At 50.3% G+C, this 55,144-nt stretch carries 42 protein-coding genes; 22 read left to right on the forward strand and 20 right to left on the reverse strand.

Features of this window, described 5'->3' with window-relative positions; genetic code table 11:
• The 5 genes from PHW04_11880 to PHW04_11900 all read left to right on the forward strand — a co-directional run.
• The coding region (locus tag PHW04_11880) for a hypothetical protein (protein ID MDD2716580.1) at positions 1–2,420 on the forward strand (2,420 nt) is incomplete at its 5' end.
• Between the two features lie 137 nt (positions 2,421–2,557).
• Entirely contained in the window at positions 2,558–5,332 is a 2,775-nt protein-coding gene (locus PHW04_11885) for a pilus assembly protein TadG-related protein (GenBank protein MDD2716581.1), read from the forward strand.
• Positions 5,333–5,671: 339 nt separating this feature from the next.
• Positions 5,672–8,443, forward strand: a complete 2,772-nt coding sequence (locus tag PHW04_11890; protein MDD2716582.1) for a Tad domain-containing protein — start codon at positions 5,672–5,674, stop codon at positions 8,441–8,443.
• A gap of 314 nt (positions 8,444–8,757) precedes the next feature.
• The gene (locus PHW04_11895; GenBank protein ID MDD2716583.1) at positions 8,758–11,511 is read left to right on the forward strand and encodes a pilus assembly protein TadG-related protein; all 2,754 of its coding nucleotides are present in this window, start codon (positions 8,758–8,760) and stop codon (positions 11,509–11,511) included.
• Positions 11,512–11,829: 318 nt separating this feature from the next.
• Positions 11,830–14,604 (forward strand): pilus assembly protein TadG-related protein, encoded by a 2,775-nt coding sequence (locus tag PHW04_11900; GenBank protein ID MDD2716584.1) that lies wholly within the window; start codon positions 11,830–11,832, stop codon positions 14,602–14,604.
• 58 nt (positions 14,605–14,662) lie between these two features.
• Here the strand turns inward: PHW04_11900 and PHW04_11905 are convergent, their stop codons facing one another.
• Genes PHW04_11905 through PHW04_11915 form a run of 3 tightly spaced genes read right to left on the reverse strand, consistent with a single transcriptional unit; the run spans position 14,663 to position 18,582 of the window.
• Positions 14,663–17,008 (reverse strand): TIGR00282 family metallophosphoesterase, encoded by a 2,346-nt coding sequence (locus PHW04_11905; GenBank protein MDD2716585.1) that lies wholly within the window; start codon positions 17,006–17,008, stop codon positions 14,663–14,665.
• Entirely contained in the window at positions 17,001–17,720 is a 720-nt protein-coding gene (locus tag PHW04_11910) for a methyltransferase (protein ID MDD2716586.1), read from the reverse strand. Before PHW04_11910 ends, PHW04_11905 begins: the two co-directional genes overlap by 8 nt.
• On the reverse strand, positions 17,710–18,582 hold the full coding sequence (locus PHW04_11915; protein ID MDD2716587.1) for a DUF1385 domain-containing protein: 873 nt from the start codon (positions 18,580–18,582) through the stop codon (positions 17,710–17,712). The genes PHW04_11910 and PHW04_11915 overlap by 11 nt, the downstream gene beginning before the upstream one ends.
• A gap of 94 nt (positions 18,583–18,676) precedes the next feature.
• On the opposite strand from PHW04_11915, the gene PHW04_11920 reads away from it, so the two are divergent.
• Entirely contained in the window at positions 18,677–21,241 is a 2,565-nt protein-coding gene (locus PHW04_11920; GenBank protein MDD2716588.1) for a hypothetical protein, read from the forward strand.
• A 51-nt stretch (positions 21,242–21,292) separates the two neighbouring features.
• On the opposite strand, the gene thyX is transcribed toward PHW04_11920, so the two are convergent.
• The 6 genes from thyX to queA all read right to left on the reverse strand — a co-directional run bounded on the left by thyX (position 21,293) and on the right by queA (position 27,152).
• Entirely contained in the window at positions 21,293–21,964 is a 672-nt protein-coding gene (thyX, locus tag PHW04_11925) for an FAD-dependent thymidylate synthase (GenBank protein ID MDD2716589.1), read from the reverse strand.
• Positions 21,965–21,967: 3 nt separating this feature from the next.
• Positions 21,968–22,222, reverse strand: coding sequence for a 50S ribosomal protein L31 (gene rpmE, locus PHW04_11930; GenBank protein ID MDD2716590.1), 255 nt, complete (start codon positions 22,220–22,222; stop codon positions 21,968–21,970).
• 100 nt (positions 22,223–22,322) lie between these two features.
• Positions 22,323–22,709 (reverse strand): hypothetical protein, encoded by a 387-nt coding sequence (locus tag PHW04_11935; protein MDD2716591.1) that lies wholly within the window; start codon positions 22,707–22,709, stop codon positions 22,323–22,325.
• 1 nt (position 22,710) lies between these two features.
• Positions 22,711–25,119 carry a HEAT repeat domain-containing protein gene (locus tag PHW04_11940; GenBank protein MDD2716592.1) on the reverse strand — a complete coding sequence of 803 codons (2,409 nt, stop codon included), beginning with the start codon at positions 25,117–25,119 and terminating at the stop codon, positions 22,711–22,713.
• A 6-nt stretch (positions 25,120–25,125) separates the two neighbouring features.
• Positions 25,126–26,055 carry a sigma-70 family RNA polymerase sigma factor gene (locus PHW04_11945; GenBank protein MDD2716593.1) on the reverse strand — a complete coding sequence of 310 codons (930 nt, stop codon included), beginning with the start codon at positions 26,053–26,055 and terminating at the stop codon, positions 25,126–25,128.
• A gap of 77 nt (positions 26,056–26,132) precedes the next feature.
• Entirely contained in the window at positions 26,133–27,152 is a 1,020-nt protein-coding gene (gene queA / locus PHW04_11950) for a tRNA preQ1(34) S-adenosylmethionine ribosyltransferase-isomerase QueA (GenBank protein ID MDD2716594.1), read from the reverse strand.
• 135 nt (positions 27,153–27,287) lie between these two features.
• On the opposite strand from queA, the gene PHW04_11955 reads away from it, so the two are divergent.
• The 5 genes from PHW04_11955 (at position 27,288) to PHW04_11975 (ending at position 33,075) form a co-directional block, all read left to right on the forward strand.
• Positions 27,288–28,652, forward strand: a complete 1,365-nt coding sequence (locus PHW04_11955; GenBank protein ID MDD2716595.1) for a sigma-54 dependent transcriptional regulator — start codon at positions 27,288–27,290, stop codon at positions 28,650–28,652.
• 501 nt (positions 28,653–29,153) lie between these two features.
• Positions 29,154–30,857 carry a Na+/H+ antiporter NhaC family protein gene (locus PHW04_11960; protein MDD2716596.1) on the forward strand — a complete coding sequence of 568 codons (1,704 nt, stop codon included), beginning with the start codon at positions 29,154–29,156 and terminating at the stop codon, positions 30,855–30,857.
• Between the two features lie 6 nt (positions 30,858–30,863).
• Positions 30,864–31,310, forward strand: a complete 447-nt coding sequence (locus tag PHW04_11965) for a SoxR reducing system RseC family protein (GenBank protein ID MDD2716597.1) — start codon at positions 30,864–30,866, stop codon at positions 31,308–31,310.
• Entirely contained in the window at positions 31,291–32,007 is a 717-nt protein-coding gene (locus PHW04_11970) for a type III pantothenate kinase (GenBank protein ID MDD2716598.1), read from the forward strand. The genes PHW04_11965 and PHW04_11970 overlap by 20 nt, the downstream gene beginning before the upstream one ends.
• Positions 32,008–32,115: 108 nt before the next feature.
• Positions 32,116–33,075: a tRNA-dihydrouridine synthase gene (locus tag PHW04_11975; GenBank protein MDD2716599.1), complete on the forward strand. Its 960-nt coding sequence runs from the start codon at positions 32,116–32,118 to the stop codon at positions 33,073–33,075.
• 15 nt (positions 33,076–33,090) lie between these two features.
• Here the strand turns inward: PHW04_11975 and PHW04_11980 are convergent, their stop codons facing one another.
• Together PHW04_11980 and PHW04_11985 are read right to left on the reverse strand one after the other, a co-directional pair.
• The gene (locus tag PHW04_11980; GenBank protein ID MDD2716600.1) at positions 33,091–33,498 is read right to left on the reverse strand and encodes a hypothetical protein; all 408 of its coding nucleotides are present in this window, start codon (positions 33,496–33,498) and stop codon (positions 33,091–33,093) included.
• 119 nt (positions 33,499–33,617) lie between these two features.
• Positions 33,618–35,300, reverse strand: coding sequence for an ABC-F family ATP-binding cassette domain-containing protein (locus PHW04_11985; protein ID MDD2716601.1), 1,683 nt, complete (start codon positions 35,298–35,300; stop codon positions 33,618–33,620).
• Positions 35,301–35,415: 115 nt separating this feature from the next.
• On the opposite strand from PHW04_11985, the gene PHW04_11990 reads away from it, so the two are divergent.
• Together PHW04_11990 and PHW04_11995 are read left to right on the forward strand one after the other, a co-directional pair.
• A complete protein-coding gene (locus PHW04_11990; protein MDD2716602.1) occupies positions 35,416–35,850 on the forward strand; it encodes a chromate resistance protein in 435 nt (144 codons plus the stop codon).
• A gap of 26 nt (positions 35,851–35,876) precedes the next feature.
• On the forward strand, positions 35,877–37,067 hold the full coding sequence (locus PHW04_11995; GenBank protein ID MDD2716603.1) for an MFS transporter: 1,191 nt from the start codon (positions 35,877–35,879) through the stop codon (positions 37,065–37,067).
• Positions 37,068–37,071: 4 nt separating this feature from the next.
• Here PHW04_11995 and PHW04_12000 read toward each other — a convergent pair whose 3' ends face one another.
• Positions 37,072–39,198, reverse strand: a complete 2,127-nt coding sequence (locus tag PHW04_12000) for a DUF3160 domain-containing protein (protein MDD2716604.1) — start codon at positions 39,196–39,198, stop codon at positions 37,072–37,074.
• Between the two features lie 221 nt (positions 39,199–39,419).
• Between PHW04_12000 and PHW04_12005 the strand changes: the two genes are divergently transcribed.
• A complete protein-coding gene (locus PHW04_12005; protein MDD2716605.1) occupies positions 39,420–40,862 on the forward strand; it encodes a hypothetical protein in 1,443 nt (480 codons plus the stop codon).
• Positions 40,863–40,888: 26 nt separating this feature from the next.
• Here PHW04_12005 and PHW04_12010 read toward each other — a convergent pair whose 3' ends face one another.
• Positions 40,889–41,431, reverse strand: coding sequence for an RDD family protein (locus PHW04_12010; GenBank protein MDD2716606.1), 543 nt, complete (start codon positions 41,429–41,431; stop codon positions 40,889–40,891).
• A 135-nt stretch (positions 41,432–41,566) separates the two neighbouring features.
• Here PHW04_12010 and PHW04_12015 point away from each other — a divergent pair, with 135 nt between their 5' ends.
• Positions 41,567–42,856, forward strand: a complete 1,290-nt coding sequence (locus PHW04_12015) for a M28 family metallopeptidase (protein ID MDD2716607.1) — start codon at positions 41,567–41,569, stop codon at positions 42,854–42,856.
• 10 nt (positions 42,857–42,866) lie between these two features.
• Here PHW04_12015 and PHW04_12020 read toward each other — a convergent pair whose 3' ends face one another.
• The 6 genes from PHW04_12020 to PHW04_12045 all read right to left on the reverse strand — a co-directional run bounded on the left by PHW04_12020 (position 42,867) and on the right by PHW04_12045 (position 46,802).
• Positions 42,867–43,970: an HD-GYP domain-containing protein gene (locus PHW04_12020; GenBank protein MDD2716608.1), complete on the reverse strand. Its 1,104-nt coding sequence runs from the start codon at positions 43,968–43,970 to the stop codon at positions 42,867–42,869.
• A 1-nt stretch (position 43,971) separates the two neighbouring features.
• The gene (locus tag PHW04_12025; protein ID MDD2716609.1) at positions 43,972–44,313 is read right to left on the reverse strand and encodes an FUN14 domain-containing protein; all 342 of its coding nucleotides are present in this window, start codon (positions 44,311–44,313) and stop codon (positions 43,972–43,974) included.
• Positions 44,307–44,675 carry a prepilin-type N-terminal cleavage/methylation domain-containing protein gene (locus PHW04_12030; GenBank protein ID MDD2716610.1) on the reverse strand — a complete coding sequence of 123 codons (369 nt, stop codon included), beginning with the start codon at positions 44,673–44,675 and terminating at the stop codon, positions 44,307–44,309. Before PHW04_12030 ends, PHW04_12025 begins: the two co-directional genes overlap by 7 nt.
• Complete coding sequence (locus PHW04_12035; GenBank protein MDD2716611.1) at positions 44,665–45,078, reverse strand: prepilin-type N-terminal cleavage/methylation domain-containing protein; 414 nt, start codon at positions 45,076–45,078, stop codon at positions 44,665–44,667. The genes PHW04_12030 and PHW04_12035 overlap by 11 nt, the downstream gene beginning before the upstream one ends.
• A gap of 168 nt (positions 45,079–45,246) precedes the next feature.
• Positions 45,247–45,612: a type II secretion system protein gene (locus PHW04_12040; protein MDD2716612.1), complete on the reverse strand. Its 366-nt coding sequence runs from the start codon at positions 45,610–45,612 to the stop codon at positions 45,247–45,249.
• Positions 45,609–46,802, reverse strand: a complete 1,194-nt coding sequence (locus tag PHW04_12045) for a type II secretion system F family protein (GenBank protein ID MDD2716613.1) — start codon at positions 46,800–46,802, stop codon at positions 45,609–45,611. Before PHW04_12045 ends, PHW04_12040 begins: the two co-directional genes overlap by 4 nt.
• A 114-nt stretch (positions 46,803–46,916) precedes the next feature.
• Here PHW04_12045 and PHW04_12050 point away from each other — a divergent pair, with 114 nt between their 5' ends.
• From PHW04_12050 to PHW04_12070, 5 genes are read left to right on the forward strand one after another with little or no spacing between them, the layout of a single operon-like run.
• Complete coding sequence (locus PHW04_12050; GenBank protein MDD2716614.1) at positions 46,917–47,669, forward strand: YebC/PmpR family DNA-binding transcriptional regulator; 753 nt, start codon at positions 46,917–46,919, stop codon at positions 47,667–47,669.
• Positions 47,670–48,161 carry a crossover junction endodeoxyribonuclease RuvC gene (ruvC, locus tag PHW04_12055; protein MDD2716615.1) on the forward strand — a complete coding sequence of 164 codons (492 nt, stop codon included), beginning with the start codon at positions 47,670–47,672 and terminating at the stop codon, positions 48,159–48,161.
• Positions 48,146–48,754, forward strand: coding sequence for a Holliday junction branch migration protein RuvA (gene ruvA / locus PHW04_12060; protein ID MDD2716616.1), 609 nt, complete (start codon positions 48,146–48,148; stop codon positions 48,752–48,754). Before ruvC ends, ruvA begins: the two co-directional genes overlap by 16 nt.
• Positions 48,751–49,794, forward strand: coding sequence for a Holliday junction branch migration DNA helicase RuvB (gene ruvB / locus PHW04_12065; GenBank protein MDD2716617.1), 1,044 nt, complete (start codon positions 48,751–48,753; stop codon positions 49,792–49,794). Before ruvA ends, ruvB begins: the two co-directional genes overlap by 4 nt.
• Before the next feature lie 5 nt (positions 49,795–49,799).
• The gene (locus PHW04_12070; protein ID MDD2716618.1) at positions 49,800–50,675 is read left to right on the forward strand and encodes a DMT family transporter; all 876 of its coding nucleotides are present in this window, start codon (positions 49,800–49,802) and stop codon (positions 50,673–50,675) included.
• Between the two features lie 31 nt (positions 50,676–50,706).
• On the opposite strand, the gene PHW04_12075 is transcribed toward PHW04_12070, so the two are convergent.
• Complete coding sequence (locus PHW04_12075) at positions 50,707–51,918, reverse strand: clostripain-related cysteine peptidase (protein ID MDD2716619.1); 1,212 nt, start codon at positions 51,916–51,918, stop codon at positions 50,707–50,709.
• 176 nt (positions 51,919–52,094) lie between these two features.
• Between PHW04_12075 and PHW04_12080 the strand changes: the two genes are divergently transcribed.
• Together PHW04_12080 and PHW04_12085 are read left to right on the forward strand one after the other, a co-directional pair.
• Complete coding sequence (locus PHW04_12080; protein ID MDD2716620.1) at positions 52,095–53,441, forward strand: MATE family efflux transporter; 1,347 nt, start codon at positions 52,095–52,097, stop codon at positions 53,439–53,441.
• Positions 53,442–53,746: 305 nt separating this feature from the next.
• A partial coding sequence (locus PHW04_12085) for a hypothetical protein (GenBank protein ID MDD2716621.1) occupies positions 53,747–55,144 on the forward strand: 1,398 nt, incomplete at its 3' end.

Genomic DNA, 55,144 nt, shown 5'->3' on the forward strand with positions numbered 1-55,144 from the left:
GGTATTCAATCGATGGTATTACCTGGATTGCCACTGCCGCTGCAGCCTGGCCTGCCAGATATGGCCATTCCAGTTTGGTTTACGACAATAAAATGTGGGTGATCGGCGGTTACAGCAGCGGCTATAAAAACGATGTCTGGTATTCCACTGACGGCTCAACCTGGAACAGTGCTGCTACCAGCGCTTCCTGGTCTGCGAGATACTGCCATTCCAGCCTGGTTTATGACGATAAAATGTGGATGATCGGCGGTTACGGCAGCAGTTACTATAATGACATCTGGTATTCATCCGACGGCGTGACCTGGACTCTGGCTGCCGACAATGCGGCCTGGGCTTCAAGATACAGCCAAGTCAGCCTGGTTTATGACGATAAAATGTGGGTGATCGGCGGCTATCACGGCAGCTATTACAATGATGTCTGGTTTACAAGCACTTCTAATCCTGTCTCAACCCCTCTTTACATGACTACCAGCCCGCGGGTGTTCGAAACCCATCCCAACGGGACAGTGGAACTCAGGGATATCAGAAAAACCATCTTCTACAGCAACAATGCCACTCAGGAAGCAAACTCAGTCACTTATTCCGCCATCAGCGGCACAATCAGCGGAACAGTCTACACGGCACCTGCCGCAGCCGGAGCTGACACTCTGGAAATATCCTGCTCTGAAAACGGCAGAACTATCACTGCCCATTTAAAAATATCCATCACCTGCCCGCTCTCTCTGGCTCTCAATCCCCAGACTCTCGGGATACCCACTGGGACAACCTATGAACTTTCAAATGTCAGAAAGACTGTCACTTACAGCAGCAGCACAACTTTGGAAACCAGCGCTGTCAATTACGCCGTTTCCAGGGGATCGGTGAATGGAAGCTTATATACCTCTCCTGAATCGACTGGTACAGACACCATCGAGATCTCATACTCTGAATTCGGCATCTCAGTCAGTGCCCAATTGATCGTGACAGTCAGGGATCCCCTTTCTCTGGCTGCGAATCCGCAGACGCTCGAAATAGGCACAGACAGGACTTACGAACTCTCGGCAGTCAAAAAGACTGTTTATTTCAGCAACAGCACTACCCGGGAAGTGACAAATGTCAGCTGCAATGCTGTCAGAGGTTCCATCAGTGGAACTCTATACTCTGCCCCTGGTTCGATCGGCACTGATACCATCGAGATCTCCTACACTGAATTCGGGAAAAAAGTATCTATAGACTTGATTGTGACAAACAGCCTGGCCTGGATTCAGGCCACAGCGAATGCAGCCTGGGTCGCCAGAGATGCTCATCACAGCGTTGTCTTCAACGGCAGGATGTGGGTGATCGGAGGCTGGGATGATTATTATGCATTGAGAAATGAAGTCTGGTCTTCTGCAGACGGAATCAACTGGCAGCAGGCCACTTCAGAGGCACCCTGCATCGCAAGAGTCTTTCAGAGCAGCCTTGTCTTCAAAGACAAGCTCTGGGTAATGGGCGGCTGCAGTTACGCAAACTCCACCTATACTAATTACAATGATGTCCAGTGCTCCACAGATGGAAAGAACTGGGTTCAGGCTACTGCCAGTGCGGCCTGGAGCCCGAGACGCAGCCAGAGCTGTCTGGTTTATGACAACAGGATGTGGGTGCTCGGCGGTCTGGATAACAATTCAACTTACCAGAACGACGTCTGGTATTCAGATGACGGAATAACCTGGATTCAGGCTACTGCCAGCGCGGCCTGGAGTCCGAGAAGCCGCCAGACCATCCTGGTTTATGACAACAGGATGTGGGTAATCGGCGGATATGCCGCTGCTGCCTCTTATAACGACGCCTGGTATTCGACGGATGGAGTGACCTGGATTCAAGCTACAGCTTCAGCCCCCTGGATTGGCAGAGGTTCCCACACCAGCCTGGTTTATGACGATAAAATGTGGGTGCTCGGCGGTGATAACTCTTATAATGAAAACACAGTGGATTACGACATTAAGGAAAACGATGTCTGGTATTCCACTGACGGCGCAGCCTGGACCCAGGCCAACCTCCATGCTCCCTGGGCTGCCAGATGGTCACAGACCAGCCTGGTTTTTAATGACAAAATGTGGGTGATCGGCGGTTGGGACGGAAGTGACGATCGAGCGGATGTCTGGTCAGCGACCCTTTCCGCACCTGTCAAGACCCCGCTGTATATGACTACCAGCCAGCCGACTCTGGAAGTGCAGGCCGGCGGAAGCTATGACTGCAGCAATCTGCATAAGTGCGTTTATTATTCAGACAACAGTTCGCTCGAAGTGAGCAGTGTCAGTTACAATGCAGTGCTGGGCAGCTTCAATTCCAGCCCCAATTATACAGCACCGGCTGATTTCAGCGTAGATACGATTGAGATTATTTATACTGAAAGCAGCAGAACGATTACCACCCATGTCATGGTCTATAAAACACCTTGAGGAGACTTTTATTGCATCCCACAATCCAGACAGTGCAAAATGCAATCTGCAATCCGTAAATTCCAGTCAACTGCAGGTTTCATGGATTGGTATTACCTTTGCTGTTTAATATATAATTATCCTGTCAAGGAGGAATAATGAAAATAAAATTCTATTTACTGAACAAAAAAGGCGTTTCCATCGTGATTGTGGCCCTGTCCGTCGTTGTGCTCATGGGTATGGCGGCACTGGCGATTGACGTGGGCAATGCCTATATGCAGAAATCCACCCTGGACCAGGCAGCTCAGCTCGCAGCGCTCTCAGCAGCCCAGGCCATGAAAAACAGCAGCGACCCGGCAGTGATCCAGCAGAAAGCGCTGGACGTCTTCGCCCAGAACGGCCTGCCCACCGATCAGGCCGACATCACTGTGAATGTCACGAAAGGCACTGAAACAGCTTTCATTGACGCTCACCTGAATGTGCCGTTTTATTTTGCCAGAGTGCTCGGTTTCAACGATGTCTCGCTCAATTCGCAAGCCCTGGCTGAACTTTGCGCAGACGGCTCGGCTAAGCTGATCAAGGAAAACACTTACGATCTGGTACCCTGGGGTATCCCGCACGGCAGAACTACCTATAACGCTACAGAACAGAAGCTTTACATCGACGGCACTGTGGCAGACAACTGGACCGAAAATTCGAGTTTCCAGTTCTACCAGGGATATGAATACCTGCTCAAACTGGGCCTGGGCCAGCCTGCTGACGCCATCGGCAGAAAAATCCTGATCCCCATGGACAGCACAGGCGACTGCAATCCGGCTGACGCCAATGACCCGATCTGTCCGGAGGTCGGCAGCCACGTGCAGGCTGACTTGATCAAAGCATACGGACTTGTTTACTGGTGCCTGCAGAATAATTACGCGGTGGACTGGCTGCTGGATTACAACGGCGGCTCTTACCTGGTGGATTACAATGACGCGATCCTCTCTGCCACCAGCGCTACCAGCCCCACTGTGAACTTCTCAAGCGTCAGCAAGATCACGCTTTCCGCAGCCCAGGCAGCCACGCTTTCCAACTGGCTAGCAGCAAACAACAGCAGCGAAGGCAGACCATATCAGATCGTGCATGTCACGAATTATCCGCAGGTGGCTGTTTACACGGCCAATGTCTATTCGCCTGCAGATCTCGTGCCCTGGGGTCTGGAAGACCAGGCTGCTGCCTATCCATTCGGCTATGTGGTCGGCAATCAGTACACTCTGAAATACGGCCCTGATCAGAGCCCCGCCAATTACGGACCAGGCAATTTCGGAGCTCTCACCATGGTCGGCAACGGAGCCAATGATTACAGGAACGGCATAGCCAGCGGTGTCCCAAACCCGAACGGCGAGACCTGGTATGTAGGGAAGACGGTCTACACCAAGACAGGCAACATGGCCGGCCCCACCATCCAAGGCTTGTCGGACAGGCTGGCTGCAGGCAAAATCTACTGCAAGGTCCCTGTAGTAGACTCCATGGACATGAATGGTCATAGCTCCACCACTATCAAGGGATTCCTCAATTTCAAGATAAATTCGGTTGACTCCAACGGGAATTTCGTTTACGGCACTCTGGTGGACAAGGTCCCGACAGACCAGCTCTCTTACACAGTCAATGAAGACAGCAACACCGAAGTAGTAGCTAAAGTGCTGAAACAGGCAGGAATACCGTTTTCCTGGATCCACGACGCGGGTGTGATCGACGGCACGATCAACAATTACGACTGGCTCTACACACATCACGAGGATTTCCAGAATAACCTCGTGCCTGCCAAAATCGCCCAGTGGGTTTCTGCAGGACATTACTATTTTGACATGTGCTGGTCAACCGACCGCTTTGACAATGCTCTGGAAGACTATAATCATGACACATTCGGCACAACTACCTCACAGTATATCCCGCGCATGTTCTTCAATTCCTATTCCAGCAAGCAGTATTCGGCCTGCTACCGCTGCAGCAGCAGTTCAGGCAAAGATTGCGACGCCTGCCGCTACTCAGGCTGGGTCTGGGAATGGGTCAAACACACTGATGTCAACACTGACAACAATCCGACCTATTCTCTCAGTCCCAGGGACATCATGCAGACCCAGAATCACGTCACTACCATTCCTGCAGACGGCTCGCTCGGACGCACCAATGCTTTCAAGCTCACAAGCCTGATTTCAGCCCAGAACATCTATGCCAAGGATAATTCAGCTGCAGAGTACAAACTGGGGATCTACGAATATTTCAACTATAGCGGCACAAACTACGCCAAAGCGATGATCAGGGACTACAAGATCAATTCCACTGACCTGGGCGGAGTAGTCTGTTTCATGGGTGGGCATGATCCCTCCAACACTCCGGCTTATCGCCTGATTCTGAATAATGTGATGGCCAGCTCCATTGCGCCGGCAGTCGCGAGGACCAGCCGCACCAATTACGGAGCTCTGGACATGGACAGTTCAGACGACGGCCTTACTGCTGACTCAGGCGAATATCTGGCTAACATCGAATACGGTTACAAGTATTTTCTCGCACCAGGCGCGATCCTGGAAACCCTGCCCTACAACCTGCCTGAACAGACCAACACAGGGGTAGCCTTCAATGTAGGATCAGACGCCAGCACCTGGAACAGCCATGCCACAGACAGCCAGAGAATAGTTTTGGTACCGATCGTGAGCATCAGGAACTCAGACAATTCCCTGACCTGCATCTCTCCTGACAACACTTCTCAAGCTCCCAAGAGCGTCTACGGCATTTATCAGAGAGATAAGGTCAGATTAAAGGGAATCGCCAAGTTCTGGCTGCTGGACGTGACCAAACCCGGCAGTTACGATTCCACACTGGGCCCGATCGAAAACGGTCAGGTGCGGGGAATTTTCCTAGGATATTACATCACGCCTGCGGATGCAAAGTAGGCGATTGTAAACATCAAATAATCAAAAAGGAGCGGCCGCAGGTGCCGCTCTTTTTTGATTCGCCTGGATCATCGAGTGAGGTTTATAGGTTCATATGTTGGTATGTGAGTATGTTTAGAAAGTTTTTCCAAAACCTGCCAACATACTAACTTACTAACTTACCAACTTCTTACAGCGTATTCGCGATTGTTGAATAATTATTCTAATCCCTCTTTGCATCCCACAATCTATGCAATGCAAAATGCAATCTGAAGCTCATGAATCCGTGTCAACAGTCAGTTTCAGGGATTGGCATTCCTTTTGCTTTTCATTATATAATTGACATTTCAAGGAGGAGTGATGAAAATAAAACCCGGCTCGCTGAACAAAAAAGGCGTTTCCATTGTGATCGTAGCCCTGTCCTCAGTTGTGATCATGGGCATGGCTGCCCTGGCAGTCGACGTAGGCAATGCTTATATGCAGAAATCCACCCTGGACCAGGCTGCGCAGCTCGCAGCCCTCTCTGCAGCCCAGGCCATGAAAAACAGCAATGACCAGGCAGTGATCCAGCAGAAAGCGCTGGATGTTTTTGCCCAGAACGGTTTACCCGTTGATCAAGCCCATATGACGGTGAATGTTACGAAAGGCACTGAAACAGCCTTCATCGATGCTCATCTGACTGTACCGTTTTATTTTGCCAGAGTGCTCGGATTCAGCGATGTCACGCTAAATTCCCAGGCACTGGCTGAACTATGCGCAGACGGCTCGGCTAAGCTGATCAAGGAAAACACTTACGATCTGGTTCCCTGGGGAATTCCACATGGGAAGACTACTTACAATTTCAACGAACAGAAACTTTACATCGACGGCACTCTGGCCGACAACTGGTCCGAGAATTCCGGCTTTGCTTTTAATCCAGGCAGCGAATACCTGCTGAAGCTTGGTGAAGGCCCGCTGCCTGACCAGCAGGGCAGGAAATACCTGATCCCGATGGATGGCGGTGAGGATGCGAACCCCAAGGATGCAGTGGACCCGATCTGCCCGGAAGTAGGCAGCCATTCCCAGTCGCAGCTTCTCAAGGCCTATGGCCTGGTCCACTGGTGCCTGCAGCAGCATTACGCGGTAGACTGGCTGCTGGATTACAACGGCGGCTCATACCTGGTGGATTACCATTCAGGCATCGACACGGCAGTCTCAAGTAATGGAGTTTCCTTCTCTTCTGTGAACAAGATCCTGCTGACAGCAGCGCAGGCCAGACAGCTCACGGATTTCCTGGCTGCGAATCAGAACAGTGAAAACAGATCATACACTGTTGTGCACATGACCAGACCCATCAACTACGCAGTATTTACGCCATTCGAATATTCCTGCGGCGACCTGATGCCTTGGGGACTGCAGTATAAAACCAACACCTACCCGTTCGGCTATCAGTTCGGGGCACAGTACACACTTAAATATGGTTCCGGAGCAGGCGAGACAGGTTATGGTGGCGGCAACTGGGGAGCCCTGGCCATGGGAGCGAACGGTGCGAATCAGTATCGCGACAATATCGAATATGGTGTTGACGACATCCTCCATGGTGTGGAGAATCCTAACGGAACAGTCTATTATGTCGGAAGAACCATCGACACTGAGCCGGGCAACATGGTGGGTCCTACCATGCAGGGCCTGACGGATCGTATCACCCAGAACAAACTTTATGTGAAAATCCCTGTGGTCACCACTCTGGACGTGAACGGCCGCAGCGCCACCACCATCATGGGATTCCTCAATTTCAAGCTCAATTCAGTGGACTCTCAGAAAGGGTGGGTCTATGGGACGCTCGTAGATAAAATCCCGGTAGACCAGCTTACGCATACTGTGAATGAAAACGAAAACGAGGTAGTGCCGGCTAAAGTGCTCAAAATGGCCGGAATCCCATACAACTGGATCCACGACGACGGAGTGCTGAACGGGACGATCAATAATTACCAGTGGATCTCCACCAGCCACGACGATTTCTACGACGAAAATGTTGCCGAGAAGATCGCGGAATGGAACGCAGGCGGCCGCTATTTCTTCAATCTCTGCTGGTCAACCCTGAGATTCGAGAACGCGCTCTGCGTATACAACCATAGAAACTTCGGGACAGAAACTCAGAACTACATTCCTGGAGCCTTCTTCCAGACCTACAGCGAACCCCAGTATTCCCACTGCTACCGCTGCAACGCCTCAGGCGCCAACTGCGACGCCTGCCGCTATACAGGCTGGGTCATCGAATATGTCAAGCATGACGACATCAACAATGAATCAGTCGCCAATTACACGCTCTCCCCGCACGATATTTCACTCAACCAGGATCATGTGGCCACAGTCAATGCAGACCCGTCATCCGGGCGGGTTCAGGCCTTCAATGTCAACAAGCTTCTTTCAGACTGCCAGGTCTTTGCGAAGAACAATTCGGCAGCAGGCTACAACCAGGTGATTACCGCTTATTCCAGCTCCTCTGTTGCCAAGGTCGTTTCCAGGACATACAAGATCCATAACACAGATCTGGGCGGAGTGATGACATTCATGGGCGGCCATGATCCGGGCAATGATGCTGGTTACAGACTGATCCTCAACTCCTGCCTGGCCGGCACTCAGACAGCACTCCTCACCACAGTGGCCCGGACAAATTACGGCGCTCTGGACATGGATGCTGCGCTGGAAGCGGGTGATCCGGATGAATACCTTGCCAACATCAAATACGGCTATAAATATCTGCTGACTCCAGGACAGGTCGTGGACACCCTGCCTGGCAATTTCCCTGAGCAGACCAACACTGGAGTGGCTTTCAACATGGGTACAGACGCAGGCACCTGGAACAGCCATGCCACAGACAGCCAGAGAATAGTCCTGGTGCCGATCGTGAGCACGAAAAATTCCGACAATGCTCTGATCTGCACCTCTACTGACAACGTGGCACATCCCCCGGCAGGCATCTACAGCATCTATCAGAGGGACAAGGTCAGGTTGAAGGGCATCGCCAAGTTCTGGCTGCTCGATGTGACACAGCTCAATTCGTATGATGCGACCCTCGGACCCCTGGAAAATGGCCAGGTGCGCGGAATCTTCCTTGGGTATTACATTCCCCCTGCTGATGCGAAATAGACCGACAGATACCGTAGGATTAAGACTGAATTATGGGGTGCCTGCAGCGCCCCTTTTTCCTGCCTGAGATTCTTAGCTTGTTGCTGCCGTTAATTACGATTCTATGCATTCGTGGCAATCATTGCATTTAGCAATCCGAGTTTTGCAAAATGCAATTGTGCGCCTGAAAAATCCTGTCAACAACGCGATTTATGATTGGCATTCCTTTTGCTTAAATTAACAATTGAGTTTGGTAATTTTGATATAAGTATAATTTAACATAAGCCTTCTCTTTGTCCAGACTCAAATTTTGTCATGTGCTGCGGGAAGGCTTTATGAAAATTATAAAACTTTTTTTTCTATCGAATCGAAAAGGCATCTCAACAGCATTAGTGGCTATTTGCAGCCCGCTGCTCTTAGGCATGCTGGCTCTCGCCCTGGATGTAGGCAATGCCTATATGCACAAATCGGCGCTGGACCAGGCTGCGCAGCTGGCAGCCCTCTCAGCTGCCCAGACCATGAAAACCAGCATCGACCAGGAAGTGATCAGGCAGAAAGTTTATGACATCTTCGCCCAGAACGGCCTGCCTACCAATGACAACCTCACCGTCAATGTCACAGAGGGGTCGGAAACAGTTCTGGTAGAAGCACGGATGAAGGCAGGATTTTTCGCCACTCTGTTCGGATTCAGCGACATCACAATCAATTCACAGGCTCTGGCCGAACTCTGCGTTGACGGTACAGCCCGCCTGATCAAGGAAAACACATACGACTTCATGCCTTGGGGCATTCCGCATGCAAAAGCATCTTACAATGCCGAGGAAAAGAAAATGTATCTGGACGGCATACCAGCTGATTCCTGGAACGAAAACTCAGCCTTCGCATTCCAGAAAGGCAGTGAGTATCTGCTGAAACTCGGTTGGGGCCAGCCTGCGGATTCCATCGGCAGGAAAATCCTGATCCCAATGGACAGTACGAACGACTGCATTCCGACTGACGCCGATGACCCGATCTGCCCTGAAGTCGGAAGCCATGTCCAGGCAGACCTGATCAAAGCATACGGCCTTATTTACTGGTGTACGAGAAACAATATCCCGATAGACTGGATCCTGGATTACAACGGCGGTTCTTTCATGGTTGATTACAATCCGGCGATCCTTTCTGCAGTCAGTTCCACAGGCGTAAGCTTCAGCGGGGTCAGCAAGATCGTCTTAACAGGGGATCAGGCAGCTGCTCTTTCCAACTGGCTGGCTACTCACAACAACAGCGAAGGCAGAGTTTACAAGATTGTGCGTGTGAGCATGTATCCCAATATTGCTGTTTTCACAGCCAATGTTTACTCTCCGGCAGATCTGATGCCCTGGGGTGTGCAGACCAACGGCATTAATACCTATCCATTTGGCTATTCACTTGAAATGGACTTTACTCTTCCCTATGCCACCGGGGCAAGCAACTGGGGTGCCCTGGAACTGGGCGGGACAGGAGCTGACCAGTATCGCGACAACATCATGTATGGTGCAGGCAATCCGGACGGCAATAACTGGTATGTGGGAAAGTCGACGTATACCAAAACCGGAAGCATGGCAGGCCCTACCTTGCAAGCCCTGCAGTACCGCATCGACAACAATAAACTATACGTGAAACTCCCTGTGGTCAGCATCCTGGACGTCAACGGCAGAAAAAGTACCATTATCAAAGGATTCCTGAACTTCAAAATCAATGCCACAGACTCAGCCAATGGTACGATCAGCGGCAGATTCGTGGACAAAGTACCCACTGATCAGCTTTCCTACACCACCAACGAAGACATCAACAACACGATCGTGGCCAAAGTACTCATACAGGCAGGAATTCCATTTTTCTGGATCCACGATGCAGGAATACTCGACGGCGACCTCAACAACTTCGACTGGCTCTATTCCCATCACGAGGATTTTCAAAACAACAATATCCCGGCAGCTATTGCCCGCTGGGTATCGAGAGGCCACTATTTTTTCAACATGTGCTGGTCCACTGACCGCTTTGACAATGCTCTGGAAGACTATAACCATGATACCTTCGGCACCGACACATCCCAATACATTCCCCTGATGTTCTTCAAGTCCTGTTCCGCCAAGCAATACTCTGTCTGCTACCGCTGCGGCAACGGCAAAAACTGTGACGCCTGCCGTTATTCAGGCTGGGTCTGGGAGTGGGTCAAGCACGAAGATGTCAACACTGATTATAATCCGTCTTACACCATCAGCCCCAAAGACATCATGCAGACCCAGAATCACGTCTCCTCAATCCCGGCCGACGCCATGATCGGACGCACTCACGCTTTCAAGCTCGGAAGCCTGATCCCTGCCCAGAACTACTACGCTAAAAATAATTCCGCAGCAGACTACAATCGGGGTATTTACGGTTACTTTACATACAGCAGCATAAATTACGCCAAGAATATGATCCGGGATTACAAGATCAATCCCGATGATCTGGGCGGGATAGCCTGTTTCATGGGCGGACATGACCCGGCTTCTGGCAGCATAAATATTCCCGCTTACCGGATGATCCTCAATAATGTAGTCGCCAGTTCCATCTCCCCTGCAACTTTCAAGACCTCCCGCACCAATTACGGCTCATTGGACCTCGATTCAGAGGATGAAGGGCTGGACACTGACAATAATGAATACTTAGCAAGCGTCAAATACGGCTATAAGTATCTGCTCACGCCGAACACGCTGGTGCATACCCTGCCCCTTAACCTGCCGGAAGATACCAATGCCGGGGTATGCTTCAATGTCGGCAATGACGCCAACACCTGGAACAATTACCCGATTGACAGCCCTCGAGTAATCCTGGTGCCGATTGTCAGCACCAGAACAGCGGACAACATGCTTGTCACTACTTTGGACCCAGCCAATGTCGATCAACAACCCAGGAGCATCTACAGCATTTATAAGCGCGATCTGGTCAGGATCAAGGCTGTAGCCAAATTCTGGCTGCTGGACGTGACCAGACCAGGCAGTTACGATTCCACACTGGGCCCGATCGAAAACGGCCAGGTGCGCGGGGTTTTCCTCGGCTACTATATCCCGCCGGCTGACTGAAAGTAGACGATCAAGTAAAACAAGATTGAGACTGAATTACAGGGTGCTTCTTCACCCCTGTTTCCAGCCTGAAACCCTCAATTTAGCGCTATCATTAATTTCGATTCGTGGCAAACGAAGCAATTATTGCATTTCACAATCCAGACTATGCAGAATGCAATGTTGAAGGCTGAAAACTGTGTCAACCGCGGGATTCAGGGATTGGCATTCCTTTTGCTTTTAATTTAACAATTATAGTTTAGCTAATGTGCAGCCACCGCAGGGCACAGACCTTCTGACAGGCCAGACTTGTCCGTTATCATGCATAAGGAGGGGTTCATGAAAATCAAAAGTCCAGATTTTTTGTCGAACAGGAAAGGCATTTCCACGGTTGTGATTGCCCTCCTCTCCCCGTTCCTCCTGGGCATGGTAGCTTTAGCAGTAGATGTGGGCTATGCCTATATGCAGAAATCCACTCTGGACCAGGCTGCTCAACTCGCCGCTCTTTCAGCGGCACAGACCATGAAAACCAGCGATGACCCGGCAGTGATCAGACAGAAAGTGCTGGATGTCTATGCTCAAAATGGGCTGCCTGCAAGCGACAATCTTGTAATAACAGTCACTAAAGGAGCTGAGACAGTCTTCATCGACACAAATCTGAAAATGACTTACAATTTCGCCAAAGTCCTCGGTTTCAACGACGTATTGCTCAGAACCCAGTCCCTGGCGGAACTGTGCGCAGACGGCTCGGCCAGGCTGATCAAGATGAGCACATACGATCTGATGCCTTTCGGAATCCCGCACGGCAGGGCAGCCTTCAGCTGGGACGGAAACACCCTGTACATCGACGGTTCGCTTGCCGAAAGCTGGAACGAAAATTCGTCCTTCAGATTCAATGTCGGCAGCGAGTATCTCCTGAAACTCGGGGAAGGCGCATCTCCGGATCCGCTGGGCAGGAAATACCTGATTCCGATGGACGGCGGCGAAGACGTCACCCCCAAGGACGCCCAAGACCCGGTCTGCCCGGAAATCGGCAGCCACACCCAGGCGCAGCCGCTCAAAGCCTATGGCCTTGTCCACTGGTGCCTGCAGCACAGATACACAGTGGACTGGCTGCTGGACTATAACGGCGGTTCCTATCTGGTGAATTACCATCCTGATATCGATACTGCTGTTTCGACCAATGGGGTCTATTTCTCTGATGTGAGTAAGATTCTACTGACAGCGGAACAGGCTCAGCAACTGATGGACTACCTGGGAGCGAACCAGAACAGCGAAGGGAGAGCATATGGCCTGATTCATCTGACCAAGCCCATGAATTATGCGGTTTACACACCATTCATGTATTCAAACGCGGACCTGATGCCCTGGGGGCTGGTGAACAAAACTGCAGACTATCCCTTCGGTTACCAGTTCAATGTCCAATATACGCTCAAGTACGGTTTTGACGCGAACGTCTCAGGCGACACTGAAGCCAGGTGCGGAGCTCTGGTGATGGGCTCTACAGGAGCCAGCCAGTACAGGAGCAATATCGCCAATGGAGTCAGTAATTTCAAGCAGAACACCGACGGCACGACAGGCGTCCTGTATTATGTGGGAGAAGTCCTTCAGACTGAGCCGAACAACATGCTGAACCCAACCAAGCAGGGCCTGCAGGACCGCCTGGCAGCCGGCAAATTTTATCTGGAACTCCCGGTGGTTACTACTCTGGATACGAACAGCACCGTCGAAACCACGATTGTGGGATTCATCAACTTCATGCTCAGCGGAGTGGATACGGCGCACGGCTATGTGTATGGCCAGTTCGTGGATACCATTCCCAGGGACCAGCTCACCTATACCCTGAACATTGACGAAAATGACGTGATTCCTGCCAAAATGCTGAAAATGGCCGGAATCCCCTATTCCTGGATCCACGATACTGACGTGCTGAACGGCAATATCAGCAATTACCAGTGGATAGCCTGCTCACACACTGATTTCTTCAACGAGAATGTGCCTGAAAAAATCGCGGAATGGGTGGCTGGCGGCCATTACTTTTTCAATCTCTGCTGGTCCACCCTGAGATTTGACAACGCTTTAACTCAATATAACCATAATACCTATGGGAACAATTCACAGAGCTACGTCCCATCCGCCTTTTTTCAGTCCTACAGCACGATCCAGACCTCCAAATGCCCGTTCTGCAAGAATCATCCTGGTTCCTCCTGCGACGCCTGCCGCAACACAGGCTGGGTCCAGGAATACGTCAAATACACGGATGTGGACAACGACGCCCTGAGCAATTACACTCTCTCGCCGCGCGACATACCGCTCAACCAGGACCATGTTACAGTAGTCCCGGCTGACCTGACCGCAGGCAGAGTCCAGTCTTTCAAAACAAGCGGCCTCTTATCATCCTGCCAGGTTTTCGCGAGTAACAATTCACCTGCCTATCGCCAGGTGATCACAGCTTATCCGAGTTCCTCGGTAGCCAAAGTCGTCTCCAGGACTTATAAAATCCATGACTCAGATCCGGGCGGTGTGATGACGTTCATGGGAGGCCATGATCCGGGGAATGCAGCAGGCTACAGGATGATGCTCAATTCCTGCCTGGCCTGCGCAGAGTCCCCGCTCATCAGTGCTGCAATCCGTACTGATTTCGGAGCACTGGACATGGATTCAGTCCTGGAAACAAGTGACCCTGAGGAATATCTCGGCAACGTGAAATACGGCTATAAATACCTGCTGACTCCAGGACAGATCGTGGACACCCTGCCGGGCAATCAGCCTGATAAAACCAATACAGGCGTGTTTTTCAATGTCGGTTCAGATCACCATACCTGGAACAATTATCCGATCGACAGCCAGAGAGTTGTGCTGGTGCCTATTGTAAGCACGAGAACTCCAGACAGTCTGCTGACCTGCATATCTCAGCCGAATATAGACTCCCCGCCGAGAAGCATTTACAGCATCAACCAGAGAGACAAGGTCAGGATCAAGGGAATCGCCAAATTCTGGCTGCTCGATGTGAATCAGTGGAGTTATTATGATATGTACCTGGGTCCCCTGACAAACGGACAGGTGCGTGGAATCTTCCTCGGCTATTTCATTCCGCCTGTAGATGGGAAATAATTTAATGATCACCCGGTGAATTGAATGTAGGGACGCAGCATGCTGCGTCCCTACATTGTTAATAAATCTCTAATTCAAACAGCGGCGTGTTGCCCTTTTCGTCGAAGATCTTCTTGAAGGCCAACACCAGCTCAGGATCGAACTGGGCGCCGCTGCAGCGTTTCAATTCCTCGAAGGCCTTCTCGAACTGCATCCCGCGCCGGTACGATCGGTCTGAGGTCATGGCATCGAAAGCGTCAGCCACACTGATGATGCGGGCTCCGAGCGGAACATCCTTGCCCCGCAGTCCGTCAGGATAGCCCTTGCCGTCGAAGCGTTCGTGATGGTGCTTGACCATCGGGATCTTGTCGCGCAGGAATTCGACAGGAGCCAGTATCTGAGCTGAAATCACCGGGTGGTTTTTGATGATCTGATATTCCTCTTCAGTCAGCCGGCCGGGCTTGCAGAGGATGTTGTCGCGGATGCCGATCTTGCCGATGTCATGCAGCAGAGCCGCGAAGTTGATGTCTTCCACTTCATTCTTGGTCATGCCCAGTTCTTTGGCGATTTCCACGGAGTATTTGGCCACGCGTCTGGAATGGCCATGGGTGTAAGGATCCTTCGAGTCCATGGCATTGGCCAGCACCTGGATCGTGCTCTTATAGAGCCTCTGGATGCTCAGGTAGAGCTTGGCGTTGTCAATGGAGTTGACCGCCAGATTGGCGATGGCTTCCAGAAGTTCCACGTCATGTTCATTGAAAGTGGTTTCGCCTTTCTTGTTCAGGACTTCCAGCACTCCAGTGACCTGTTCTTTCATCTTGAGAGGTACTGCGATCACGGAACGGGTGACGAACTTGGTTTTGTCGTCTGCCTGTTTGAAGAAACGGTCGTCTTTGGAAGTGTCGGCGACAATGCAGGACTGCCCTGTTTCAGCGACCCAGCCCGCAATCCCCTGCCCAAATTTCAGCCTGATCTGCTTGATGGCCTCACCTTTCTCACCCTGCCCGATCTCGAAATAAAGCTCCCTGGCCTTTTCATCCACCAGGAGCACGGAGCAGGCCTCGGCGTCCATCACCTTGCTGCCCATGGCCATGATTCTGTCCAGCAGTCCGTCCTTACCGAACAATTCCAGGGTGGAACTGACCACTTTCCCGATCTCATACAGTGCTGAGCCTTCAGCCAGTTTCTGATGCAGCAGGATCAATTCCGTCAGTTGCTTGTATCTCCCTGAAAATCTTTTCATCAGCCCGTCCAGATTTTCCGGCAGAGAAAGGTCAGGGGCGATCACGAACCAGTTCGGCCCTTCACCGATCGGCAGATTCAGATAGATCCACTCGTTCTCCCGGAACTGGATGCGAGCCATTCCCCCCAGCTTCTGCATGTCCTCATGAGAGAAAAATGCTTTTACCTGCTGGAACTCGCCTTCCGAGAGATTGTATAAATATCTGACCACAAAGTCCTTCAGGAGTTTTTCCCATTCCACGATCCCTCCGCGGAATTCAGCGGAAAAGAAATTCCTGATGAACTGGAAAGTCTCCTTGGAAAGAGCTGTCAGCGACTCGCAGTTTTCCGTGAGCTGCAGGTAATTAAGCTCTTCAGCTGCAGTGATCCTTTTCGCCTCCCGCTCACAGAAAGACTTGATGGCTGCAGCATGTCCGGTTTCAGGATCGATCTCAAGATATACCCCGCAGATCGCGTTGTCTCCGGCAGCACCTGAGAATCGAACAGGCATCTGCGTAATATACTGAGAAATTACTTCCTCTTTTTTCACACCCACCACAGAATCCATCGGACCTGTCATGCCGCAGTCCGTAATATACGCTGTGCCATGTTCAAAAATCTGGGCGTCGCCGGTGAGAACATGGGTATGGGTGCCGATCACTGCCGAAACCTTGCCGTCGAGGAAAAAGCTGAAGGCCTTTTTTTCGATCCCTGATTCGGCATGAAAGTCCACGATAATGTTCTTGTAACCCTGTTCCCGCAGCTGATTCACTTTCTGTTCCACAATGGAAAAAGGGTCATCCAGCAATTCGAAGCTTTCCTTGCCGAAAATGTTGACTATTGATTCACGGCCGAGCGCGTTGATTACAGCTACTTTGTGCCCCCCGACCTCGGTCAGGAAAGCACCTTTTCCAGGCGTGCCGTCCGGATAATTGATCGGCCTGATCAGGCGGGGAGTTGCAATGATATAGTCCTTGATCTCGCGTTTCACCCAGGTGTGATTGCCCATCGTGATCACATGCACGCCTGCATTAAAGATGAATTCAGCATCTTTGGGATATAAGCCAAGACCCTTGGAAGCATTCTCGCCGTTGGCGATGATGAAGTCGGGATTATACTCCCTGCGCAACCTTGGCAGAATGGTCAAGAGTGTCGCAAGGCCGGCATCATCATCAATATCGCCTAAAAACAAAACCTTAAGCATCAGCACCTTCCGGGTAATAAGCTGCTATTTCCTCAGTATAAACGCTTTTTTCCTGGTAAACAAATAATGGTGGCCTGACCGTCAATCCAGCTCCGCCGTTTTTGATGCTCTCCATCAGCAGTCTCCCGGCCGGCAATCCGGCCCGTGGATGAATGAAACGGACCTGCTTTGGCTCCAGGGAGTGTTCGCGCAAAGTTTCCATAATCTGCGCCAGTCGTTCCGTTTTGTGGATGAACACGAATCTGCCCCGATTTTTCATCAATTTCCCGGCAGCCATGCAGAAATCTCCGAAGCTGCCAAAACGCTCCACTCTGGAGACGCGTTTATTTTCAGCTGCAGGAGCAGGGGCACCGGATTCGGCCTGGAATGGTGGATTTGCCAGCACCAGATCGAATTTCCCGTTAAATTCCGGCGGCAGCTCCCGGAAATCCATCCCTAAGATGGAAATCTCCCCCGAGAGATCGTTCAATTCAATTGTCTTCCTAAGATATTTCAAGGCAAGCTTATCCCTTTCCACTCCGGTTAATTTCAGACCTCTGCGGCGGAGGTAGACAAGGAGCAGCACTCCTCCGGTACCGGAACCGAGTTCAAGTACGGACATCCCGGGTCTCAGGGCCGGAAAATTGGCGAGCAGTACACTGTCCTCGTTCAGGCAGAAAACTTCCCTGCCCTGAACTATCCGCATGTTTCCGGCCAGTCTGTCAATTCTCACGTTCTAGCAGCCCCTTCAGGGCAATGATCGCCACTTCCATCTGCCGGTCGTCCGGCTCCCTGGTGGTCAGCCTCTGGAAAAGAGTACCCAGATTCAGGATCCAGTTGCCTGGATCGAACAGGCGGTTGAAAATCTGCAGCAATTCATAGCTTGCTGCCCCAAGTATAGGCAGGAAAAAGATCCGCATCAGGATTCTCTGCCAGATCCCTGAAGTCGGGATCAGGGAAAACACCACAGTGGTCACGACGATGAAGAAAAGGATGAAGCTCGTCCCGCAGCGGGGATGCGTGCGTTTGCAGCCCCTGACGTTTGCGAGATTCAGTTCCATTCCGGATTCATAAGCGTTGATCACCTTGTGTTCGGCTCCGTGGTAAGCGAGCAATCGTCCCACGTCGGGAATCTTTGTGATCAGGCAGAGATAGGAAACGAACATCAGAAGCCGCACAATTCCTTCGATCAGGTTGAAATAAAATGGAGAAAGGCTGAATACATATTTCTCAGCGCAGTCTGCTACTCCGAAAGGTATCAGAATGAAGATAGTCAATCCCATCACAATCGCCGCGATCAGGGAAAATCCCAATTCGGCGTTATTGACCTTCATTTCTTTGCTTCCGCTCTGAATCACTGCTGACATACCCAGTGATTTCACCCCCAGCCAGAGTGACTGACAGAGGAGATAAATTCCCCTCAAAAATGGGATGTGATCCAGTTTGTGTCTAGAAAACCAGCCCTGTTCAAACTTCTCGTAAAGAGTGAAAACTTCATTCCCCTGCTCCCGGACCGCGATCGAGTATGAGTCCCTGTCGCGGAGCATGATGCCTTCGATGACTGCCTGGCCGCCAAGCCTTCTAATCTTTTCCATTTAAGCTCCATCGATAAATTTTTTCCAGAAAAGTCATGTGCTCCTATCGGATAAATTTCCAGTTTGTGTTAAAATACAAAATTCAGGAGGTTCTATGTACCGGCATCCCCGCCTTGGTCTATCCATGCTGATCGTGATTTTAGCGATTCTGACTTTGCTCGCCCTGACAGGACTCAGCATTGACTTAGGGGATGTCTGGCTTGCCAGATCCAGATTGAACCTGGCAGCAGGAAAGGCGGCACTGGCCGCAGCAACAGTGATGGGGAAAACAGCTGAAGTGTCGGTCCCGGAAGCGGCTATGGCGGAATTCCGAAAAAACAACCTGGAGCCCGAACATGGACTTTCAGTGAGCATTTCTAAGGGCAGCGACAATGTTTTTATAAACGCGAATCTGCTCCTCCCGCATAGAATCGGCAGCCTGCTGGGCATACCCCCGCTAAACCTGTCGGCCAAGTCTCTAGCTGAGTTTACAGCTGTCGGAGAGGCGCGGCTGATCAGGGAAAATTCATACCGCCTGCTGCCCTTCGGCATCCCTAACGGACTGGTTACAGTCGGCTATGATTCTGAGGAAACGCTCTACATAGACGGAAAACCGGCCAGCAGCTGGGTTGAAGATCCTGCCTTCAGATTCAAACCCGGACATGAGTATCTGCTTAAAATTGGCGAGGGAGCTCCTGTAGAGCCGGAGGGGAGCAAGTTACTGATCCCCATGGATGGGGCTCTGGACGTTAATCCGCAGGATTTCAGCGACCCTGTCTGTCCCGAACTCGGCAGCCACATGCAGCCTGAACCTCTGCTCGCATACGGATTCGTCAGCTGGTGCCTGGAACGGGGTTATCAGGTGGAATGGCTCATCGATTACAATGGCGGCTCTTTCCTCGTGGACTATCATGCTGAAATCGCTGCCGCCATGAGCCAGACCGGAGTCAGCTATAAACAGGTAGCCAAAATTCTCCTCTCTTCCAAAGCAGATTCACAGCTGCACGAATTCCTCGCCACACACAACAACAGCGAAGGCCGTCCTTACAGCATCATAGCCCTGAAAAAAAGTCTCAAAGCCGGCATTTTCATGCACAGCCAATACAAACAGGCGGACCTGATGCCCTGGGGTGTGAAAAAGCAGGTCCCGGAATATCCCTATGGTTTCCAGATCGGTTCCAGGTATCAATTGAAATATGGAGGTGCCACCCCGGAAATCGGCTGCGGCTGCTGGTGCGGACTGTCAATTTCCGGAAGTCCCGCCGCCTGCAGGGAAAATGTACAGAACGGAAATTCCACTCTTGAAGCCACCTGCCTCGCAGGAATTACAGCCACAACGGAGCTGGAACTTCAGAGTCCGGTAATGCTCGGTCTGGAACACAGGCTCCGGAATGGCAGGACCTTTTTCCGCATCCCTGTGCTCTCAACCTGCGAGGTCAAGTCCAGGAAAAAAACTTCAGTGCTGGGATTTCTGAACTTCAACTTGACGGCAGTAGATGTGAAGAAGGGTGTCATCAGCGGGACATTTCTATCGAAAATCCCCTGGGATAAACTGGACTGCTCCAGACTGGAAAACACTAAAGAAATCGTGGCCGCAAAGCTGCTGTCCAGCATAGGGATTCCCTTTGTCTGGCTGCACGATCGGGATGTTCTCTCCGGCAGTCTTCCCGAATCATGGATTTTCGTCAATCCGGGAGAATTCAGCGATACCCGTGTGGCGGCAGCACTTGCCAGGTGGGATTCGAACGGGCATCAGCTTTTTCTGATGGGTGCGGCCGGCCCCAGTCTGGATTATGCGCTTTGTGAATTCAACCGGGAAAACGGCACCGGAATCGTACCACCGGTTTTCTTTAAGACCAGCGATACCAGCCAGATATATGCAGGAAACGATACGGCCGGGACCTGCGAAATCCGTCCCAGGGACTGTGTTGAAAACCAGAATCACGTGCTTACGCTCGGGCCGGTGGTTTCCAGAAGGCCAGCAGCTTTTTCCGTTTCAAGTCTTCTGTTCTCTCAGGAGATCTTTGCGAGAGACAATCCAGGCACTGGATACAGAGAAGGAATTTCTGCTTCCCGCGGATTGAACCTGGCCGAACTTGCCACCAGACGCTACAGCCTGGATTCCGGTCCGGGGGGGCTGGTCACAATCTGCGGAGGCCTGGACTTTCAGGATGTTCCAGCAGCCCGGATTCTTCTGAACGATCTTTTTTCCGCAGCAATGGCCGGCTCTCAAAAAAATCCCGGCCGCACAAATTTCGGAGCTCTTGCTCCATTTTCGGAAAAAGAAATGAAAGCCCGCGGATATGCCGACAACATCAAAATGGGCTGCAAGCGCCTTCCTTATCCAGTAGCACAGGTTGGATTACTATCAGGGAATCATGCCCTGGAGACATGTTCAGGAATCGCTTATCTTACGAAAACGAATGAAAACTGGAAGAACCCTGTCCGGGACAGCTCCAGAATCGTGCTGGTCCCAGTGGTCAAAACCGATATCCCCGGCGGGCCATCTTGTATTTACACCATGCCGGAAGGCAGTGTAAAGATCAAAGCCATCGCTAAATTCTGGCTGCTCAATGTAACTGAGATGCTGCCTGCGGAACTAGACAATTCCCTCGGTCCTGTCCAAAACGGACAAGTGAGGGGGGTGTTCATGGGGTATTTCATTCCACCTGTAGACTAACCCGGGGGGATCGAACAGTAGGGGTGCAGGGTCCTGCGCCCTTACAAAGAATCAGCGCTTGATTTTCTTGTATAAAGGGCAATCTTCAGCCTCTTCCCTGCAGTAATTGTATGAAATGCAGGTTGGGCCGGCTTTTTCGAAAATATGGGGAGCTTCTTTTTTGACCAGCACCAGCATCCTGGCAGCCAGATCCCTGATTTCCTGCTGAGCCCGGCTGCAAAGCCTGAGATTAAAGAAATGCAGGAGTTCTCTGGCGTTCATGGTGATGATAATCTTGGTGGTACATGCATTCGGGAGCACATAACGGGCGTCTTCCGCAGGAATGCCTGATTTGGCCATCTCCTCATATGCGGCTGCCATGTCATCCATCAGCTTTCTGTATCTGGAAAGCGCAGCTTTATTTTTCAGAATCGTATCTGGTATGTAATAATCGAAGGGTTCGTGGAATCTCACATAGCGCTGACTCTGCTGCGAAAATGAAGCCAGCCTGTGCCTTACGAGCTGATGGCTGCAGGCCCGGGAAATTCCCTCCACTCCGAAGGAGAAAGAGGCATGTTCAAGCGTGGAATGATGTCCGAGCCTGAACATTTTCCCCACGATTCTGGCCTTGCTTCCTGAAACATCGAGTTCATCGATGCCACTTTCCGAATAGCATAAACGCGCCGCCTTGGCGATGATGTCTTCCGAGGCAGGCGTGTAAGCCAGCAGTCTTACTTTCAGCATTGATTACTTTTTAGGAGCGGCAGTCTTCTTGGACTCTTCGGTTTTCTTGGGCTCTTCAATCTTCTTGGCAGCGCGGCGCTGGAATTTCTCTACACGCCCAGCGGTGTCCACGAATTTCTGGACTCCGGTGAAGAACGGATGGCAGGCTGAGCAGATTTCCACCTTCAGTTCCGTGGCGGTGGAGCCTGTCTCGAAGCTGTTGCCGCAGGCACAGGTGGCCTTGATTATGTGATATTCTGGGTGAATCCCGGTTTTCATGGCATCTCCTTGTAAACTGAATTTTGTGAAATGTTAATGATAAAAATCATATTTGTCAAGGGGTTTTCAACTGGGACGGGTCACCAGCGCTGGAACCTGCTCATAAGTCGTCCCTGAAAATCTTTTTATAAAGGATCTCAGGATCAATTCCGCGCCTGGCAAGGTCACGTTCATCCATGTGACGCTTCAGCACAGTTTTATACAACAAAAGCCTGAAGCAAGGCTTGAGCCCACGGTTCTTCACCAGTTCCTCCATCCATTTCCGCTCGGAAGCTGAAAGTCCACAGCGGTCTTCCAGGCAGCGCCTGAGATTGTTGTCCAGTTTCAGGATTTTGAGGTAGGTCAGATAGGTGGCAAGGCACCAGAACACGAAATAACCCATCACCAGAGCCAGTATGAACGTCACACACTGGGTGATAAAGGGGCCCAGATCATTTCCGAAAGATCTGTGCATGCTGCCGAAAAATTCCGCCACTCCTGAATCCATGTCATTTCTCCAGTAATTCACGTGCTGCTTCACGGACACGGGGTTCACTGTCGCGAGTCAGGCTCTGGATTTCCGGGATGAATTGATCCCTGATCCCCAGTTTCCCGATCGTGAGCAGAAGATTGAACTTCACTATCGGCGAAGTGCTCACGAAATACTGCTTCATGAATATATAAGGCCCTTTGAAGCTGATTTCGCGGATAGCGTAAAGGGCGCTCGCCACATGCCTGTCATCCTTGTGATCAAGCAGAGCCTTGAGAGTACCCCAGATGTTTTTATATTGAAGGCGCCAGAGTGCCACTATCACATTTGCCCGGACACGGTTATTACTGTCATCCAGGAATGGGACGAGCAGTGCGATTACCTCGTCCTTGCGGTCGAATTTTTCCAGGCTCTGTACTACATTGGCGCGCACCCTGTCATTGGGATCGTTCAACAGCTTCAAGAGTACCCTGTAAGAAGTTCTGTCGCCGGATTTCCCCAGGGCCTGGGCGATCAAAGCCCTGATCCGTTTGTCAGGATCGACTGCAGCGTCGTGGAGAAGAGGCAGGATCGCCGGATCGTCCCTGTCCGTATAAGTGACCAGAATCTGAGCTGCCTGGAATCGGACCTCTGGATTCAGATCTTTCAATTTCACTCTCAGGTTGTCCAGCATTTTCTTGCCCAGCCTGTCAGGGTTCTTGACCGGAATTTCTTTTGCTTCCTCAGGGATCTTGACGGTTTCCACAAGTTCCTTTTTTTCCGTCACGTAGAGCAGGGTGGCAACCTTTTCCTTAAGCCTGGGAGAGAAAGGCTTGAGATCGAGATTCTTCTGCAGCACCAGAAATGCTGAGTCTGTACCGATCTTGCCCAGCACTTCAATTGCCTTCTCCTGAACCGTTTCATCAGGATCGTCGAAAGCTTCTTCCAGTATACTCAGAGTTTCTGGAAACCCGGCATAGCAAAGCATCGTTGATACCGCCACTTGCCTGACCTTAACCGAAGGGTCCACAAGCTTTTCGCTCAGTATTTTCAGGTTTTCCCGCTTCGGGAAATTTTTCAGGAGAAAACAAGCCCAGTAGCGCAGGTCTTCCTTTTCATCCCTGCAGTATATCTGGTATTTCGGGGTCATTCCGAGATCCTCCGCCGTCTTCAGGGCTGCGGGACGCACTTCCGGATCATCGAGAGCTATCACTTTGATCACGAAAGGCAGATAATCCTGTTCCCCAATGTTTTTGATGATTTTAAGCATAGAGAGCAATGTTTTCTGATTGCCTGAGGTAACGGTTCTCTGAATGATCGGCAGCATCACTGTAGGCGAAGTATTCTTGAACAGCCCTTCAAGGTATATCTTGTCCGTGTTGCTTGTATCGTGGTAGAAATCCATCACTCCGGTCAAACCCTCGGCTTTAAATTTCAGCAGCATGGCCAGAGTTCCATGCCGGATCTGCTGATTTTCAGACTTCAGCAGACGCTCAATCTCATGTTTGTGTTTCCTGAGATTTCCGTGCTCCCAGTTGAGTTTTTCTTTTTCCAGATGGTAATTCACCAGGTTTTCCAGGGCTGGGAAAAAAACTTTCCCTTCACCGGAATCCGAACTCAGAACTGAATCAACGAGCAGTGGAAGGCAGGATAGATCGACGATTCCGGAAAGAGCAGTGGAGATTTTTTTGAAGATTTCCCGCCGGCCCTTGAAAGATCTGAGAAATTCCAGATAGAAGCGAGGCCGTTCTCTGGAAAATCCCTTCAGGAATCCGGCCAGTTCCTCAAGAAGATCAGGCGGTAGATCGTCGATAATCCGGTTGATCAGATCAAGTATAGTCTGGGGGTTGAATCTGCCGAGGAACTTGAACCACTTGAGTTTGACCTCGTGCTTATGTTCAGTTCGGAAAAAATCGAGGAAAGTCTCTGCAGCTTTGGCCGACCCTGTAGATGAAAGCAGTGAAAGTCCACGTTCCCTTATATCGGGTGAAGGATGCCTGAGAAAAATTAAAATTTCAGTCAGAAAATCGTTGTTTTCAAGATAATAATCAGTGATCTCACCCTTTACAGGCGGCAAAGTCCGCATCCTGGTGATCCTTTTCAGGACCAGATTCCGCTTAGAATCATTAGTGAGAGACTTGTAAAGATGGCAGAGAAAAAGGCTGGTTTCATAATCATCCCATCTGACGATCCGGGGCAGAACCTTTTCAAATTCCTCTGGGTTGATTTTCTGGAGTGGTTTGGAGATATTCTGAAAAAAAATATCCCTCGGGATTTTTTCTGAAATCTCGTTGAAAATGCGAGCAAAACTCTCGTCTTCAGACAATGATTCCAGCAGCCCGTATATCGAAGCCTCAGCGCCGCCTTCCCCGAAAATCAGGGCTACAGCTTTTCCGTCCGCCGCATCAGTGGAATTCAGCAATTCCTGGAGTTTATTAACATCATTCATGAAGAATCATTTGATTTCAAAATCAGTGAGCTTTTCACGGTGAGACAATCGCCGCAGTTTCTTCAGAGCCTTGTCCTCGATCTGCCTCACACGTTCCCTGGTGACAAGCAGCTTTTTGCCTATTTCTTCGAGAGTCAATGGCTCACCGTCATCCAGCCCGAAACGCCAGATGATCACACTGCGCTCTTTGGGAGACAATACTTTCAGAGCCTTCTCTATCTGCTGCTTGAGCATCCTGTCGAAGACTTCCTCTTCAGGAGTGATCATGCCGGATTCCACGAAATCACCCAGCAGGTTGCCTTCATCGTCGCCCACTGGAACATCAAGAGACACAGGCTCATTCATCAGGCTGATCAATTCCCGGACTTTGGTAGGAGTGCAGTTGAGCTCCAGAGCCAGTTCCTCCATCGAAGGCTTATGTCCCAGCTCCTGAAGCATCTGTTCCTGAACTTTGCGCAGCTGCGAAATCTGGTCCACTACATGATTCGGGATCCGGATCAGCTTGAACTTTTCAAAAAGGGCTCTGGTAATAGCCTGTTTGATCCACCAGGTGGCATAGGTTGAGAATTTGTAACCCAGCCGGTATTCGAATTTTTCGACTGACTTTATCAGCCCGAGATTTCCTTCCTGGATCAAATCCAGAAAAAGGATCCCACGATTACTGAATTTCTTGGCGATGCTTACAACCAGCCGGAGATTTGCCTGGATCAGCTTGCGTTTGGCAACCTGGTCTGCTTCATCCCTGTATCTCCTGGCAAGTTCCCGTTCTTCCTCGGGAGTCAGCAGGCTCTGCTTGTCAAGAAATTTGAGATAATGCTTGATGGCGTCTTCGACATCACTTTTCTGCTCACGTGGGGTTAGATTTTTATCCGGTTTTTCCGTGCCCTTCGCCAATGTACCCCGCTCCTCTCGACTTGCCAGTCTTATCCAGATCAATATTATAACATATGCAAAACTATCTTTTACTATTTCATCGGCAGGATCGGGTTAATCATTAAAGAAGGAGCATAATCTTAAATCACCAGCATTGCATCGCCAAAACTGAAAAAACGGTAATTGGCCCTAAGGGCCTCCTGATAGCATTTAAAGACCAGTTCCCGTCCTGTCAGGGCTGAAACCAGCATCAAAAGAGTGCTCCTGGGCAGATGGAAGTTTGTGATCAGCCCATCGATCACGCGGAACTTGTAGCCAGGATAAATAAAAATGCCGGTAGAGGACTCCCCTGCCCTGATCAGACCGCCGGACTCTGCGCTTTCCAGGGCTCTGCAGGAAGTCGTGCCGCAGGCGATCACCCTGTGTTTCCGCGCCCTGGCCAGATTGATCCGTTCCGCGGCTGCGGAAGTGATTTCAAATTTCTCTTCATGGATTCGATGGTCTCTGATGCATTCGGCGCTGACTTCCCTGAAAGTGCCGATTCCCACGTGCAGAGTGATCTTGATAATCTCTACTCCAGAAGCGGCAAGTGTTGAGAGCAGCTCCGGGGTGAAATGAAGCCCCGCAGTGGGAGCAGCCACAGCCCCTTCATTCGCTGCGAAAACCGTCTGGTATCTTTCGGGGTCTACTGTCTGATTCCTGATGTATGGAGGAAGCGGAACCCTGCCGTGGCTTAAAATATTCTTCCTGTCACTGTCGAGTATCTGAATCAGGCGCATCCCATCTGGCAATTCGCTCAAAATCCTGATCCCCAGACCGTCCGCATTGACAATCTGCCCGCTTTTGAGCCTCCTGGAAGGCTTGACCAGGGCTTCCCAGACCTGCCCTTCCTGATTTGAACTGAGATATGACAAAAGGAAAATCTCGGCGTTCCCGCCGCTGGCCTTTTTTCCGAGAATTCTGGCAGGCAGTACCCTGGTATCGTTCACTACCACTATGTCTCCAGGGGAAAGATATTCCCCGATTTCAATAAATCTGCGGTGTGAAATCCTTCCGGCTGCCCGTTCATACACCAGGAGCCGGGAATGGTCCCGTGGGCTCACAGGTTCCTGGGCGATGAATTCCTCTGGGAGTGCATAATCAAAATCACTCGTGCGCAACATGGAAAGAGTATAACACAGTCACATTGAACAGTGAGCAGTGAATGGTGATTGGTGAATAAAGCAAATTCAAATTCCCATCCTGTTCACTGCTCACTATTCACTATTCACTATTCACTATGTTAGAATATTGCCATGAAAATCCTTGTGATAGACGATGAGCCTGAGATCGGCTATACCATCCAGCGTGTACTGAAAAAACTGGAGCATCATGTTGAAGCCCTGAAAGACTTCTCTCTGGTGACTGAAAGTCAGGATTACTGGAAGAATTTCGACCTGATTTTTTTGGACATCAATATGCCCAAATGCAACGGCCTGGATATACTGCAGCGTATCAAAGGCAATTCCCCGGAAACGCTGGTCGTGATCATGACCGCGTATGGATCAGAGGAAATCGCAGTGCGCGCCATGAAAGAAGGAGCAGACGATTATCTGAAAAAGCCCTTTGCCATTGAAAAGCTCCGCCAGATCTGCAAGGATTTATCCGCTCGATCCGGCGTCCACCCGGATCCGGCTGAATACGCAAGTCTTTTTCCTGAAATCATCACCCAGAGCCCAGCCATGGAAGCTCTGATGCGCTTGATGCAGAAAATCAAGGACATCGACGTCACAGTGTTGATCACCGGAGAATCAGGCACAGGCAAGGAACTGATCGCCAGATCTCTTCACTGCGCTGGAAAGTATGCGAAAGAACCGTTCATACCTTTGAACTGCAGCGCCATCCCGGAGAACCTGGTCGAATCTGAATTGTTCGGATTCGAAAAGGGAAGCTTCACTGGTGCCTACTCGACCCAGCAGGGTAAGTTTGAACTCGCAGGCGAAGGCACGATTTTTCTCGACGAGATCGGTGAGCTTCCGCTTGCTCTGCAGGTCAAACTTCTCAGAGTGCTGCAGGAAAAAAATTTTCTGCGCATTGGCGGCGCCGAATTGATTCCTGTCAAATGCAGGGTGATTACCGCCACTCATCAGGACCTCGAAGCTGAGGTAAAAAAAGGCAGTTTCAGGGAAGATCTCTTTTACAGGCTGAACGTGGTCAAGATAAACCTTCCACCACTCAGGGACAGACGCGAAGACATCCCTCACCTGGCCAGGCATTTCCTGGCTGAATTCAATCATAAATATTCTCTTTCCTGGAATGATTTCTCTCAGGATGCTCTGGATTTTCTTTGTGTCTACACGTTTCCCGGCAATATCCGCGAATTAAAAAACATCATTGAGCGGATCATGGTGACTGGAGAAGGAGCTACTGTCAGCCTGAAACATCTCAAGACTATCTATCATTTCTCAGATGAATTGATCAGTCCCGAAGAATTTTCCAGCAAGGACTACCAGACCATGAAAAAAGAGCTGATCATTAAATTCGACCGCGAATATTTCCAGCGCCTGCTCACTTTCTGTCAGGGAAACATTTCCAAAGCCGCCCGCCTCTCAGGAATGCAACGAAAAAGCATTTATGAAAAAATCAAGGAACTCGACCTTGGAGTGGCGGTAAAACCTTAGAACCCATTTCATGAGTTCTAGCAGTCTCCAACCGGGTATTTATTTCCCAATAGAGTCGAATCAGGGATTTTAATTTCTCCTCGCGACGGTCGATTTTTATAAAAAAATCTGATTGAATTTGTTTAACAGTCTCTATATCTGTTGCCCTGGAATGGAATCATCCAGATCTTTATTTATTGGCATCAATATTGCTCAAATCTAATTAAAATTAAGTAGGCAACCAGGCAATACTAATCATTGTTTGGCTGCGGAGATGATGGCTGGGGTTTTTCACCTGCCTTTTTCGCTCCAGCATAATGTTTCCGCGGTCCAAAGGCCAGCATGGTTGCCACTTTTTTTTAGAAGCTGTTAAGCCGAACGAAGTGAGGCTTTACAGCTTCTTAACCCCCGGAGCAAAAGCCAGAGCTTTTGCGAAGTGGGGTTCCAACCCGAATCACCCCAACTATCTTTTCCCTGCTGGATTATCCTGGCTGTTTGTTTTATAATTTCTACGGAGGCCTCATGACCAGAAAATTCTATCTCCTGCTTTTCAGTGTGGTGATAGTATTGGCTCTCTTTCTGCTCACCCGCGACGAAATCGCCTTTGCAGTTTTAGGCCCCTTGCTCCCACCGCTGGTAGCGATCGGAACTGCCTTGATCACTTCCAGGGTGATCCTTTCTCTTTTCGCAGGCGTATGGTGTGGAGTATTCCTGAAAACTTTCGCACTCCCAAATCCTGAAACACTTACCCTCAACATCGATAAATATCCTGGTTTTATCCAGTCAGCCTTCAGATCACTTTTTTCCATATGCGACACATACCTGATCAATGCACTCACGGATTCTGAACATGCCTGCATCCTGGTTTTCACAATCGCAATTGCCGGGATGGCCGGAGTAATCATCCGCACAGGCGGTCTTGGGATCACTGAAAAATTAAAAAACCTCGCCAATTCCAGATCTTCCTGCCAGCTTTATACCTGGATGCTTGGATTGGCTATATTTTTCGACGACTATGCCAGCTCTCTGCTTGTGGGATACATCATCAAACCCCTTTCGGACAAATTCAGGATCTCCAGGGAAAAGCTCTCCTTTCTCGTAGATTCCATGTCTTCCCCTGTTACTTCGATCTGCCTGGTGACTACCTGGCTCGGATATCAGGTTTCACTGATCACCGATTCTTTCCACGAAACAGGCATCGAGCTTGATCCATATACTTCTTTCATTTCTTCGACCCCGTTTGCATTCTACCCATTGCTGACCGTCTTCTTTGTCTTCCTGATCGCTGTGAGCGGGAGAGATTTCGGTCCGATGTACCTGGCTGAAAAAAGAGCCGTAAGTACAGGACAGCTCTATGAACGTACTTCCCGCCCTCTCTCTGCTGATCTGGAAGAAATGCCATCCGATCCCGGCATCCATTCGAACTGGCTTAACTTTGCGCTGCCGGTTCTGGTGCTGCTGCTCTCAACCGTATTCGGACTGTATCTGAACGGGTACGGTGCCCTTCCTTCAGGAGCCCATCTTTTGAAGCGCAGTTCACTGCAGTGGATCATCAGCAACGGCAGTCCGCTGATCGTTCTGATCTGGTCTTCAGTCCTTGCTTCGCTCAGTTCCATCCTGCTCGCCCTTTATCAGAATCAACTCCCTTATACAGAGATTGCGGACGCCTGGCTCAAGGGTGCCAAATCAATGGCTTCCACAGTTTTAATCCTGCTGCTGTCCTGGTCCCTCTGCGAAATCTGCGGGGAACTTCACACCAGCAGATATCTGGCCCAATATGGTGCAATTTATCTGCTGCCTGCCATTTTCCCGTTCTTCACCTTTGTTCTGGCCTGCCTGATCTCTTTTGCCACAGGCACTTCGTGGGGCACCATGGCGATCCTGTACCCGCTTGCGATCCCGCTTGCCCACAGAATTTCCCTGGGAGAACCTGTCTATCTTTCCGTGATCCACGGCACTATCGGCGCCGTGATCGCCGGATCAGTCTTCGGTGATCACGCTTCCCCGGTTTCAGATACTACGATCCTGTCCTCTGCATCCAGCGGATGCGACCTGATGGATCATGTCAGAACCCAGCTTCCTTATGCATTCGTGGTGGCAGCTGTCTCTGGAATCATCGGATTTCTGGGAACAGGCCTGGGAATTTCTCCCTGGATCCTTCTGATCACAGGCATGTTGACTCTCACAGGCATCATTTTTCATTTCGGCCTGAAAACATCGGATTAAGAAAATATGCAGATCCTCGCCAAAATCATTGCGGTCACTCCTGGAAGCCTTAAAGTTTCTATAATCCGGGAAAGCGAAGGCTGCGGGACTTGCGGAAAATGCGGGAGATTCCGGTTGCTGCCGCTTGACGAGAAAACCGAATTTCCGTTGCCTCAGCCTGATTTTGCCTGCAGCGAAAACGAGACCCTGATTCTTCAGATGCCTGAGGCTGTTTTCTATCTGGCGCTGTTCCTGGCTTTTATCGTTCCAATCCTGATCCTGATCGGCTCCACGGCATCCGCCTGCCTATTCCTGAGCGAAATCCTTTCAGTTGGCATCGGATTATTCTGCACTTCGCTCTACCTCGTCTTTTTTCTTAAACTGGCTGAAAAATTTTACAGGAATGCTTTCAAGATCATTGGTAAATTCAAGCCTGACTGCCCGGAGAAGGAAAATGAAAACCATCCTGGTTGATATTGGAAACACCTGCATCAAGGGCTGCGAAACCGACGGCAGGCATCTGCTGAGAAGTTTTTCCTGCCAAACCAAAGATGTCTCGAAATCCAGCTTTTTCACTGAGTTTGAGCCTGAGCTCTGCCTGGTCTGCTCTGTAGTGCCGGAAGCTCTGGAAAAGCTCAGGGAAATCGGCCCGAAAATCAGGATCCTCGCTGTAGGTCAGGAACTGAAGCCTGAAATCAAAAGCGCTTATGACCTGACCCAACTTGGCGCTGACCGTCTGCTTAACATCTGGACGGCGGGTAAAATATACACGCCTCCACTGCTGGTAGTTTCAGCCGGGACAGCCCTGACAGTTGATTATATCAATCCCGACGGCTTTCACGAGGGTGGGTTGATCTGTTCAGGAATCAGGAGCGGGCTGCGCAGTCTGTCCGAAAACACTGCAGCGCTGTTTGAAACCGGATTGCACAAACCAGATTCGCTCTGGGCTTTGAACACGGCAGACGCATTGAACAACGGTTTCTGCAATCAAGCTATTTTTTTCATTAAAAAAATTCCGGAACAGCTTCCAGGACGAACCAAAACAATCATCACAGGTGGTGATTCCTCTCTGATCGACATCCAGGAGTCAGTGATTTTCCCGGAACTGGCCCTGCAGGGGCTATTGATGCTGTTGATGGAGCTGTCACAAGAACACACGATTTCCGTTTGAAGTTGGTATGTTTGTATGTTGGTATGTTAGTATGTAGAAAATATTAGGAAATCCGGTGTCTCTTCCCCAACCTGCCAACATACTAACCTACTAACATAATAACATCTGATGAACCTGCCGTTTGCTGAAAATACGATTCCCCTGATCCTCGCGCCTATGGCCGGGTATACGGATTACCCGTTCCGCAGCATCTGCTATGAATTCGGAGCAGACTACTCTTTCACGGAAATGGTCTCTGCCAATGCCATGTTCCACAGAAACAGGGGCTGCCTGACGCTTTACCATACTGATCCCGGGGAAAAAAAACGCCTCTCAGTTCAGATTTTCGGCGGCAGTCTGCCTCAGCTTGAATCTACCGCTGAATTTCTGAATGATCTCGGTACATTCAGCGGAATCGACCTCAATCTGGGTTGCTCGGTTCCCAAAGTACTGAGATCCGAAGCAGGCTGCTTCCTGATGCAGTTCCCTGAGCGGCTGAAAAAAATTTTCACTTCCCTGAGGCCAAGAATCAAAGGCTTTTTTTCCTGCAAGCTGCGGCTAGGATATACCATTACGAGTAAAAATTACCTGGAAATCGCCAAACTGGCCCAGGACTGCGGCCTGAACTTTGTCACTCTGCACTCCCGCACCCGCTGCCAGGGTTTTGCCGGAGAAATAGACTATCAGGCTTTAGCAGAAATGGTGAAAAACCTTGAAATCCCGGTGATCGGAAATGGAAATGTCAGGGATGGAACATCTCTCGGCCGCATGCTGGAAACCGGTGTTTCAGGCGTGATGATCGGCAGAGCCGCAGTCGGAAATCCCTTTATCTTCAAGAAGCTGAAACTGTTTCAGAATGGATCTGAATTTTCCCCTGCCATCACGGATCTGCGTGCAGTATTCCAGAGGCACGGCAGGCTGATCCTGGATTTTTACGGCGAAAAGCAGGGCGTGAAAGTGATGAGAAAGACCATGATCGCCTATCTTAAAGGTATGCCTGGGATCAGAGAATTCAGGGGACGCCTGGCTTCAGTGGAGTCTGAATCCGATTTCAACAGTATCTGCGACGAGCTGGAAGGGGTAATCTGATCAGATTTGTCACTTTCATTTCTTCATTTTCCAGCGCGGCATGATCCCTGACAGTCCTTGATCAGACGCTCCATCGAATTCCCCTTTTCTTCTCATCAGCCCGGCGATGAGGCCGATCAGGGCACCGATCAGCGGGAAAAAAAGATACGCCCAGATGGATTTGATTCCTGAAAGGATCGAGAACAGCGGGCTCATGATGAAACCGCCGAAAAGGCCGCACAGCAAACCTGCGATGGAGCCGGTCGTCCAGCCCCCGATAATGGTCAGTGTGAGCATGCCGCCCCAGAAGAAGGAAAACAGCACCACCTGCTGGATGGGTATTTCTTTCACGAATGACAGGGCAAAGGAAAGTAGAGCCGAGAAGAGCGTTCCTCCGACCAGTCCGTAAAACAGTAATTTTGAGTCGCCTCTGTAAACAGGCATAAAGCCGGATTTTATCAGGATTGAAAGGTTATGTCAATCTGCCGGGACTTTGACGCTGAATCCGGGAAAACTTGCTGAATAGACAGGCAGAATTTTCCTTTGTACGGGTGAACAGCTGTTCATCCCTGCCTGCGTTTTTTTTCCCTGCCTTTTACGTCCTTCTCCCTTGCTTCTTCTTCTGCCAGCTTTCTTTTCCTCTCCCGATGAGCCAGATATTCCTCGTAATTGCCTGTATAGGAAGTTACTTCTCCGTCCTGGATGTAAACGATCTTGTTGGCAAGCTGGTCTATGAAATAGCGGTCATGGGAGACGAAGATGATTGTGCCTTCGAAATAACGCAAAGCATCCAGCAGCACGTCTTTCGAATAGATGTCCAGATGATTGGTGGGTTCGTCCAGAACCAGCAGATTGGATTTGCGTAAAAGCAATCTGGCCAGAGCGAGCCTCGAACGTTCACCGCCTGACAGCACTTCAACTTTTTTGTAGATATCATCGTCGTGGAATAAAAATGCTCCCAGAATGTCCCTCAGTAGCGGGATCTGCTCATTGGCTGCGTTGCAGCTCATTTCTTCGATCACAGTGCGCTGATGATTCAGCACTTCAGACGGTTCCTGGGCGTAATAGTCAAGCTGCACATTATGGCCTTGTACTGCTTCACCCATGTCCTGCGGCAGCCTGCCGGCAATAATCTTGATCAGGGTGGTTTTTCCCGACCCGTTTTTGCCTAGTACTGCCACGCGGTCTCCGCGTTCCACCTCGAATTCAGCTCCCATGAATACGACCTTTTCGCCGAACTGCTTGGCCAGATCCTGCACCTTGAGCACTTTGAGCCCTGAATTTTGAGCCTTTGGAAAACGGAAGCGGATTTTCTTTCTCTTGGGTGGGATTTTCACAACTTCCATCTTTTCCACCATCTTGATGCGGGACTGCACTGCAGATGCTTTGGAAGCCTTGGCTCTGAAACGGTCAATGAAGCGCTCGGCTTTTTCCTTGGCCTGCTCATATTCTTCGGCCTGCCTGTGCAGGGAATCAATGTATTCCTCCCTCGCCGTCTCGAACTGGGTGTAATTGCCTGTATAGACCTTCATCTCGCTGTTGTAGAGCTCTGCTACCCGCTTGACCAGTGCGTCCAGAAAATAGCGGTCGTGTGACACCAGCATCACTGCTCCGGGGTAGCCACGGATGAATTCCAGCAGCCAGTTGGACGACTCAATGTCCAGATGATTGGTGGGTTCATCCAGGAGCAGAAGATCAGGTTTTTCGATCAGGATTCTGGCCAGCATGATCCGCATCTGCCAGCCTCCCGAAAAATGCACACATTTCTTTTCCAGATCCTGTTCCGTGAATCCCAGCCCGAAGAGCACAATCCTCACTCTGGAGTCCAGTTCGTAATAACCCTCGTGCTTCATTTCTTCGGTCAGTTGAGAGTATTTGCTGGTGACTTTTTCATATTCAAGGGAATCATATTCCACTTCGCCCATCAGGAGTTCAAGTTCAGTCAGTTTAGCGGCTTTTTCGTAAAGCAGGCTGAAGGCTTTGCGCGCCTCGTCGAAGAGCGTGATTTCCGGATTGTAGCTGAACGGAAGGAACTGAGGCAGATATCCGGTACGGATATTGCCTGCCCGGTTGATGGTCCCTGCGTCATCATCTTCCAGCCCGCAGAGTATTTTCATCAACGTAGTCTTGCCTGACCCGTTTTCACCGACCAGGGCGATTCTGTCGCGCTGCCTGATGTGCAGGTCAAGGTTCTCGAACAGAAGTTTCGGGCCATAGCGCTTTTTCAGACCATTGATGTGCACCATGCGGGCAATATAGCATCATGAGGTCTGCGGGTCAAGAAGGGTGCAACATTCAAAAATCGAATTTAACAAACCTGAAATCTGATATAATTTTCAGATCAACTTCCGGAGGTGGATTGTGAAATGGGTAACCCGCGCGCATGTGCAGATAGATAGAGTGGCCTGTCCCTGGCTGATCAAGCGCTTCATCGACTCAGAGGCGGAATTCACATTTGTCGCCAAAGACCTTGTTTTAAAACAGGCTGCAAAAGATAACGCAATTCCATTCGACATACAGGATGTCGAACTCGGGCATCACGGTAAATCATGCAGCTTTGTGGCAATCATGGAAAAATACAACCTCAAGGACCGTGCACTTCTGAAGCTGGCAGAGGTTGTGAATGCAGCCGACACAGGCATGCAGTCATCCAATCCTTACGCGCCAGGGCTGGACGCCATAGCCCGCGGTTTCTCGCTGTTGCATCCCGACGATTTCGATAATCTGGAAGCCCAGTTCATGGTCTATGACGCGCTTTACACATTTTTCAGGCTGGGAGATGTCAAAGTCGAATAGGGTCCCGCAGAAGAATCAGGAGTAGAATGGCGGAAGAAAGAAAAGAACCTTTTTCAGCCTTAAACCCCAGCATTCTCGGCATGGTGCTGATGGTGGTCCTGGTCGGCATGGGCGAGCGCATGGCGGAACGCTTCCTGCCGCTGTATCTGATGGCTCTCGGCGGCAGCAGCTATTCCATCGGTTTTTTAAATGCCATGACCAACCTCTTGAATGCACTCTATTCTTTTCCGGGTGGATGGCTTTCGGATAAACTCGGATACAAGCGGGCTCTGACCGTTTTCACCCTGCTTTCCATGTGCGGATACCTGATCGTGATCTTTGTGCCCTGCTGGCAGGCAGTGCTGGTCGGGGCACTGTTCTTCATTTCCTGGTCCGCGATTTCACTGCCGGCAGTGATGAGCCTCGTCTCAAAAGCAGTCCCTAAAAACAAGCGCACTCTGGGCGTTACGATCCATTCCCTGGTCAGGCGCTTCCCGATGGCGTTCGGCCCGGTCTGCGGAGGCCTGATGATCAAGTATTACGGGACAGTCCAGGGAGTAAGATTCGCGTTCGCTGCAGCTTTCATCCTGGCCGGGATCTCTCTTTTCGTGCAGGACCGTTTCATAAAGGAAAAAAAGCCTGACGACACCTCTCTCCATCTTCGGGATTCCATCAAATTCATCCGCGGCGATCTCGCCAATCTCCTGATCTCAGACATACTCATCCGCTTCGCTGAGCAGATACCATACGCTTTCGTAGTGATCTGGTGCGTAAAAAACATGGGGGTCACTGAGCCGCAGTTCGGTTATCTGACTGCCATCGAAATGGCGACAGCAGTATTGATCTACCTGCCTGTGGCATATTTTGCGGACCGCTTCGGCAAAAAGCCGTTCGTGGTGATCACCTTTGGATTCTTTACCATCTTCCCGCTCGCCATCTATTATTCACACAGCTTCGAACTGATGATTCTGGCTTTCGTCATCAGGGGACTGAAGGAATTCGGTGAACCGACCAGGAAAGCGCTGATCATGGACCTGGCTCCTGATCATGCGAAAGCAGCCACGTTCGGCACTTACTACCTGATCCGCGACGTGATAGTCTCCATCGCAGCCCTCGCAAGCGCACCGCTCTGGAACATCTCGCCTGAAGCCAATTTTTTCACTGCTTTCGGCTGCGGTCTGATCGGAATGATCTATTTCGCCATCTTCGGGAAAGATGTATCAGTCGAAAAGAAGTAAAACCTTATTTTGCCGTGAATCCGGAGACCCAGGCCGGCGGCTCAGGTCTGGAGCTTTCCTTGCCCATCTGCTGCCAGAGTTCGTCGGTCAGCCTGTTTTCCATCTTCCACTTGAACTCGTAGCTGGAATAGACCGCTCCCCGGCAGAGGCGGTATCCCTTGCCGTCGCTCACGATCACGAAAAGACTGGAGGGCGAGCCAAGGCCTTCTTCCAGAACCTGTTTTGTATTCGGGTCAGTATGGACATCAGCGGCGATCTCCATCCTGGAGTCGGTTTCAGAGGTGATCAGATCAAGCAGCTCTTTCGGGAAATCGCGCAGCGCTTTGAGTCTGGCACCGATATCCGCGATCAGGTCGTATTCCGACTCTTCCAGGTCTTTAGCCTGGAGTTCCTTTTCCGAAATAACCTTCAGGCTGTTCAAGAGAGAAACGAATTCCCCGATTTTCCCGGATAAGCCGTCTGAATTGATCTTCAGGGTATCCAGATTGGAGCTCAAATCCTTGAGCATCTCAGCGATTCTCCCGTAGACCTCAGGATATGGCTCAACATAACCATAGGCTTTCTCAGGTTCCTTTGGCGACATTCCCCTTCCCAGCATGGTATAACTCTGCTTGGCATACAGGATGGTGTCATGCCGCAGTTCGGTCCAGGAACCCAGGAAAGCCTGCAATTCCTTCTGCTTCCAGGCATCCGACTGCATGAACCTTGGCACGTTTGTCTTCCACTCTTCGGTTAAAAGCGGCAGCAGGGAATATATCCAGCGCCAGTAAAGATTCTGCTTCCAGTCTGTCTCTTTTTTCGAGATCCACATCTCCTGCTGCAGATTCTTGAGAAGTACGTCATAATCCGAATACTCAGTGTCACCTTCGGCGGTAAGAATCTTTTGAGCCTGTCTGGAGCCATAGACAGCCGCCACATCGAGGCCGCGGGGGAAGGCCCTGGCCGGTCCGATATTCGGGATGTCCTCCATGGTGAATGGCTTGCCCTTGCCGGTGTACTTGAGGAACAGCTTATCCTTCTGATTGTGGAAAACCAGCTGCTGGAACATGTAGGAGTCTGGGATGAAACGCTGTCCCATCAGTCTGAAGCCTTTGGCGGATGCCGAAAAATCCCCGTCCTCGACAAAGGAAGCTCCTGACAGGATTTTCGGAGAGCCAAGCTTCAGGGCTTCTTCGATGAACAGGGGTAATTTTGTTTTATCGGAAAATCTGTCCACAGTGCCGGCATCGGTGAAAATTTTTCTGGAAACAGCCAGATAGTCGTCCACGTTCAGGTCGTCGGTTTTACCCACGAAATAGACTGTCGGCTCGTAAACTGACTTCCAGAGTCCGTAGGCCTCGGAGTTTTTCAACGCTTCAGTGATCAGGAGGGCCTGCAGCGTCATTTTCTCGCCGCAGGCTTTACCTGCGCCCTCTTTCTGAGGTCTGAGCTTGAAATCGATCCGGCCGAACCACATCAGGGCCTGGAAATACTGCTGGAATTTCTCGTTCCTGGTGTAATGCCCGCGCGGCACATACTGGCTGTAATCCTCGTAAGCGTATGGTGTGGAAATCAGGCTCGGCTTGTCGACATAGCGCAGAAGGTCTCTGGATTCGAGTCCCTTGTGAGCTGCCATCTTTGAAAGCTCACTGTCTGCGAGCTTGTCTGCCTCGGTGCCGGTCCGGTAGGCAGGATCGAAGCAGCGCCTGGCCACTGAAAAATAGCCGAGATTCAGAAGTGCGGCTTCCTTGACCTCAGGGTCTTTCGCCTGTTCCAGCTGAGCCCTGGTAAGTTCCAGCAGCTTGTCTGTGAGCTCTGCCGCCAGTCCGGAAAGCCTTGTCATTTCCAGGATCCTCAGCGAATAATCAAAAAAGATGTGCGCTGAATTCAGCAGGGCGTCACTGCTGACAAAAACTGCCCCTCCCCGCTTCTTGATATCTTCATATACCTTGTACATCTCTTCTTTCGAACCTGGCTGCACGGCAAAACCATTCCGGGACAGGATTGCCTTCAGGTCGTCGGAAATCTGGATGTTTTCAAACCCTGCCAGACCTTCCAGTGGAAAGCCGGTGGATTTTGCTTCTTCAGTCGCAGACACGATCCCGGGTACGAACAGCAGCATACCTGCCAAAATGGTCATGAAATACCTCATTTTCCCCTCCACAATCAGACAGCTTCTTTCTGGAACCAGTTCTACTCATCTTACCTCAAATTCGGGAATTCCGCACCTTGACTTTATCCCCGGTCAAAGCAATATGTATTAGGGCAATGTAAATGCATTCTGTATCTCGCTTGTTCAAGCAATGAGGTTGGTAGGTTAGTAAGTTTGTAAGTTGATATGCAAGAAAAGAATTTCCCCAGGTTGCTGGAATAATGGACAGAAACTTTATGACATTAGCATTGATAGTGACTTTATTATTGTCCGCCGCTTTCTCAAAGTCCGATGCCGCGGATAAAGTCTTCAGGATGAATTTTGCGGCTTCAGCAGAAAAATTCCGCGACAGTCAAAGCATCGAGAAAAAAATTGTGCTGCCCGGCTGCCTCAGGAATCAAGGATACAAACTTCGGAAATATCAATTGTTCCCGTCAGGTAATGTCACTATCTTATCCTCAGAAATCAGCGAAACAGAGATTAAATTTTCCTTCAGGATCAGTAAAAAATTCATGGAGAGCGCTCTGGGACATGTCACGGCTGTGGTTTACTCCCATTCGGATGCTCCGGTCGAGATCCCGCATCCCGAAGCCACCACCCCTCCGGATATAGTCGACAAAAACTTCGCTGCAGGCTGGCTTAAACCTGGAGAAGCCTATAACTTCGAAGTCCTGCCTGGCAGACTTTTGAAAAGTGTTTTCGTCCGCTGGACTGATGCAGGGGGAGATTCCAGGGGTGCACTGGAAATCGACGGTCAGAAATTCGGGCAGAAGGAGATCGGCAGTAATTACAACGGTGTGGTTGCCCGCTTTCCTGTCAAACGTGCCTTTTCCACCAATCGTGAAAAACTGGGCAGAGTAGTGATCGCACAGGACAGGGCGAAAATTTATGCCGTTGAAACTGTTTACGAAGACTATCTGGAAAAAAGTCCGGCCGGATCAGAAGCTGAACCGGTAAAAATCGAACCGGTCAGAGTACCAGATGGCAGTTTAACCCCCCTGATCATCCCCGGATATCCTGTAGCTGCGGAAACTGCTGCATTCGACGATTATCCAGTCCCCTCACAGCTCTATTCCGACAATATTCAGGAAATGCTCAGCCATCCCGGCGCCAGATACCTGGATTGCCAGGAATATGTAATTCCGTCGGAACTGGCCAAAAAAACCGGCATCAGCGAACCGAATTTTTCGATGCCGCAAATGATCGGCGGGCAGAATCTGATGACAGTGATGGATGATCTCTCCACTGAAGCTGAACCAGGCTCGTATCTTCCAGTTCCTGGCGGAAGCGATCTCTATCCAGCTCAGACAGTAGTTTTTTCAGCAGGCTCTACTACCGGTAATTCGCCCACAGTCAATCTTTACCCCCGCAGTACCAGCGCAGTTCCCTCAACTCAGACTTCGGATTCCTCAATTTCAAGCCCAGGTTCGGATAATGAAACCACCCCTCCAGGCGAAGAGGAGGATCCGGCAAAACAGAAAATCATCGGAGAAATGCCGCCGCCTCCCCTGCTTCTCAATCCGGCAGGAATGAAAATGATGAATTTCCAGGGCCATGAAATTCCGACAGTGAATTCGGAAAACGGGGTTCTGCAGAACAAAATCGTGGAACCGACAACTCCGAAGTCAGTGCAGGGATTCGTGACTTCTGCTGATGGACTGTAACATTGAATATTCTCAGTTACTGCCCACTATAAAACCACCAGGCAACCGGCAATCAGATCATGCAGGGCCTGCTTTCTGGCGGTGATTCCGGCAATGATGAATCCGACCAGAATTGCGCAGAAGGAAAACAGCTTGCAGAAATTCCTGGCCAAAGCTCTCAACAGCGTCAATCTCTTCCCGTTCAGATCCAGGACATGCATCCCTAAGGCTCTCTTTCCAGGAGTACCGCGGAAATCCGTTGATTCAAAAATCGAGTAATACAACAGGAACCAGACCAGGAAATAATTCCCGAAGAAACTGTCAAAACCGCCGTAGCCGTATGACCCTGAGACTCCTTCCAGGATCCCGCCCAGAAACTTGAGGCAGAAAGTCAAGAGTATCATGTCTATGATAAAGGCCAGGAATCTCAGCCAGAATCCGGCATAGGACGGCTCAAATCTCCGGGCTGTCACAGGGACCGGCACAGGGATTTTCACAGAGGCAGGAAGGTCTTTCACCAGGTTATGGCCGCACAGGCCGCAGAACCTGGAATTTTCGGAAATCTCACTGCCGCACTGGGAACAGAACATCGCTCCTCCGGGTTTGCTTTCAAACTAGCCTCAATATTACATGGAAACAAGGTTTCTCACAAATTGTCACTCACAGTTGGATTTTTCCAACAAATTCTGACAGCATGAGTTCATCTATGAACAGGAAGTGGGAAAATGAGTTGTTTTGCCAGATTTGTCGCTTTTCTGATGATTTTCCAGTCCTACTGCCAGGCGCAGACAACCGGGGAAGTCAAAGATATCTGGAGTGAGTTTAAGAGCAACGCCTTACTGCATGTTCAAAATCTGGCGGCATTGGGCTGCAGATCCGGCGGCTCTGAAAACGATGCCAAAGCCCGGGCTTATGTGATCAAGTACCTGGAAAAATCAGGACTGACAGTAGAAATTGAGCCATTCAGCTTTGAGATGTTCATGCTTGAAAAAGCGACGCTGCAAGTCGGCGCAACACAACTGGAACCTGAACTGATCTGTTTCAACCCATACCTTTGTTCTGATCAGATGACCGGAGAAATAATGTATATCCAGCCCGACCTGTCCAGGGATGCGTGTGCTAGACTCGAGATTGCCGATAAAATAGTGGTGACTGCCAAGCCAGTCAGTTTTCTCGGGCTGGCAGCGAAAAAATCCAGAGCCATACTTTATTTCGACAGAAAAACCCTTGAAAGCCTGAAGGATCAAGACGGTCGGTTCTCAAACCTGATCATCAGAGGCAGAATTGACAAAATCAAATCCGCAAATCTGATTGCCAGTCTTAACGTAAAACCGATGTCCAGCGAGATCCTCCTCTCTGCTCACCTGGATTCAATTAAAGGCCCGGGAGCTGATGACAACGGGTCAGGAAGCGCCGTCCTGCTGGAACTTTGCAGATCTTTCAGATCAGCTTCAATCAAGCCTCCCTGCAATCTTAAATTTATTTTTTTCGGTGCTGAAGAACTGGGTTTGATCGGAGCCAAAGCATATCTTGAGCAGCATTCGCAGGAGCTTTCCAGGTGCGAACTGTTGTTCAACCTGGATTCAATCGGGGGAAGCGAAAAAATCTATCTTGAAATGGAGGGTGGTCTGGAAGGCAGTTCAAAAGAAAAAGGTAAAAGCCAGTTCCCTGAAGAGATAGCATTCAAATCGCACAGTGATTATTCAGGAAAATGGAAGCTCCTTCATCCAATTGTACTTTCAGTCGCATCGTGCGTGCCTTTATGGCTGAAGGAAGAAATCATGAATTCCGGAAAAGAACTGGGCATTGAGATCACTCCCAGCCGCTTCATGGGTTCAGACCATCTGGTATTCGCCCAGGCGGGGATCTGCTCCACTGATATCGCTGCCGGAGGAAACCAGAAATTCATGCACACAGCAGATGATAAACCTGAAAATGTGAATCCAGATACCCTGGAAAAAGCAGGCAGGATTGTGGCAAAAGTTGTCACTGATTTTCCCTGGAAAAAAAAGTAACCTCTGGCCTTCAAAGTAGTACAGAACCCGGCTCCAAGACCTTCACAATGTATTTATCGCGCAGATTCGAGAGATCGATCGTATATGGCATTTTGAGCTTCTGCTTGTCCTGACCGAAGAGCATCCTCACCACAGGCCGCATGATCTCTTCGTTCACATACTTCACTATCCCGATTTCACCTGTGTTCAATTCCACAGTTGTGCCTGGAGGATAAAAAGTCAGCAGCTTGAAAAGAGCGTTCACGAGATAAGGCGGGAAAGTCTTTCCTGAAAAGGACAGAATGAATTTCATGGCTTGATAGGCAGACATGGCCCCTCTGAAAGGACGGTCTGAAGTGAGAGCGTCGAAGACATCGCAGAGCCCGATCAGCAGCCCTGAAGGATGGATCTCGTCCCCGGACAGCCCTCTGGGATATCCTGTGCCGTTGTAACGCTCATGGTGCTGCACGATCGAGAGCAGAACCCCTTCTTCAAGCTGGAAGCAATCCTTGATCAAGGCGATCCCGCGGAAAATATGCTGCCTGATCTGCTGATAATCTTCTTTAGAGAGCTTTTCCCGCTTACTGAGCAACTGCCTGTCAAGTGTGGTCTTGCCCAGATCCGAAAAGGCTGCGGCCATTGCTATTTTCAGGCTTTCTTCCTGGGACAGGCCAAGTTTTCTTGAGATCAGCAGCGAGAGCAGGATCATATTGGCTGCGTGTGTCGCCTCGTAATTCTCACCTGATCGGTGCCTGACAATCTGGAAAAGGTCGTTCCTGCCGTCCAACGCTGCATTGGAAAGCCTGGTCAGCTTCTCCACCAGCGGTTTGATTTCGCGGGGCTGAAGTTTTCTGGTGCGGCTTTTCTCAAAGAACAGACTGATCAGGATGAAAAGCTCAGAAACATCGCGGACTACAACCGTGTCCGGGTCAAGCAGCGAAACGATCCTGGCTTCCTTTTTTTCGATCAGCACAGGATAGTGTTCGAGCTGCACTGAATCCTTCAAGAGGGAGATGATTTCCTCTGTAAATACAAGGCCCTGAGTGAGGATCGTCTGTCCAAGATAATCGACATTGCGGGCTACAATCATGCCGGATCTAAGTTCAGATAAAGTCAGCCACTCTTCAATTTTCATGCTATCCTTTCTTCACTCCCAGCCAGAAACCGGTGATAAAAGCCCCGGCAAAAGGAAGATTCACAGTCAAAATCCTATACAGAAAAGCGGTCCAGCGATGTACTCCCTGTTCGGAGAAAAGCGGTCCGCAAATCTCGTTCAAAAACTGCCAGTTCACGCTGATGATGTCGCTGAAAACCAGCGCCTGGATCAGCAGGAAAACAGCCCCCAGAAAAAAGGCAGTCATTTTCACGAGCTTGATGGTGGCATAACCGCTGAGGAATCCCAGCACACCGCCGAAACCCAGAATTCCCGCGAAAAAACCCAGCACCTGAGCCGGCATTGGTCCAAGGTCATTCACCATTCCGAATAAGCCATCCCGTCTTCAGAGATTCCGGAATACCTTGATTTCACGTCATACACATCGCTTGCCTCAGCGTCTGAAGTCAGGGTGTTCCAGTCCGCCACTCCGGTAAAAGGATCCTCAGGGATCTTTCTCAGATAGCGCTTGTCAACCAGTTCGTCCAGTCTTTCCGGGTAGCGCAGCTGGTCAGCATAAAAAACATCGATCGCCTTGCGCATTACCTTGAGATCCTCGAGCAGCGCAGATTCCTTGGCCCGCTGGATCGAGCTCCTGTAAATCGGAGTGCCGACTGCGTATAGCAGGCCGATGATCGTAATCACAGCCGCCAGTTCCACCAGGGTGAATCCGCGTCTACCATTCATTGTATTGAGTCCCTTCAAGAGATTTAAGGTCTGAGGTAGTACGTATATCATACACATCTGTCTTGTCGGAAAAAAGGCGGACAAAATTATCCCGGTCGTCTGAGGAGGAGATGGTGAACCATTCGCTCTTCCGGGTCAGAGGATCCTCAGGAATCCTTCGAAGATATCTTTTCCCCTGGCTGTCTTTCTGGATCAGATCTTCAAGGGTTTTCGGATAAGACTGGTGCAGATCGAAATATTTATCGATGGCTTCCCTGATTTCCCGCAGGTCTGCCTTCAGTTCCCATTCCAGCGCTCTTCTGGATGTGACTTCATATACGGGCAGCGCCACCTTGGCCAGGACGGCGATGATCAGGATGCTTACCGAGAGTTCAATGAAGGTTAATCCTTTATGTTCACTCATTTAAAATTCCTGTTAAACGCCAACATGTTGGTAAGTTAGTAGGTTAGTATGTTAGTAAGCCGGGAAACAAAAGCATCCGTTGTTCTCCGATCCGTCTCCTCAACATACAAACATACTAACATACCAACCTACAAACCTCTTGCTTTCAGATTGCAGGGTCATTAATCGTCAATAATCCGCATAAGGCTTCTGATAGCTGTCCGCCGGTTTTCCGCTCTCAAGTCCAAGCTTCACGATTCCTTCCACTGGGTCATAGATTATGATTCCCTGACTGCCGGATCCTTCCCAGCCCATTTGAAGCCTGTTGATGTATTTGGGACAAAGCTCGTTCAGGCTTTTCGGCAGATCACCTCTATGGTCGGTCTTGTAGACTTCAATCGCCTCACGGACTGCATTCAGCTGTTTTTTGATCTTGCTGTCCCTGGCGTGATCAATGATGATCCTGGAATTGACGAAGCTGATTCCTATCAGCACTGAAATGATTGTAAGCACAGCCATCAGTTCCAGCAGAGTGAAAGCTTTTGAATTTTTCATTTGATCAGAGCCGCCATCTGAACTATCGGAAGGAACATCGACAGTACTATGAATCCGACGACCATTCCCATCAGGAGAATCAGCAGGGGTTCGAACAGAGAGAGCATTCTTCTCAGCGAATAGTCCAGTTCGGACTCATAGAATTCGCCTAGATTCAGGAACACTTCGCCAAGCCTTCCTGTATTTTCACCTACGGTAACCATCTGAAGATTCACTTCATTATACAGGTTGAGCGGCTTGAGGCTTTCGGAAAGCGACACGCCACCATGCAGCACCTCTCTGACCTTTGCGACTTTGCCGCCCTGGAATCCATCCTGCAGGACGCTCAATGAATCGTCCACGGACATGCCGGATTTCAGAAGCGAACCAAGAGCCAGGCTGAAATAGGAAAGCCTGTAATAATAATAAAACCTGCGGATGAGCGGAAACCCTGAGATCATGTTCAGCATTCTCTCAGCCTGATGTTTCAGACCTTCGTAAATCAGGAAGAGCCCAAAAACGCCGGCTGCAACGACCAGCGTAAAGTGATACCTGATCAGATCGGATGTGTAAATCACCATTCGGGTAAACGCGGGAAGGTTCTCAGAAAAATCGCTGTACATATTCGTGAACGTGGGTACCACATGCAGAAGCAGGAAACAGACGATGCCGAAAACGATCGCGAGAAGCACCAGAGGATAGATGATGGCATCGATGATTTTCTGGAATGCATTCCTCCTCCGCTCCCAGTATATGATCAGCCTCTTGAAAACCTCGGCCAGATCGCCGCTCTGTTCGCCCTGGCGGACGAAACTGGCAATCAGCGGATGGAAGTTGTAACCAGACTCCAGGATCGCTTTCGAAAACGACTTTCCCTCTGTCAGGGATTCATTCAATTTCAGAAACATGGTTTTCATTTTCGGATCAGTGAGTTTTTCCGACAGGATTCTGATTGCCTCTCCGATCGTGATGCCTGCGGAAAGCATGGCTAGAAGCTGGCGGAAAAAAAAGATCAGCTCATAATCGCTTAACTTCCGCCCCTTGCCCGTAAAAAATCCTGATTTATCGGCACTTTCCTTGACTCCAAGCGGGAACAATCCCCTGCGGGTCAGTTCTTCCTGGATCTCGGACTGTGAATTCCCGTGCAGAGTAAGTTCTATTGTTTCACCGTCCCTGTTAACTGCACGGACTTTGAAAGTTCTGCTTTCCATGGTAGTTCAATTATATCATATTTTCACGATTTTATTTGCCGAAATGGCAGTTTCCCGTTAAACTTGTTCAGGTGCAATTTAGACTGATGTATTTTTTATAAACCGGGAGGGCTCATGTCCGGCCATAACAAGTGGAGTTCCATCAAGCACAGAAAAGGAGCGCAGGATCAGAAGCGGGGTAAGGTTTTCACCAAGCTGATCCGCGACATTACGATTGCAGTCAAGGAATCCGGGAAGGATCAGGAAACCAACGCCAAACTCAGGGCAGCCCTGGAAAAGGCACGGGTAGCCAATATGCCTAAAGACACGGTCAACCTGGCCATCAAGCGCGGCGCAGGCGAAATTCAGGGCGAAAGCTTCGAAGAATTCAATTATGAAGGCTACGGGCCTGGCGGGGTTGCCATCCTGCTGGAAATACTCACCAACAACAGGAATCGCGCCGCCTCGGAAGTCCGCAACATCTTCGAGCGGCACAGCGGGAACCTTGGCGAAACCGGCTGTGTGGGCTGGCTTTTCGAACGCAAAGGCCTGATCTGTATCCAGGACGACACTGTGACTGAGGACAAGCTGATGGATCTCTCTCTCGAGGCCGGAGCGGAAGACATCCGCCACGAAAAAGATGAATTCATGGTGACAACAGACCCTGCCTCATTCGAAAAGGTCAAGACCACTCTGGAAAAAGCAGGTTTGACGCTTAACTCCGCTGAACTGACCATGATCCCGCAGAATACAGTGAAACTGGACGGCAAGAATGCCGAGAAAATGCTGAAAATAATGGATGCCCTTGAAGAACTGGATGATGTCCAGAATGTCTATGCCAATTTCGAGATCGATGAGGAAATCATCGAACAGTTCATGGAAAAATAGATGACAGTGCTGGGAATCGATCCTGGCCTTGCCATTACCGGATATGCCGTAATTGAGGAAGCCAGTAATGGTTTTCTGCTGCGTGAATCCGGGCTGATCAGGACCAAATCCACGCAGGAACTTCCGGCACGGCTTAGAGAGATCTTCCTGAAACTGACTGATCTCGGAAAAACTTTTGGTGTCAGTGAAATGGCCTGCGAAAAACTTTTTTTTGAAAAGAATGTGAAAACAGGGATTGCAGTCGCCCAGGCCAGAGGAGTGATCCTGCTCTGCGCGGCTCTCTCCGAAATCCCGGTTTTCGAGTATCCGCCCAGCACGGTGAAACTCGCTCTCACAGGCTATGGTGCGGCCGACAAGCAGCAGATGCAGAAAATGGTACGTCTGCTTTTGAATCTCAAGTCTGCCCCGAAAGTGGATGATGAAGCCGATGCCATGGGAGTAGCGATCTGTCACCTGCAAAGCAGGAGGATTATGCAATGCTCAGGTACCTGAAAGGGATCATCGCTCGAAAAGACACAGGCCGTCTCTGGCTGGAATGTGGAGGATTCGGCCTGGAAATCCATTTTCCGAACATTGCCCTTGACTCACTCGGTTCAGTCGGAGAAGAAGCCATGATTTATACTGAGCTGATCCTGAGAGCCAGGGAATCGGACGGCGAACTGGAACTCTTCGGATTTTCTGACCAGGAATCGCTCAGGCTGTTCAAATGCCTGCTGCAGGTGAGCAAAATCGGCCCCAAGATGGCCATGAATCTGCTCTCACAGCTCGACACCAGGCAGATCATTTCAGCCATCGCCGAATCGGATCTGGCAACATTATCCGGGGTAAGCGGGATCGGATCCAAGACCGCCGAACGGATCGTGGTCGAACTCAAGGACAAGATCCAGAAGGAATTTGCTCCTCAAGCCATGACCTCTAAGACCAGGGCAACCGAAGCAGAAGACCGCGACCTGAATGATGCACTGCGGGCACTGGGATATACCCAGGGGGAAATCAGGAAGGGGTTGACTTCGCTGAATCGGGAAATCAGCGGCCGCCCGCTTGAGGAAAAAATTCGTCTGATGCTGGGGGCGCTAAGTAAATGAGCCAGATTCAGAAAGAAATACTTGATCAGAACACGATCGCTGAGGATACTCCGCTCCCGCAGCTCAGGCCCAGGGACTTTTCCGAATATATCGGACAGGGCAAAGCCAAGGAAAAGATACTTCTCTTCATCGAAGCCGCGAAACAGCGGGGTGAGCCGCTGGACCATGTTCTGCTCTCAGGGCCGCCAGGGCTCGGCAAGACTACGATGGCACATCTGATCTGCTCTGAGCTCGGAGTCAATCTGAGCGCTACCACAGGCCCGGCCCTGGAACGGGTAGGCGATCTGGCTGCCATTCTCACTAATCTGAAATCCCGCGACATACTCTTCATCGATGAAATCCACCGCACGAACCGGGTAGTGGAGGAAGTTCTGTACTCAGCGATGGAGGATTTCAAGGTGGACATCATCATGGGTAAAGGGCCATCGGCAAGGAACATCTCGCTCAAGCTCGAACCTTTCACCCTGATCGGAGCCACCACCAGGCCCAGTATGCTCAGTTCCCCGCTGCGTACCCGCTTCGGGGTCCTTCTGAGACTTGATTATTACGAACAGGATGAACTGCAGGAAATTGTGCTGTCTGCTGCAAAGCGTCTTTCAATCGAGATCACGAAGGAAGGCGCTGAGGAGATCGCCCGCAGGGGACGGGGTACTCCCAGGATCGTCACCCGGATTCTGAAGCGGGTACGCGACTATGCCCAGATCAGGGCTTCAGGATGCATCACAGGCGAAGTCGCGGACCAGGCGCTGAACATGCTGGAAATTGACAGCCAGGGGCTGGACGAACTTGACCGCAAAATCCTGGAAATTCTGATCCACAATTACGGAGGAGGGCCTTTAGGGCTCGACACGCTGGCTGTCGCACTGGGCGAAGAAGGCGAAAATATTTACGACGTATATGAACCTTATCTGATCAAAATCGGTTTTTTAAAGCGCACTCCGCGCGGCAGGGTGGCTACCGGCATGGCTTACAGGCACCTGGGACTGCCGGTCCCGGACAGTGACAAACCTGAGCCTGATCAAAGCGAATTATTCAGCTGACATCCATGGTAGATAACAAGCGCAAAGCCATGCTGCTCCTGCTGCTGGTTTCCTTTTTCTGGGGGCTGACCTTTGTCCTGGTCAAGGAAGGGATCTCCCTGGTCAATGTCTATACTTTCCTGTCTTGGCGCTTTCTGATCGCCACTCTGGCGATAATTCCGTTTTTTTACCGCAGGATCTTTAAAATAAACGGTCCGTTACTGCTGGCTGGGTTCTGGCTGGGTCTGGCACTCACACTCGGCTATGATTTTCAGACATACGGACTGCTCTTTACCACCCCCTCGAAAAGCGCTTTCATCACCGGCCTTTACATTGTAATGGTGCCGATATTCCTTGCGATCGGCAGAAAATCCACTCCCAGGCTGCAGCATATCGCGGCAGTAGCTCTTGCAACCACGGGTCTTGCCCTGCTTACTGTCAGCGACAATTTCACGTTGAATCCCGGGGACATCTGGACTTTTTTCTGCGCTATCGCCTATGCGATCCACATCATTCTGATCAATATCTATTCCCGGAAATTCGATCCGCTGCCGCTGACCTTTATCCAGATGCTGGTGGTGGCAGTGATCAACACGCTGATTTCTGCTGGAAGCGGAGTATTCGAAATTCCGGAAAGCATCGTCGTCTGGCGGGCTCTGCTCTTCTGCGCACTGATCGCGACCACGTTCGTGCTGATTGTGCAGAACGCCTATCAGAAATATCTATCCGAAGTCACGGCTTCAATCATTTACTCCTTTGAACCAGTCTTTGCAGGCCTCACGAGCTGGCTCTACCTGGGGGAAAAACTGACGCTGAAAATCCTGCTGGGCGGAGTGCTGATTTTCGCAGGGATGATAATTTCCGAACTGTGTGGACAGGAAACAAAAAAGCCCGCCAGATGACGGGCTTTTATCAATTCAGACAGATTGAGGATTAATTTCCGGTCAAGGCTTTTTCGAAGTAATTTCCTAAAAATTCCCCCCAGGCTGTAGAAAGATTCATTTCCAGTTCGAGATAATCGGGCCTGGATTTGAATTCAGCCTTGTCTTTGGGGATCCAGATCGAGAGACCGTTGGCGTTTTCTGTCTTGCCGTTCTTGATCACTGCTGCCATGAAAGCGGCATGCGCTGCAACTACCTTGTCCCTGATCTGCTGGTCATGATATTTGGCATTGAAACGGTCAATGAAATCGTCGAAATCCTTGTATGTGGCGATCCTGAAGCTCTTTGTTTCATCGATTGCGGCCTTGATCCCAGGGGCAGCGTCCTTCATCTTCTCAATGCTGGTTTTGGCGAACTCGTCGACCGCTTTCTCCAGCGCCGGGAGCTTGGACATGTCCACTGCGGACTTGGTGACATTGCTTGAGTATGAGTCGAGATAAGTCTGAACAACAGCCATCACAAAGCCTTTCCCGTCAGTTGATCCCTTGATCTGGGTAAGAAGTTTGTCGTAGGGGTTACCGGCACCTGGTTCCTCCTCCTGGGAGAACGAGGCGAATTCCACGTAATTTCTGATCTGTGAGGAGACCTCCAGCATGGCCATCAGGCAGGCATCGAATTCCATGGCGTCAAATTTTTTCCCGAGTCCGCAGGTCCCCAGTTCCAGAGCGCTCTTCAGTTCAGGCAAAGTGAGCTTGTCATTGCTTGTGTCGTCTTCGCAGATTCCACGGTCAGTGCCCCGGTTAGCCTTTCTCCAGCCGTCCCCGTGGTTCTCCAGGATCAGGGCGTATTTCTGAGCTGGATATTTTTCATGGCAGAATTTGATGAAATCAACCAGGGTCTGGGGATCGCCCATGTTCTGCTCAGGCATGTTCTCAAGCAGTTCAGACTTTATTTCCTTGCTGTCATCGTCTTTTTTTATGAAATACCTGCGCGTGTTGTCCCAAGGTTCTCCCTTGAATCCTTTCATGTTCTTGTTCAGCCGGTCAATCTCCACGACTATGTTCACATCATCTGAAGAACCGACCATTTCCATCTCATTCACATCTTCCATCAGTGCTTCCTGCAGACTGTTGTCTGCATCGACATAAATCATGATCGTCCAGGCCTTGTCAGCAGCCTGCAGTGTGCCAGCATAACTCAGGGTGATTAAGATGATCGACAGAACCAGAAACGATTTCCCGAAACCTGTACCCGTTCTTTTCATACTCCCTCCTTGTTACTCGTATACTCGTTACATGCCGACCGGTTGTGCTCTCCGGTTCTAATTTAATTATGGCCGTGATTGGCTTGATTGCAATAAAATGCCCGCGGCATTCCGCGGCATGCATGGTGATAAAAATGTTACTGGCATCCCGCCTCAGAATGTGATAAATACTTCTGATGACCAGCAACGGATTCCGGGATTTTCTACCGAGTCTACTGCGGATCGCCATTCCTGTGGCTCTGCAAAACCTGATCATTTCCTCGTTGAATTTCTTCGACACCCTGATGGTCGGGCAGCTGGGTGAAACTGCCCTGGCATCGGTTTCCCTTGCTAATCAGATCTATTTTCTGAATATACTCTTCCTGGTCGGAGTGAATACTGGAACCGGAATTTTCGTATCCCAGTTCTGGGGGAAAAAAGATCTCCCTGGTATCCGGCGCTATTCGACTGTAGCCATGATCCTGTCGCTGCTGGGCGGGATCGGATTCATGATCCCGGCTCTCTGCATTCCTGAGCGGCTGCTTTCGCTCTTTTCACGGGATCTGGCGGTAATCAAGGTCGGAGGAAGTTACCTCGCCTATGTGGCACTTGCCTATATATTCACAGCAGCCTCGTTCTGCCTGACCAATCTGCTGCGCAGCACCGAATCAGCAGTGATGCCCACAATCATCAGTCTGATCGGAGTAATCACCAACATCGCACTGAATTATGCAATGATTTACGGGCACTGGGGATTTCCACGCCTGGGAGTGATCGGTTCAGCCCTGGGAACGGATTTCGCGCGAGCCCTGGAATGCCTGCTCCTCGTGTTTTTCATCCTCAATAAAAGATCGGACATCGCGCCGGGATTCACTGAACTGAAGGGTCTGGATCTTAGATTCCTAAGGGGCTATTTTACTGTAGTGCTGCCTGTGATCGGCAATGAGATCTTCTGGTCATTCGGAATGGTTTCGATTCAAGCTATCTATCCTCATATCAGCACCCAGGCTGCTGCATCAGTCGGCATCACGAACGCCATGGAAAGGCTGGCCTTTGTTCTCTTCGTCGGGCAGGCATCAGGTGGAGCAGTACTGGTAGGCAAAGCCATTGGTGAAAAGAGAAGGGATCTGGCTGAGCGGTACTCCAGTTATCTGGGCCGGATTTCTGTTCTGGTGGGGATTCTGGCCGGGATTCTAATCAGTATGACTGCCAGGCCATTCCTGTCACTGTATGAAATAACTCCAGTAGTGGCGAGTACCACCCTGAACATGCTCAGCGCTTATAGTGTGTTCCTGCCGTTCGTCTCTGTGACAATCGTCTTTTTCATGGGCGTGTTCAGAGCTTCAGGAGACACAGGATTCTGCTTCTGGTTCGATGTGCTGTCGATCTGGGCTGTCCAGCTCCCTGCCGGGTATATTGTGGCCTTTATCCTGCATCAGCCGGCTGAATGGGTCTATGGAGTGATCATGGCTCTGGAAGCACCCAAACTGATTGTGATGTTCTGGCGCTTCAGATCAGGACGATGGTATCATGATTTAACTTGATTCATACATGTGCTCCGCACATCGCGGATAATCTGATTGTAGTTTATATGTTGGTATGTTTGTAGGTTAGTAGGTTGAAGAATAAATTCCGGAATCTTTTGCCAACATACTAACATACCAACCTCTTGCAGCAAGCAAATAATTAATTGAAAATTCCTGTTATCAAATTGCCGCTAAATGCCTCAGAATTATGCTTGTCAAACCCCCTGATCCGGAAAATACTTATCTGAAAGAAGGCTGGCAAAGCGGTTGATAAATTCAGGAACCGCACTATAATTAAATCAGTATAAGTGGGGGGAATAAGTATGGACTGCAGAACAATCGCTTCTTTTCTTCTGTTCTTCTTTTTCCTGGTCACATCAGCGCAAGCCAAAAATATGATCTGCCTGGCGGACGACAGCGGCGGCCTTTCCAACAAGGACACCTATGAATTCAGGGACTGGATGAAGTCCCAGGGCTACGAACTGGTCGTTTTCTCGGAAAACGACAACATCAAGCATGAATATTTCAATCCGTCCCAGCCCGTGGATATAGTGCGTTTCAGCGGCCACGGCAACGAAGGCTCAGTGGCCTGGGGCGACGACAGCAATATGGACTTCATCTCCAACGAGCAGATCACTGGCAAGAATGTCAGGAATTATATTTTCAGCTCCTGCCTCGTAGTCCAGCCCAAAATCTGGGAGCGCTGCTTCGGCAACGGCATCCTGGAAAGCGTCTGCGGTTATTATACAGTCGGCCTGGACGAGATCGATGAGATTGTTAACAAGAATTTCTGCGACGAAATCAAAGGCTACGAACCAGGAAAGGACGGAGCAGAACGCTTTGTGACTGCCTGGAAAAAAGCCCAGCATTTCGAACCTTATACCATTCCGTCAGACTGCTGCCGCTGGGCTGCCCAGACCAAAGATCATTATTACAAATACGGCGGAGACGATAATCCCACTCCTTCCCCAAATCCGCATCCAGATCCATCTCCAAGTCCTTCTCCAAGCCCATCTCCAAGTCCCTCCCCCAGTCCTTCTCCAAGTCCCAATCCATATGTACCAAGCCCGAATCCTAATCCTTCTCCTGCGCCTGTTCCCAGTCCCAACCCGAATCCAGCTCCAAATCCTGCTCCGAACCCTGCACCCAATCCCGCGCCAAACCCGGCTCCCGCACCAGCCCCCAACTGGGTGGACATCATCAACCAGATCATCAATAACCTGATTAACGGCAAGGCCATCCGCTCAGGCGAACGCTCAGGTGACCTTTTCAACGCCAAAGCAGAATTTTCTCTGCCCAGGCTGGTTTCAACCCCCGATGTTTCCGGGAGAGGCGAAAAGAGCGAACCTGGCATCAGAGTCCTGGAATCAGGAGCAGTCTTTGCAGATTATCAGGATTCCGGAAAACCGGTTTCCTTCACCAGTGAGCGCGCCCTGGAAATCGCCTGCGAATATCTGGAAGCGCACGGCGGACTGCCTGTAGACGCGGTTCTGCGGAAAATCACTCCAGTCTATCGCACAGACAGGAGCGGGAATACTGAGATCATCGATTATTACGTCTGCTTCACGAGAGTTGTGGACGGCTGCGAAGTGCTCGGCAAGCGCGGGGTGAAGTTTAACAAAACATTGTGTAAATGCCCGATGTTATTCCTGTCAAAAAACATCTTGCCGAAACATAAATATCTGTCGAAAATAACCTGCCTTAACCCTATAGTAAAATTT

The organism is Candidatus Wallbacteria bacterium (genome assembly GCA_028687545.1).
Lineage (GTDB): Bacteria > Muiribacteriota > JAQTZZ01 > JAQTZZ01 > JAQTZZ01 > JAQTZZ01.

What these genes read in the sequence shown, in the direction of transcription:
- PHW04_12010 (MDD2716606.1), bottom strand. Translation starts at nt 41,431, where the DNA reads ATGTTCTGTTCCCAGTGCGGCAGTGAGATTTCCGAAAATTCCAGGTTC.
- PHW04_11920 (MDD2716588.1), top strand. Translation starts at nt 18,677, where the DNA reads ATGTACCGGCATCCCCGCCTTGGTCTATCCATGCTGATCGTGATTTTA.
- PHW04_11900 (MDD2716584.1), top strand. Translation starts at nt 11,830, where the DNA reads ATGAAAATCAAAAGTCCAGATTTTTTGTCGAACAGGAAAGGCATTTCC.
- PHW04_11905 (MDD2716585.1), bottom strand. Translation starts at nt 17,008, where the DNA reads ATGCTTAAGGTTTTGTTTTTAGGCGATATTGATGATGATGCCGGCCTT.
- rpmE (MDD2716590.1), bottom strand. Translation starts at nt 22,222, where the DNA reads ATGAAAACCGGGATTCACCCAGAATATCACATAATCAAGGCCACCTGT.
- PHW04_12050 (MDD2716614.1), top strand. Translation starts at nt 46,917, where the DNA reads ATGTCCGGCCATAACAAGTGGAGTTCCATCAAGCACAGAAAAGGAGCG.
- PHW04_12020 (MDD2716608.1), bottom strand. Translation starts at nt 43,970, where the DNA reads ATGAAAATTGAAGAGTGGCTGACTTTATCTGAACTTAGATCCGGCATG.
- PHW04_12000 (MDD2716604.1), bottom strand. Translation starts at nt 39,198, where the DNA reads ATGAGGTATTTCATGACCATTTTGGCAGGTATGCTGCTGTTCGTACCC.
- PHW04_12005 (MDD2716605.1), top strand. Translation starts at nt 39,420, where the DNA reads ATGGACAGAAACTTTATGACATTAGCATTGATAGTGACTTTATTATTG.
- ruvC (MDD2716615.1), top strand. Translation starts at nt 47,670, where the DNA reads ATGACAGTGCTGGGAATCGATCCTGGCCTTGCCATTACCGGATATGCC.
- PHW04_11970 (MDD2716598.1), top strand. Translation starts at nt 31,291, where the DNA reads ATGAAAACCATCCTGGTTGATATTGGAAACACCTGCATCAAGGGCTGC.
- PHW04_11895 (MDD2716583.1), top strand. Translation starts at nt 8,758, where the DNA reads ATGAAAATTATAAAACTTTTTTTTCTATCGAATCGAAAAGGCATCTCA.
- PHW04_12040 (MDD2716612.1), bottom strand. Translation starts at nt 45,612, where the DNA reads ATGAAAAATTCAAAAGCTTTCACTCTGCTGGAACTGATGGCTGTGCTT.
- thyX (MDD2716589.1), bottom strand. Translation starts at nt 21,964, where the DNA reads ATGCTGAAAGTAAGACTGCTGGCTTACACGCCTGCCTCGGAAGACATC.
- PHW04_12070 (MDD2716618.1), top strand. Translation starts at nt 49,800, where the DNA reads ATGGTAGATAACAAGCGCAAAGCCATGCTGCTCCTGCTGCTGGTTTCC.
- PHW04_12080 (MDD2716620.1), top strand. Translation starts at nt 52,095, where the DNA reads ATGACCAGCAACGGATTCCGGGATTTTCTACCGAGTCTACTGCGGATC.
- PHW04_12015 (MDD2716607.1), top strand. Translation starts at nt 41,567, where the DNA reads ATGAGTTGTTTTGCCAGATTTGTCGCTTTTCTGATGATTTTCCAGTCC.
- ruvB (MDD2716617.1), top strand. Translation starts at nt 48,751, where the DNA reads ATGAGCCAGATTCAGAAAGAAATACTTGATCAGAACACGATCGCTGAG.
- ruvA (MDD2716616.1), top strand. Translation starts at nt 48,146, where the DNA reads ATGCTCAGGTACCTGAAAGGGATCATCGCTCGAAAAGACACAGGCCGT.
- PHW04_11940 (MDD2716592.1), bottom strand. Translation starts at nt 25,119, where the DNA reads ATGAATGATGTTAATAAACTCCAGGAATTGCTGAATTCCACTGATGCG.
- PHW04_11955 (MDD2716595.1), top strand. Translation starts at nt 27,288, where the DNA reads ATGAAAATCCTTGTGATAGACGATGAGCCTGAGATCGGCTATACCATC.
- PHW04_11980 (MDD2716600.1), bottom strand. Translation starts at nt 33,498, where the DNA reads ATGCCTGTTTACAGAGGCGACTCAAAATTACTGTTTTACGGACTGGTC.
- PHW04_11960 (MDD2716596.1), top strand. Translation starts at nt 29,154, where the DNA reads ATGACCAGAAAATTCTATCTCCTGCTTTTCAGTGTGGTGATAGTATTG.
- PHW04_12030 (MDD2716610.1), bottom strand. Translation starts at nt 44,675, where the DNA reads ATGAATGGTAGACGCGGATTCACCCTGGTGGAACTGGCGGCTGTGATT.
- PHW04_11975 (MDD2716599.1), top strand. Translation starts at nt 32,116, where the DNA reads ATGAACCTGCCGTTTGCTGAAAATACGATTCCCCTGATCCTCGCGCCT.
- PHW04_11995 (MDD2716603.1), top strand. Translation starts at nt 35,877, where the DNA reads ATGGCGGAAGAAAGAAAAGAACCTTTTTCAGCCTTAAACCCCAGCATT.
- PHW04_11915 (MDD2716587.1), bottom strand. Translation starts at nt 18,582, where the DNA reads ATGGAAAAGATTAGAAGGCTTGGCGGCCAGGCAGTCATCGAAGGCATC.
- PHW04_12045 (MDD2716613.1), bottom strand. Translation starts at nt 46,802, where the DNA reads ATGGAAAGCAGAACTTTCAAAGTCCGTGCAGTTAACAGGGACGGTGAA.
- PHW04_11890 (MDD2716582.1), top strand. Translation starts at nt 5,672, where the DNA reads ATGAAAATAAAACCCGGCTCGCTGAACAAAAAAGGCGTTTCCATTGTG.
- PHW04_11935 (MDD2716591.1), bottom strand. Translation starts at nt 22,709, where the DNA reads ATGGATTCAGGAGTGGCGGAATTTTTCGGCAGCATGCACAGATCTTTC.
- PHW04_12075 (MDD2716619.1), bottom strand. Translation starts at nt 51,918, where the DNA reads ATGAAAAGAACGGGTACAGGTTTCGGGAAATCGTTTCTGGTTCTGTCG.
- PHW04_12035 (MDD2716611.1), bottom strand. Translation starts at nt 45,078, where the DNA reads ATGAGTGAACATAAAGGATTAACCTTCATTGAACTCTCGGTAAGCATC.
- PHW04_11985 (MDD2716601.1), bottom strand. Translation starts at nt 35,300, where the DNA reads ATGGTGCACATCAATGGTCTGAAAAAGCGCTATGGCCCGAAACTTCTG.
- PHW04_11965 (MDD2716597.1), top strand. Translation starts at nt 30,864, where the DNA reads ATGCAGATCCTCGCCAAAATCATTGCGGTCACTCCTGGAAGCCTTAAA.
- PHW04_12025 (MDD2716609.1), bottom strand. Translation starts at nt 44,313, where the DNA reads ATGGTGAATGACCTTGGACCAATGCCGGCTCAGGTGCTGGGTTTTTTC.
- PHW04_11885 (MDD2716581.1), top strand. Translation starts at nt 2,558, where the DNA reads ATGAAAATAAAATTCTATTTACTGAACAAAAAAGGCGTTTCCATCGTG.